The organism is Variovorax pasteuri (assembly GCF_051216435.1).
Taxonomy (GTDB): domain Bacteria; phylum Pseudomonadota; class Gammaproteobacteria; order Burkholderiales; family Burkholderiaceae_C; genus Variovorax.
Genome location: NZ_JBPJZS010000001.1, coordinates 170,447 through 226,067 on the forward strand (window position 1 = coordinate 170,447; position 55,621 = coordinate 226,067).

Genomic DNA, 55,621 nt, shown 5'->3' on the forward strand with positions numbered 1-55,621 from the left:
CCCAGGGCGAGCGGCATGTGGGCATCACGCCGGTGCGCGCCTTTCCGCTGAGCGCGCCCGGCCACGGCGTGTCGCTGGTCGGCGGCGAGGGGCGCGAGCTGGTCTGGATCGACGACGTCGCGCAGTTGCCGGCCAACGCCAGGGCACTGCTGCAAGAAGAACTCGCCGTGCGCGACTTCGCGCCCACGCTGCTGCGGCTGCACCGCGTGTCCAGCTTCGGCGTGCCCAGCACCTGGACCGTGAGCACCGACCGCGGCGACACCGCCTTCGTGCTCAAGGCCGAGGAAGACATCCGCAGGCTCGAAGGCGGCGCGCTGCTCATCGCCAGCGCGCACGGCGTGCAGTTCAGGATTCCCGACGTGAAGGAACTGGACCGCGCGTCGCGCAAGCTGCTGGAGCGCTTCCTCTAGAACTTCAGTCCAGCAAGTCCGAGTACTCGCCGCGCTCGTAGACCTCGGCGGTCTGCCAGGGCAGTGTCTTCGGTGCCGCGATGGCCGCGGCGGTCATCGTGTTGACCGAGGTGCCGTTCGCGTTGCGCTGCTCGATCCTGCGGGCGTAGCGGCCCGCCACGTCCCAGTCGATGCGCAGCGTGCTTTCGCCCTGCGGCAACTCGTAGCGCTGCACCCCCTTGCCGCCGGCGCCCAGCGCCTTCATGCGCGGCAGGCTCGCCGGGTCGACCAGCCAGTAGGCGTTGGCCCACGAGCCGCCGTAGCCCACGTTGCCGTAGTTGGCCTGGTCGACCTCGATCACCTTGCGCTGCTCGCGCAGCACCATGCCCACCTGTACCTTGCCGGCCGCATCGCGGCGCAGCCACAGCGGCGCTGCCGTGGTGTCGGCGTGCGAGTGGCCGATGTGCACCCTGCCTTCGCGCGCCTCGTGGTCGTGGTCGGCGCGCAGCACCGGCGGCAGTTCGCGCTCGATCCACACCGTGCCGGCGCGGCGGAACATCAGGTCGGCGTAGCGGCTCTCGCGCTGCACGCCGTCCTTGCCGATCGACATCACGTGGTGGCTGATGCGCAGGTTCTGGTCGGGCGCCGCAGCGTCGCCCGCCGCGCCCGCCGTCATCGAGAAGGCCGCGAAGGCCGTGGCGCCCAGCAGCGCCTTGAGGGTCGGGGAGGCGTTCACAGGCCGGCCGCTTCCTTCACCTTGTTGAACACCTTGATGTTCTCCATGGTGCCCTTGAAGATCTTCGAGCCCGCGCCGCCGGCGAACAGCATCACGTCGCCGCCGCCGTGCGTTTCCGCGCCGGGCGAGCCGAGGTTGATGCCGACTTCCTGCAGGAAGTTGTCGTCCGTGGTGTCCATCGCGCTCTGGTCGTCGCGGCTCGCCGCGCGTGCCGGGGCGATCCACTTCTTGCCGCCGTCTTCCGCGTTGACGTCGCTGCCTGCGGTCGCGTTGGGCCGGCCGCCGTTGCCGAACACCAGCGTGGTGTACGGCTTGCCGTCCGACGCCTTCGAGGGCTTGCCGTCGGCGTAGCCGTTGACCAGGCCCAGGATCGGGTTGCCGATCTTCGGATAGCCGTTGAAGGCGATCGCGTGGTCGTGGTCGGCCGTGACCACCACCAGCGTGTTCTTCAGGCCCGGGTCTTTATTGTTCATGTAGTCCAGCGCGGTCTGGATGGCCGCGTCGAAGGCCAGCGTGTCTTCCAGCGCGCGCTTGGCGTTGGTGCCGTGCAGCGCGTGGTCGATGCGCCCGCCCTCCACCATCAGGAAGAAGCCCTTGTCGTTCCTGCTCAGCACGCCGAGCGCCTTCTCGGTCATGTCCGACAGGCTGGGCTGGTCGAGGTTCTGCTTCACGCGGTCCAGCTCGTAGGCCATCTCGCTCGGCGAGAACAGGCCCAGCAGCTTGCCCGTGGCGGCCGCATCGACGGCCTTGAGCTTGGTGCCGTTGTCCACGTAGGTGTAGCCCTTGGCGGTCATCGCGGCCACCAGGTCGACGCCGTCGGTGCGCTTGGTGCCCGCCGTCGTCAGGTAGTTGCGCTGGCCGCCGCCCAGCAGCACGTCGATGCCGTCGAGCAGCTTGGGGTTGTAGTTGGCATGGCCCGGCACGCTCTGCTCGGCAATGGTGTTGTAGCCGTTGCGGTTGCAGATGTGCGCGTAGGTGGTGGCCGGCGTGGCGTGGCCCACGCGCGTGGTCGACACCGCGCCCACCGCGCGGCCCTTGGCCTTGGCGAGCTCCAGCAGCGTGTCGGCGGCCTTGCCGTTGGTCGGCGGGCAGGTGGTGTTCTCGCCGTTGATGTACTGCTTGCCGGTGCTGTCGACGGCCACGGTGTCGCTCGACATCGAGATCACCTCGTTGCGCATCTTCACGCCGGTCATGTAGGCCGCCATGGAAGGTGCGCTGTCGGTGGTCTGGCCGTCCAGCGAGAAGGTCTTCACGCGCGCCGCGTAGGGCAGCGACTGCATCACGAGGTTGGCGCGCTCCGGGCTCACCAGCGAGCCGGGCCTGGCGGCCAGCTGCTTTTCCCCCTTGTAGATGCGCGCTGCGGTGACGGTGACGGGGCCCATGCCGTCGCCGAGGAAGAAGATGACGTTCCTGGCTTCACCGGCGGCGTGTGCGTTGCCGGCCAGCATGCCTGCGGCGGCGCAAAGCAGGGCGGCGGCCAGGCGAGTGGTGCGAATGGTGCGGTTCATGGTCGTGTGCATGTTGGTGTTCGTCCGTGGGTGGTCGCGGCCCCTCACAGGCCGACCGCCTTCTTGATCAGCCCGAACACGTCGGTGTTGGTGATGACCCCCGAGAAGTTGTCCGCGCCCAGGCCCTGCGCGCCCAGGAACACGTCGGCACCGCCGTGGGTCTCGGAGTCGCTCGCGCCGTCCATCGGCACCACGGCTTCCTGCCTGTAGTCCTTGCTTTCCAGCGCGGTGCTGTCGATGGCGCCGCGCGTGGCCAGGCGCACCGGGCCGTTGCCGAAGCCGATGATGGTGTACGGGTTGCCGTCGACGTCCTTGCTGGTCTTGCTGGTGTCGACGTAGTCCTTCACCAGGCCGAGCACGCCCGGCTTGCCGGCTTCGGTCTTGCCGGTGCGCGCGGCGTAGCCGTTGAGCTGCAACGTGTGGTCGTGGTCGGCCGTGACCACCACCAGCGTGTTCTTCAGGCCCGGGTCGATGGCCTGCATCTTGTCGAGGGCGACCTTGATGGCGTCGTCGAAGGCGCCGGTGTCCTGAAGGGCGCGGCGTGCGTTGGTGGCGTGCAGCGCATGGTCGATGCGCCCGCCTTCCACCATCAGGAAGAAGCCCTTCTTGCGCGCGGCCAGCGCGTCGATGGCCTTGCCGGTCATCTCGGCCAGGCTCGGCTCCTTGGCGGCGTCGCGGTCCAGGTCGTAGGCCATGTGGCTCTTGGTGAACAGGCCGGCGATCTTGGTGCTGCCGTCGACGGGCAGCTTGTCGAAATCGCTCTTGCTGGCGGCGTAGCTGTACTTCGCGGCCTTCAGTTCGGCGATCAGGTCGCGCTTGTCGTTGCGCTTGCCGCCGGCTTCCTTGCTGGTGAAGTAGTCGGTGCCGCCGCCGAAGAACACGTCCACGCCGTCGCCCAGCTTGCCGTTGTAGCCCGCGCCGCCCGGCACCAGCGCCGCGGCGATGGTGTTCTCGGCGTCGCGGTGGCACACATGCGAGTAGGTGGCGGCGGGCGTGGCATGCGTGATGCGCGTGGTGGTCACCACGCCGGTGGCATAGCCCCTGGCCTTGCTCTGTTCCAGCAGCGTTTCCACGGCCTGGCCGTTGCCCGAGGGGCAGGTGCTGTCGAAGTTGAGGTGGTAGGCCTTGCCCGCCGCGTCGGTGGCCTTGGTGTCCGCGCTCATGGAGATGACTTCGTTGTTCATCTTCACGCCGGTCATGTAGGCCGACATCGAGGGCGCGCTGTCGGTCACCTGGGCGTCGTTCGAATAGGTGTGGACGAAGGCGGTCTCGGGCAGCGTGTCCATCGTGAGGTCGCCGTCTTCGCCGACCTTGTAGATGCGCGCCGCGGTCATGGTGGTGATGCCCATGCCGTCGCCCAGGAAGAACAGCACGTTCTTCTGCGCCTGTGCCGGCGCGGGCGGCGTGCTCGCGGGCGGCGTGAGCGGCAGCACGGAGTTGGTGTTGTTGCTGCCGCCGCAGGCGGACAGCAGCAAGGAAACGCCCAGCAGCGCTGGGGCATAGAAGCGTCGAGTCATGCAACTCCCTCGGATGGTGGTTCGAGCGGCGCGCCTGCTGCGCACCGTTTCTGGAGCTGCAATCTAAAGACCTCGGATGACTCGGCCGTGACGAGTCACATGCGCTGAAAAAGTTCAGCGCATTTTCTTAGGTGAGCGTGAGCTTGAGCGAGGGCCGGTCAACGCGTCGCGAACCACCGCAGCGTGGCCGCGCCCGCTGCGGCCGCCACACCGCTCACCAGCGTGCCCCACGCAATGTCGATGAAAGACAGCGCCAGCGGCCAGTTGCGAATGACGGCCAGGTTGGTCAGGTCGTAGGTGGCGTAGCAGAACAGGCCGAACAGGCCGCCCATCAGCGCGGCCCGCATCACGCCCTGCGCCGCCAGGCCCGGCACGATCGCGAAGATCAGCAAGCCGATGGGATAGATCAGGTAGAACACCGCCGCGAAGGCCAGCCGCGGTTTGGGCGACATCAGGTCGCCCATGGCCTCCTGGTACATGCCCTTGGCGACGACGCCGAGCCAGATCATGTCGATGACCAGCAGCACCACGAAGGTGACCGCCCATGCAACCAGGTGTTTGGTGTTCATTCGCGGGATCGTATCCGTGTGCGCGACCCGGCCTGCGAAAATTGCGGTTTTGGACTACGACGGCCCGCCGTCGACGGATATGCCCCTGCACACCACCGCCCTCGTCCTGTTCTCCGGCGGCCAGGACTCCACCACCTGCCTGGCCGACGCGCTCTCCAAGTACCAGCGCGTCGAAACCCTGGGCTTCGACTACGGGCAGCGCCACCGCGTCGAGCTCGACGTGCGCGGCACCATCCTCGCGCAGATGCGCAATCGCTTTCCCGACTGGGCGCCCCGCCTGGGCGAAGACCATGTGCTCACGCTCGCCGCGCTGGCGCAGCTGGGCGGCTCGTCCCTCACCGAGGAAGTGGCGTTCGCCATGCAGGCCGACGGCCTGCCCAACACCTTCGTGCCCGGGCGCAACCTGCTGTTCCTCACGCTGGCCGGCGCGCTGGCCTACCGGCGCGGGCTGCAGGTGATCGTCACCGGCGTCTGCGAAACCGACTTCTCGGGCTACCCCGACTGCCGCGACGACACGATGAAGGCGATGCAGCTCGCACTGTCGCTCGGGCTGGAGCGCCGCCTGGTCATCGAGACGCCGCTCATGTGGATCGACAAGGCCGAGACCTGGCAGATGGCGCATCGCCTGGGTGGCGAGCCGCTGGTGGACCTCATCGTCGAAGAAACCCACACCTGCTACCTCGGCGACCGCGAACACCGCCAGGCCTGGGGCTACGGCTGCGGGGAGTGCCCCGCCTGCGAACTGCGCAAGAAGGGCTGGGAGCGTTATTCCGGTCAGGCCGCAGCGGGCTGAACAGGCGCCGTGTTCAGCCGGTAGCGCGCGCCCGTCGATCCTTCGGCCTGCGGCTCCAGCGTCCATCGCTGGTTGTGAAAGTCGCCTACCGCCGCGCGGTGCGCGATCGACACCATGGCGCCCCCGGCGGCCTGCACGGTGTCCGAGAGCCGCTTGTAGAGCACGCCCTCGGCGTGCGCGTCCAGCGCGCTTGTGATCTCGTCGGCGAACAGCCATGCCGGCTTCTTCAGCAGCACGCGCGCGATGGCCAGGCGCTGCTGCTCGCCGCCCGAGAGCTTCTGGCTCCAGGCGTCGCTGTCGTCCAGGCGGGTGGCCAGGTCGGGCAGCAGGGCGTCGGTCAGGGCCTGGTGCAGCTGGTCGTCGGTGAAGTCCGCGGCCGGGTTGGGGTAGGTCAGCGCGTCGCGCAGCTTGCCGTCGGGCACGTAGGGGCGCTGCGGCATGAACACTGCATCGTCCGGCACCTGCAGATGACCGCTCGCAAACGGCCAGATGCCGGCGAAGGCCCGGAACAGCGTCGATTTGCCGCTGCCCGAAGGGCCCTGAAGCAGCACGCTGTCGCCTGCCTTTACCGCCAGCGAGGCGTCGGACAGCAAATGCGTGTTGTTGGGCAACGCGATGCTCAGATCGTCGGTGCCCAGCGCGGGCCCGGCATTGCGCTCGAGCGCGACGTCTCGCGCGGCATGGACGCGCATTGCATCGTCGAAGCTGGTGAGGCGGTCCGCGGTAGCACGCCAGGCTGCCACAGTGTCGTAGTTGTCGACGAACCAGCTGAGCGACTCCTGCACCTTGCCGAAAGCCGACGAGATCTGCATCAGTGCGCCGAGTTGGATCGCTCCGCTGAAGAAGCGCGGCGCGGAGACCAGGAAAGGAAAGATCACCGACGCCTGCCCGAAGAAGGATGTGAAGGTCGTCAGGTTCTTCAGCTGCTTGATCAATTGCAGGTAATTGGCCAATACCGCGCCGAAGCGCTGGTTGAGCTGTCCATGCTCGGTCTTTTCGCCGCGATCCAATGCGATCGCTTCACTGGATTCCCGCACGCGCACCAGGTGATGCCGAAAATCGGCTTCGAAGCGCTGTTGTCGGAAGTTCAAGCCGATCAGCGGCCGGCCGATGAAGTGCGTGATCGCGGTGCCGACAACGGAGTACACGAGCGCAACCCAGACCATCGAGCCGACGATCTGATAGGTGCTGTCGCCCAGCTTGAAGTCGATGGTGCCTGAAAGACCCCAGAGAATCCCGACGAAGCTCACCAGCGTGACGACCGCGTTCAGCAGGTCCATCGACAGCGACATCGTCCCGTTGGTGAACAGCTTCAGGTCTTCCTGGATGCGCTGGTCGGGGTTGTCTGGCGCGTGGCCGTCTTTCTGCGCGTAGCGCGCAAGCTCCAGGTGATAGAAGGTCCGGTTGGCCATCCACCTCTCTAGGTAGCTGCGTGTCATCCAGGTGCGCCAGCGCAACTGCAGCAGTTGGGTCACGTAGAACTTCACGACCTGGATCGCGATGTTGAAGAACGCGAGCCAGGCGAACACATGGATTTCGCGCCAGAAGGCGCTGACGTCCTTGTTCTGCAGCGAGTCGTAGAAGCGTCCGTACCACTGGTTGTAGAGCACCAGCGCATACACATAGGCCAGGTTGAGCGCGACGATGCCCACCAGCATGGTTCGGGCCCGCCATTTTTCCTCAGACCGGAAATAAGGTGCGGCAAGCGCAAGGATGCGGCGCAGATCGCGGGCCAACGTTCCGGCACGCGCTGTGATGGATGAAGACATTCGGATTTCCTCGCAGGCGCGGATGCGCCTGACATCGTGAGGAGACCATCGTAGACAAATGTTTCTTAAACCGGCCTGAAACCTGGCCGAGGGGCAGAAAGCCTTTCCTCAGCCCAGCATCACCCGCGCCGCAATCGCCAGAAAGTGCGCCAGCGGTGGCGTCTTCAACCCTTCGACCTTCGCCTCTTCATCCCATAACCGCAGCCGCACCGCGTCATCGGCCCACAGGTGCGAAGCAAAGCGTTGCGCCGCATCGCCGTCCATCACCCCGCCCTGCAACGCCAGGCTGCGCACGGAGTCGGGCGAGAGCTTCGAGAAGTAGCCGGCCCGCGTGGCGCACAGGTAGCGCTTGGCATCCACGTGCAGCCGGATCGGCTCGCGCACCTCGGCGTCGAAGGCGCCGCGCAGCAGGGGCAGGGCGATGTACTGGTGCCGGTCGTCGATGCCCAGCTCGGTGGGCGAGCGCGACAGCGTCTGGTGCTCGGCGATCAGCAGGTGGCCCAGGTCGTGCAGCAGCGCGGCCGTCACCAGCGCGTCGCTTGCGCCGGCCTGCTCGGCGAGCCAGGCGCATTGCAGCGCGTGCTCCAGCTGCGACACCGGTTCACCCGCGTAGGCAACCCCGCCGCGTTCGGCGAACAGGCGGGCGATCTCGGCGAGGTCGAGGGTCATGAAAGTGAACGGAGCGGGCGAAGCGAAAACACGGGCAATGGAACCCCGACTTTGCCGCCATGCAGTGACACGCCGATGACGGAGCCGCCGACCGCGGGCGCTTTTTTGGGCATTTGGGGTTTTTTGGGGCATCTGACAAATCCCTGTCACATGCCGCTGCCAGCATCGCCCGCATTCGCTGCACCGGACGACTTTCGTACTTTCGCCTGCCTGTCCGTGTGCCCCGCACCGCGTCCTTCTCCTCTTCACTTTCTCCCAAGGATCCCACCATGCTGCATCGTCAACTCCGCTGGTCCGTCGTGCCGGCCGCCCTGCTTTCGATGGCCTTCGCCGCGTCCGCCCAGGGCCGCACCGAGCTGCTGGTCTACACCGCGCTCGAAGCCGACCAAGTGCAGGCCTACAAGGCCGCCTTCGAAAAGGAGAACCCGGCCATCGAGCTGAAGTTCGTGCGCGACTCCACCGGCATCGTCACCGCCAAGCTGCTGGCCGAAAAGGCCAATCCGCAGGCCGACGTGGTGTGGGGCCTGGCCGCCACCTCGCTGATGCTGCTCGACAAGGAAGGCATGCTCCAGCCCTACGCGCCCAAGGGCCTGGACGCCATCAAGCCCACCATGCGCGATCCGGCGAACCCGCCCAAGTGGGTCGGCATGGACGTGTGGTCGTCGGCCATCTGCTTCAACACCGCCGAAGCGACGAAGAAGAACCTGCCCAAGCCCACCAGCTGGGCCGACCTGACCAACCCGGTCTACAAGGGCCAGATCACCATGCCCAACCCGGCCGCCTCGGGCACGGGCTACCTGATGGTGTCGGGCTGGATCCAGATGATGGGCGAGGACAAGGCCTGGAAGTACATGGACGCGCTGCACCAGAACATCGGCATCTACAGCCAGTCGGGCAGCAAGCCCTGCCGCCAGGCCGGCGCCGGCGAGTTCGCGCTCGGCATGTCGTTCGAGTACCGCGCCAACAAGACCAAGCGCGACGGCGCGCCCATCGACATCGTGCTGCCCAAGGAAGGCCTGGGCTGGGACATGGAAGCCACCGGCATCATCAAGACCAGCAAGAAGCAGGACGCCGCCAAGGCGCTGGCCGACTGGGCCGTGACGAAGCAGGCCAACGAGCTGTACGCGAAGAACTTCGCCGTGCTCGCGCTGCCGGGCATCCAGGAAAAGCTGGAGTTCGTGCCGGGCGATGTGGAGAAGCTGCTCGCCAAGAACGACTTCACCTGGGCCGCCGCCAACCGCGACCGCATCCTGACGGAATGGTCCAAGCGCTACGAGTCGAAGTCGGAAAAGAAGGCGCCGCTCTGACGAGGCTTTCGGGCAGCAGCACATGACCAGTTTTCTCTCCCTTCGCGGCATCGGCAAGTCCTTTGGCGCCACACGCGTGCTCGACGGCATCGACCTGGACATCGAGCCCGGCGAGTTCGTGTGCCTGCTCGGTCCCTCAGGCTGCGGCAAGACCACGCTGCTGCGCATCGTTTGCGGCATCGAGCGCGCCGACAGCGGCCAGATATTGCTGGGCGGCCAGGACATCGCGGGCCTGCCCCCGGCGGCGCGCGGCTTCGGCGTGGTGTTCCAGTCGTACGCGCTGTTTCCCAACCTCACGGCCGCGCAGAACATCGCCTACGGCCTGCATCCCACGGGCGCACTGGCCCGCGAGATGGCCAAGCGTTCGCGCGAGATGCTCGACCTGGTCGGCCTCACCGCGCATGCCGACAAGTACCCCGTGCAGCTCTCGGGCGGCCAGCAGCAGCGCGTCGCCCTGGCGCGTGCATTGGCCCCCAACCCGCGCCTGCTGCTGCTCGACGAGCCGCTCTCCGCGCTCGACGCGCAGGTGCGCGCCAGCCTGCGCAGCGAAATCCGCGCGCTGCAGAAGCGCCTGGGCATCGTCACCATCATGGTCACGCACGACCAGGAAGAAGCGCTGTCGATGGCCGACCGCGTGGTGCTGATGCACAACGGCCGCATCGAGCAGGCGGGCACCCCCGACGAGCTGTACCGCCAGCCGCGCACCCGTTTCGCGGCCGGCTTCGTCGGGCGCATGAACATGCTGCCCGCGACGGTGCTGGCCGACGGCAAGGTGCGGGTGCGCGACAGCGAGCTGTTCTGCGCGCCGGGCAACTTGAGCGTCGGTTCGCAGGCCACCGTGGGCATTCGCCCCGAACACGTGGTGGTCAAGCGCTTCGGCACCGAACTCGGCGCCAACAGCTTCGCGGCGCGCTTGCTCGACACCGAGTTCTTCGGCAACCGCACCTCGGCCCGCCTGGCATGCGAGCCGCTGGGCATAGAGATAGAAGCCGAGCTGCCCGCCGATGCGCGCGGTGGCGGCGGCGAGCCCTTGGTGCCCAGCAGCATGGTGCATATCCAGTTGCCGTTGAACGCGCTGTCGGTGCTGGCGCATTGAGCATGAGCAGTTCTCCCGACGCCGTCGCCGTCCTGCCGGTGGCGACGGCGCGCATGGCGCGCCACGGCGCGTTCGACCGCGAGCGATGGCTGACCGGTGCCGCCGTGCTGCTGATGGTGCTTGTGCTGGTCGTGATCGTCGCGTTGCCCGTAGGTGCACTGGTCGGCCAGAGCTTCTTCGACCGCGCGGGCGCATTCGTGGGCCTCGCCAACTTTGCGCGCTACCTCGACAACCCGGCGCTCGTGCAGTCGGCGTTCAACAGCCTGGGGCTCGCAGCCATCAGCGCCGTCATCTGCACCGGCATCGCCTACGTGTACGCCTACGGCCTCACGCTGTCGTGCATGCCGGCCAAGGGCCTGCTGCGCGCGGTGGCGCTGGTGCCGCTGCTCGCGCCTTCGCTCCTGCCGGCCATCAGCCTCGTGTATCTCTTCGGCAACCAGGGCCTGTTCAAGGGGCTGCTGGGCGAGGTGTCGATCTACGGGCCGCTGGGCATCGTGCTGGGCTCGGTGTTCTGGACGCTGCCGCATGCGCTGCTGATCCTCACCACGGCCATGGCCACCTCCGACGGCCGGCTGTACGAAGCCGCGCAGACGCTCGGCGCGTCGCGCTGGCGCATCTTCCGTACCGTGACGCTGCCGTCGTCGCGCTACGGACTGATCGTGGCCGCGATGGTGGTCTTCGTGCTGGTCATCACCGACTTCGGCGTGCCCAAGGTGGTGGGCGGCCAGACCGGCGTGCTCGCGACCGACATCTACAGGCAGGTGGTCGGGCAACAGAACTTCCAGATGGGCGCCGTGGTCGGCCTGGTGCTGCTCATTCCCGCGGTGCTGTCTTTCCTGGTCGAGCGCCGCGTGCGCGGCAAGCAGGCCGCGGCGCTGTCGGCACGCGCCACGCCGTACCAGCCCGAACCGGTGAGGTCGCGCGACCGCGCGCTGCTCGCGTTCTGCGTGCTCACCGCATGCGCCATCCTCGTGATGATCGGCATGGCCGTGTTCGCCTCGCTCGCCACCTACTGGCCCTACAACCTGGCGCCGTCGGTGAAGAACTACGACTTCAGCAACATGGACGGCGGCGGCTGGGGCAGCTACTTCAACTCGCTGCGACTGGCCGTGTGCGCGGCGGTGGCGGGTGCGCTCGCCACCTTCGTCTCGGCCTACCTGGTCGAGAAGCCGCGCCACTTCGGGCTGCTGCGCGAACTGCTCAACCTGCTGGCCAACCTGCCGCTGGCCGTGCCCGGGCTGGTGCTGGGCGTGGGCTACATCTTCTTCTTCATCTCGCCGTCGAACCCGCTGCGCGGCATCTACGGCAGCATGACCATCCTCGTGGTGTGCACCGTGGCGCACTTCTTCTCGGTGGCGCACCTCACCTCGCTCACCGCGCTGCGCCAGCTCGACCGCGAGTACGAGCTGGTGTCCGAGTCGATGGGCGTGCCCTTCTGGCGCACCCTGTGGCGCGTGCACCTGCCGGTGGCGCTGCCCACCGTGCTCGGCGTGGGCGGCTACTTCTTCGTCAACGCGATGACGACCGTGTCGGCCGTCGTGTTCCTCTATTCGCCGCAGACCTCGCTGGCCGCCATTGCCGTGCTCAACATGGACGACGCGGGCGACGTCGCGCCCGCCGCCGCCATGGCCTCGCTGATCATGCTCACGGCCGCGCTCGGCCGGGGCTTGTTCGCGCTCGCGGGGCACGGGGTGCTCAAGCGCACCCAGGCATGGAGACATCGGTGATGCCCGCGACCCTGGCTCTTCATTCGGACCATTTCGACCTGATCGTGGTCGGCGCCGGCATCGTCGGCCTGGCCCACGCCTACACCGCCGCGCAGCGCGGCCTGAAGGTGTGCGTGGTCGAGCGCGACGCGGCCTGCGTGGGCGCGTCGATCCGCAACTTCGGCTTCATCACCGTCACCGGCCAGGCACCGGGCGACACCTGGCGCCGTGCGATGCATGCGCGCGAGGTGTGGCAGCAGATCGCGCCGTATGCGGGCATCGACATCGTGCACCGCAACCTCTGGCTCGCCGCCTACCGCCCCGAGGCGCACGAGGTGCTCGAGGCCTTCATGCGCACGCCGATGGGCGAGGGCTGCGAGCTGCTCGACGCCGCCGATGCGCAGGCCAAGGCGCCGGCGTTGAGCCTGGCCGATGCGCAGTCGGTGCTGTTCAGCCCGCACGAGCTGCGCGTGGAATCGCGCACCGCCATCGGCCGGCTCGCGAAATGGCTGGCCGAGGCGCACGGCGTGACCTTCCGCTTCGGCGAAGCGGTGCACGAAGTCGAAACACCGCGCGTGCGCACCTCGCGCGGCACGCTGCGCGCCGAGCGCGTGGTGGTGTGCACCAACACCGACCTGCACGGCCTGTTTGCAGAGCGCATCGCCGCGCACGACCTCACGCTGTGCCGCCTGCAGATGCTGCGCGTGCAGCCCGAGGCCGGCTTTCATTTGCCCGGCTCCGTGATGATGGACCTGAGCCTGGTGCGCTACGAGGGCTACAGCACGCTGCCCGAGGCCGCCGCGCTGCGCGCACGGCTGCGGCAGGAAGAGGCGGTCTCGCTGGCGCACGGCATCCACCTCATCGTGGTGCAGAGCGCCGACGGCTCGCTGGTGGTGGGCGACTCGCACCACTACGCCGATGCGCCCGAGCCCTTCGCGATGGAGGCGGTCGACCAGCTCATCCTGCGTCACCTGCGCAGCACGCTGAACCTGGAGGCCGCGCAGGTCACCGAGCGCTGGACCGGCGTGTACCCGTCGTCGAAGACGACGCCCTGCGTGATCGACGCGCCAAACGACGCCACGCGCGTGGTGCTGGTCACCAGCGGCAGCGGCGCGAGCACCGGCTTCGGCATTGCGCACGACGTGCTCGACGCCTGGTGAGGCGGCTCGGCGCGTTTGCCGCTGCCTGAGGTGCAGGCACGAGACACAAGACAGAGGCGGCGTCCGACTTGACGCACGCTGGCCTGGGCATAAGGTGCGCTCATGAAAAGCACCATCCTTGTCTTTCTGTTCTGCGTTGGCGTGCTGACGGCTGCGTGCGACGACAGGCCCAAGCCGGGCGGGCCGATGCCCAAGGCTTCGGTGAGCCTCGCAACGCCGGCACCGTCGGTTCGCTGATCCGACGCTGCACCTCGCACCTGACTGCACGTGAGGATGGCTGCGCGCCATCGGGTTCTTCGCTCGCCCCGCGTTCCGGCGCACCGGGGTATCCTCGCCGCGGAGAAAAACAATGAAGACCCCAGAGACAACCGCCCATCAGGCGGATTCACGCTACGCCATGCTGCGTCTAGGCCTCACGCTACTGATCATGACGGTCGGCAGCAGCGGCATGTACGTGGTGTCGGTGATGCTGCCCGCGGTGCAGGCCGAGTTCGGCGTGGCGCGTGCCGATGCCTCGCTGCCCTACACGCTGCTGATGCTGGGCTTCGGCTTCGGCGGCGTGCTCATGGGCAAGCTGGCCGACCGTGTCGGCGTGATGTGGCCGCTGCTCGGCGGCTCGGTCTTCCTCGGCCTGGGCTACGTCGCCACGGGCCTGTCGGGCGGCATCGTGTCCTTCACCATCGCGCAGGCATTGCTGGTCGGGCTGCTCGGTTGCTCGGTGACCTTCGCACCGCTGGTAGCCGACACCTCGCTGTGGTTCGTCAAGCGGCGCGGCATTGCGGTGGCGGTCTGCGCCAGCGGCAACTACCTGGCCGGCGCGGTGTGGCCGCCGATCGCGCAGCATTTCGTGGAGACGGTGGGCTGGCGGCAGACCTACATCGGCATGGGCATCTTCTGCGGCGTGACGATGGCGCTGCTCGCGCTGCTGTTCCGCGCGCGGCCGCCCGCGCTGGCCGAGGCACTGCCTGCCGGCGTGTCGAACCGGTCGGGTGGCCTGGCCGCACGCGACCCCACGCGGCCCTTCGGCCTGCGCATGGGCACGGCGCAGGGCCTGCTGTGCGTGGCCGGTGTCGCTTGCTGCGTGGCCATGGCGATGCCGCAGGTGCACATCGTGGCCTACTGCGGCGACCTGGGCTACGGGCCGGCGCAGGGCGCGATGATGCTGTCGCTGATGCTGGGCTTCGGCATCGTGAGCCGGCTGGTGTCGGGCGCCATCTGCGACCGCATCGGCGGGCTGCGCACGCTGATGCTCGGCGGCCTGCTGCAGTGCGTGGCGCTGCTGCTGTTCCTGCCCTTCGACGGGCTGGTGCCGCTGTATGTGATCTCGGCGCTGTTCGGGCTGTTCCAGGGCGGCATCGTGCCTTCGTACGCCATCATCGTTCGCGAGCACTTTCCGCCGGAGGAGGCGGGTGCGCGCGTGGGCACGGTGCTGATGTTCACGCTGTTCGGCATGGCGCTGGGCGGCTGGATGTCGGGCAAGGTGTTCGACCTCACGGGCAGCTACCACGCGGCCTTCCTGAACGGCATTGCGTGGAACCTGCTCAACGTGGGCATCGCGGCGTTCCTGCTGTTCAGGACGCTTCGGCGACCAGGCGGCCTAGGGTCTGCATTGCCTGCTCGCTGAGCGCGTCCCAGGGGTGGCCGTAGTTCAGGCGCAGGCAGTTGGTGAAAGCGCGCGTGGCCGAGAAGATCGGCCCGGGCGCCACGCTGATGCCGAGCGCCAGCGCCTTGCCGTGAATCTCCAGCGCGTTCACCCGCGCCGGCAGCTCGACCCACAAAAAGTACCCGCCCAGCGGCCGCGTCGCACGCGTGCCCGCCGGAAAGTAATGCCCCACGGCCTGCGCGAAGGTGGCCTGTTGCAGGGCCAGCGTCTGGCGCAGCCGGCGCAGGTGCTTGTCGAGCCCGCCCTTTTCCAGGTAGCCGGCCAGCGCGAGCTGCGACGGCGCCGAGGTGCTGAGCGTGGTCGTGAGCTTTTGCCGCGCCACCTGCCGTGCGAAGCGCCCGGCCGATGCCCAGCCGATGCGGTAGCCGGGCGCCAGGCATTTGGAGAACGAGGCGCAGTGCAGCACCAGGCCTTGCGTGTCGAAGGCCTTGGCCGGCGGCGGGCGGCGCTCGCCGAAGTAGAGCTCGGCGTACACGTCGTCCTCGATCAGCGGCAGCTGGTGCCGCGCCAGCAGCGCGACCAGCGCCTTCTTCTTCGCATCGGGCATCAGGCTGCCGAGCGGGTTCTGGAAGGTGGTCATGAGCCAGCAGGCGGTGGGCCTGTGCGCCGCGATGGCCAGCTCCAGCGCGCCCAGGTCGATGCCTTCGCCCGGATGCGTGGGCACCTCGATGGCGCGCAGCCCCATGCGCTGCAAGGCCTGCAGCGCCGCATAGAAGGTGGGCGACTCGACGATCACCGCGTCGCCCGGCCGCGTCACGGCCGAGAGGCAGAGGTTGAGCGCTTCCAGCGCGCCGTTGGTCACGACGATCTCGTCGGCCGGCACCGGCATGCCGTCGCCCAGGTAGCGCAGCGCGATCTGCCGGCGCAGCGCGGCGCTGCCGGGCGTGAGGTCGTCCACCGTGCTCCACGGGTCCAGCGACTTGGCGCTGGCCGCCATGAACTGCCCCAGCCGCGCCAGCGGAAACAGCAGCGGGCTCGGGAAGGCCGAGCCGAAAGGCACCACCTTGCGCGACATGCTGGCTTCGAGGATGTCGAACACCTGGTCGCTCACGTCGAGCGAGCGCGGGCCGTCGGCGGGGCGCGAGGTGAGGGTGGACTCGGGTGGCGCGTCGCGTAGGCCGCCGCCGGTCACGTAGTAGCCCGAGCGGTCGCGCGCGCGCACCAGGCCGCGCGCCTCGAGCAGGTAGTACGCCTGGAACACGGTGGACGCGCTGACCCCGCGGCTCTCGCCGGTGTGGCGCACCGAGGGCAGGCGGTCGCCGGTCTTCAGGGTGCCGTTGCGGATGGACGCCTCGATGTCGGCGGCCAGGGCTTCGTAGCGCTTCATGGCAGGGCGGTGTTCATTCGGCAGGACTTTATCTGCGCCGGTCAATTGAGGGGAATCTGCATCTGTTTTTTTGAGTGGGCAGGGTTCACACTCGGTCCCATGTCGAATCTCATGCGCGCGGTGCGCGCCGTTCTCTGGAGTTTCATCGGCCTGGGCGGGCGCCGCGCCGACGCGGACAAGCGAACCGCGCAGGTCGGCATCCTGCCGCTGATCGGCGTGGCGCTGGTGATGGTGCTGCTGCTGATCGCGGGTCTGCTGGCGTTGGCGCATTACGCGGCTGGCACATGAAGCGCGGACTGCGCCTCTTCGCGCTCGGGCTGCTGCTTGCCGTGCAAGGGACGGCAGGGGCTGCCAACACCACCGTGCCCGACGCCATCGAGCAGCGCGTGGCCGCCTGCATCGCCTGCCACGGCCGCGAGGGCGCGACCACCAACGCCGGCTACTTTCCGCGCCTGGCGGGCAAGCCGTCCGGCTACCTGTTCAACCAGCTGGTGAGCTTTCGCGACGGGCGCCGCTTCAACACCGACATGGCGTACATGGTGCAGCACATGTCCGACGATTACCTGCGCGAGATCGCCGACTACTTCGCCGGGCTCGACCTGCCGTATCCGCCGGTCTCGCCCGTGAGCGACGCCACGCCCGAGGTGCTCGCGCGCGGCCGCATGCTCGCGCTGCAGGGCGACCCCGAGCGCCGGCTGCCCGCGTGCGTGCAGTGCCACGGCGCGGCGCTCACCGGCGTGCAGCCCGCCACCCCGGGGCTGCTGGGCCTGCCGCGCCTGTACCTGGCGTCGCAGCTGGGCGCCTGGCTCACCAACGAGCGGCATGCGCAGCCACCCGACTGCATGGCCGAAGTCGGCCGCCGCATGTGGACCTCCGACGTGAACGCGGTGGCGAGCTGGCTGGCCACGCAGCCGGTGCCGGCCAACGCGAAGCCCGCCGCTTCGCTGCCCGCGCCGATGCCGATCGCCTGCGGCGGCACGACCGGGCCGAAGAAGTGACGAAGCCGCACCCATGAAACTCCGACACCTCGGCTGGACGCTGCTGACCCTTCTGGTGCTGATGGCCGTGGCCGCCGGCATCGTCGTGGCCCTGAACCTGCGCGGCGAAGACCCGCTGCCTGAAACGGCCGAAGCCTTCCAGTCCACGCCGCAACAGGTCGAGCGCGGCCGCTACCTCGCGCTGGCCGGCAACTGCGCGGGCTGCCACACCACGCGCGGCGGCCGGCCCTACGCGGGCGGCCTGCCCATCGACACGCCCTTCGGCACCATCTATTCGAGCAACCTCACGCCCGACGACGGCACCGGCATCGGCCGCTGGAGCAGCGCGCACTTCTGGCGCGCGATGCACAACGGGCGCAGCAAGGACGGCCGCCTGCTGTACCCCGCGTTCCCGTATCCCAACTTCACCCAGGTGACGCGCGACGACTCGGACGCCATCTACGCGTACCTGCGCAGCGTGCCAGCCGCCACGGAGCCCAACAGGGCGCACCGGCTGCGCTTTCCCTACGACACCCAGCCCGCGCTGGCCGTGTGGCGCGCGCTGTCGTTCAAGCCCGAGCCTTTCGTGGCCGACGCGGGCAAGCCGGCCGAGTGGAACCGGGGCGCCTACCTGGTCAACGGGCTGGGGCATTGCATCGCCTGCCACGGCCCGCGCAACTCGCTGGGCGCGACGGACACCAGGCTCGGCCTTTCGGGCGGGCTGATTGCCGTGGAGAACTGGTACGCCCCGTCGCTCACCGACCCGCACCAGGCCGGCGTGGCCGACTGGCCCGCCGCCGACGTGGTGGCGCTGCTGAAGACGGGCGTGGCGCCGCGCGGCTCGGTGATGGGTCCGATGGCCGACGTGGTGTTCCGCAGCACGCAGTACCTGAGCGAGGCCGACCTGGGCGCGATGGCGAGCTACCTGAAGGACCTGCCCGACGTGCCGAAGGCTGAAGCGCCCGTGGCCGCCAAGGCCCCGATCCGCCGCGACGCCGGCACCATGGCGCGCGGCGCGAAGATCTACGACCAGCGCTGCGCCTACTGCCACGGCGACCAGGGGCAGGGCGCCGCCGGCGCCTATCCGTCGCTGGCGGGCAACCGCGCCGTGAACATGGCGCAGCCCACGAACCTGATCCAGGTCATTTCGCACGGCGGCTTCCTGCCCACCACGGCCGGCAACCCGCGCCCCTACGGCATGCCGCCGTTCGGCCAGGTGCTGGATGCGGCGGACGTGGCGGCGGTGCTCACCTATGTGCGCGGCTCGTGGGGCAACGACAGCGCACCGGTCACGCAGCTGGACACGATGCGGCGCTGAGTGCGGGGCCGCCGGGGGTCAGGCCGTGTGCGGATGCTGCGCGCGCTCGTACAGCGTGCGCGCCAGCGCGCGGTGCCGTGCCAGCAGCGGCGTGAGCTCCAGGCCGGTGAACTGCCCGTCGCGGATGCGCACCGCGCCGTCGATCACGCTCAGCGACACCTGCCCCGGCGTGCAGAACACCAGCGCCGCCACCGGGTCGTGCCATGCGCCCGCATGCGCCACGCCGCGCAGGTCGAAGGCCACGAGGTCGGCCGACATGCCCGGCGCCAGCGCGCCGATGTCGTCGCGCCCCAGCACTTGCGCTCCGCCCAGCGTGGCGATTTCCAGCGCCTCGCGCGCCGTCATCGCGGCGGGGCCATGGCCCACGCGCTGCAGCAGCATGGCCTGCCGCGCCTCGCCCAGCATGTGCGCGCCGTCGTTCGAGGCGCTGCCGTCCACGCCCAGCCCGACCGGCACGCCCGCGCGGCGCATCGCACCGATGGGCGCGATGCCCGAGGCCAGCCGCATGTTGGAGCAGGGGCAGTGCGCCACGCCGGTGCCGGTGCGCCCGAAGAGGGCGATGCCGGCCTCGTCGAGCTTCACGCAGTGCGCGTGCCACACGTCGCGCCCGACCCAGCCCAGGTCCTCGGCGTATTCGGCCGGCGTCATGCCGAACTTCTCGCGCGAATAGGCCACGTCGTTGTCGTTCTCCGCCAGGTGCGTGTGCAGCGACACGCCGCGCTCGCGCGCCAGTTCGGCCGACAGGCGCATCAGGTCGCGCGACACCGAGAACGGCGAGCAGGGCGCCAGCACGATGCGGCGCATGGAGTGGCGCGACGCGTCGTGCCAGCGGTCGATGAGCCGCTCGCTGTCGCGCAGGATGGCCTCTTCGCTCTCCACCACTTCGTCGGGCGGCAGGCCGCCGGCGCTGCGGCCCACGCTCATGCTGCCGCGCGCGGCATGAAAGCGCATGCCCATGGCGTGCGCCGCCTCGATGGAGTCGTCGAGCCTGGCGCCGTTGGGAAACAGGTAGAGATGGTCGCTGCTGGTGGTGCAGCCCGAGAGCATCAGCTCGGCCATGGCGGTCTGCGTCGACACGCGGATCATCTCGGGCGTGAGGCGCGCCCACAGCAGGTACAGGTGGGTGAGCCAGCCGAAGAGTTCGGCGTCCTGCGCCTCGGGCACGGCGCGCGTGAGGCTCTGGTACATGTGGTGGTGGGTGTTGACCAGCCCGGGCATCACCACGTGGCCGTGCATGTCGAGGGCCTCGGCCTGCCCGCTGCGCAGGGCGTCGAGGTACGAGGCCGGCAACTCGGCCGTCGGCCCCACCCAGGCCACGGCGGGCCCGTCGCACACCACGGCGCCGTCGGCGATTTCGCGCCGCGCGGCGTCCATGGTGACCAGAACGTCGGCGTGTCGAAGGATCAGCATGCCGGCATTCTTGCCGGTGCCCGCGGGCCGGGCAAGCCCGTGGCCTGCCGCGGCGGCGCCTTCGCGGCGCCCTCGTGGCACTCAGGGCTCGTTGCTGATGCCGCTGCTCACATGCCCCGCGGGCACGTGGCGCGAGGCTGCGTCGACGTGGCCGGTCTGGTCGTCGAAGAAGAAGTCGGGTTCGAACTCGCGCAGGAACTCGCCCTTGGGCAGGCCGCCGAGGAACATGGCCTCGTCGACGCGGATGTTCCACTTCATCAGCGTGCGAATGGCGCGCTCGTGCGCCGGTGCGCTGCGCGCGGTGACCAGCGCGGTGCGGATGCGCATGTGCGCATTGCCTGCCATCTGCAGGCGGTGCAGCGCCATCAGCAGCGGCTTGAACGGCCCTTCGGGCAGGGGCAGGTCGGCCTTGCTGAGTTCGTGCGCCTGGAAGGCGTCCAGCCCCTCGGCCTGGAACACGCGCTCGGCCTCGTCGCTGAAGAGCACCGCATCGCCGTCGAAGGCAATGCGCACTTCGCTGGGCCAGGCGTCGCTGGCCTTCACCGATTCGACCAGCACGCGCGCGGCCGGAAAGCCCGCGCCCAGCGCCTCGCGCACGTCCTGCGCATTGGCCGACAGGAACAGGTGCGCGCGCAAGGGGCGCAGGTAACCGAAGGGCGGGCGGCCCTGCGTGAACACGCCGCGCTGCAGCTTGATGTCGGCCGCCACGCTCGAGCGGAAGATGCGCATGCCCGACACCGGGTCGTTGCGCGACAGGATCACCACCTCCACGCGCTGCACGCCGTCGTCGTTGAAGCGCAGCAGCTTGCGGATCAGCGAGTACGCAATGCCCGGTGCGGCCGGCACGTCGATGCGGTCGAGCTGCAGCTTCATGTAGCCCTCGTTGTCGCCGGCGTCGAAGATCCTGTTTTCTTCTTCGAGGTTGAACAGGGCGCGCGAGGAAATCGCGACCACGAGCTTGTCTTCGAGCGTTACGGGCATGTCGCGTGCGCCTGGGTGTGTGAGGCGGTGCGGCGCGTCACTTGATGAACTGGTTGAGCTGGATGATCGGCAGCATCACCGCCAGCACGATCAGCATCACCACGCCGCCCATCGCCACGATCAGCAGCGGTTCGAGGATGGTGGCCAGGTGCATCGCGCGGCGCTGCACTTCGGCGCCGAGCTGGTTGGCCGCGCGCTGCAGCATCAGCGGCAGCGTGCCGGTCTGCTCGCCCAGGCGCGCGAACATCGACACCAGCCCCGGAAAGCGTTTTTTCTGCGCCAGCGCCGAGGCCAGCGGCGCGCCTTCGCGCACCAGCACCAGCGCGTCGAGCGCGTCGGCGCGCATGGCGCGGTTGCTCAGCGTTTCGGCCGCCGCCTGCAGCGCGCGCAGGATGGGCACGCCGGCGGTGGCCAGCATGGCCAGCGTGCTGGCGAAGCGCGCCGCGTTGTAGCCGCGCGCGAGCTTGCCCACCAGCGGCAGCTTGAGCCAGGCGGCGTCGAACTTCAGGCGAAAGGCTTCCTGCGCCAGCGCGAGCCGCACGCCGGCTGCTGCGAGCACCACCGCGCCCAGCATCCACCAGCCGTAGTTGCGCACGCCCGCGCTCAGCGACAGCATCACCGTGGTGAGGAAGGGCAGCGAGCGCTTGGTGCCCGCGAACACCTGCGCCACCTGCGGCACCACGTAGCTCACGAGGAAGATCACGATCACGATCGCCACCAGCGTGACGATGGCCGGGTACAGCGCCGCGCCGATCAGCTTCTGCTGCAGCGCCTGGCGCTCTTCCAGGTCGTCGGCCAGGCGGTCGAGCACCAGGCCCAGGTTGCCGCTTTGCTCGCCGGCACCGATCACGGCGGTGTAGATGGGCGAGAACTCGCGCGAATGCGCCGACAGCGCACGCGCGAACGGCGAACCGGCGTTGACCTCGGCGCGCAGCGAGGCGACGAGGTTGCGCTGCGGCTCGGATTCGGCCTCGTCGGTGAGCGCGGTGAGCGCGCGTTCCAGCGGCAGGCCCGAAGACACCAGGCCCGCGAGCTGGCGCGTCCACACGGCCAGGCCGGTGGAATTGAAGACCCGCTTGCCGCCGCCCAGCCAGCGGCTCAGGCTGCTGCGCTGGCCGGTGCCGTTGATGTGGTCGCTGCCGACCGGCTTGACCGACAGCGGAATGAGCGCCTGCGCCCGCAGCAGGCTGCGCGCGCTGCGTGCGGTATCGGCCTCGAGCACGCCTTCGCGCGACTGGCCGGTGGCATCGATGGCTTCGAAGGAATAGGCGGGCATGGCGAAACCGGCGCGCTAGTCGCGCGTGACGCGCAGCAGTTCGGCGCGCGAGGTGATGCCGGCCTGCACCAGCCGCTCGCCGTCTTCGCGCATCAGCCGCAGTCCGCCGCGCGCGCCGGCTTGCAGCAGCTCGCTCTCGGCCGCCTTGCTGTGAATGAGGCCCTGCACGGTCTCGTCGGCCACCAGCAGCTCGAAGATGCCGGTGCGGCCCTGGTAGCCGGTCTGGCCGCAGACCTCGCAGCCGGCACCCGCGCAGGCCGTGCAGACCTTGCGCACGAGGCGCTGCGCGAGCACGCCCAGCAGCGAAGAGCTCAGCAGGAAGGGCTCCACGCCCATGTCGGTCAGGCGCGTGACGGCGCTGACGGAGTCGTTGGTGTGCAGCGTGGCCAGCACCAGGTGGCCGGTGAGCGAGGCCTGGATGGCGATCTGCGCGGTCTCGAAGTCGCGGATCTCGCCGATCATGATCACGTCCGGGTCCTGCCGCAGGATGGCGCGCAGAGCCTTGGCGAAGGTGAGTTCGATCTTGGCGTTGATCTGCGTCTGGCCCACGCCGGGCAGCTCGTACTCGATGGGGTCTTCCACCGTCATGATGTTGCTGCGGCTGGCGTCCAGGCGGGCCAGCGCGGCGTACAGCGTGGTGGTCTTGCCCGAGCCCGTGGGGCCCGTCACCAGGATGATGCCGTGCGGCTGCGAGATGAGTTTTTCGAAGCGATGCAGCGTGTCGCCCTGCATGCCCACCGATTCGAGCGTGAGCTTCGACTCGCTCTTGTCCAGCAGGCGCAGCACCGCGCGTTCGCCGTGCGCGCTGGGCAGCGTGGACACCCGCACGTCGACCGCGCGCGTGCCGATGCGAAGGCTGATGCGCCCGTCCTGCGGCAGCCGCTTCTCGGAGATGTCGAGGTCGGCCATGATCTTCAGCCGCGAGATCAGCGCGGCGTGCAGCGCGCGGTTGGGTTGCACCACCTCGCGCAGCGTGCCGTCGATGCGAAAGCGCACGGACGAGGTGCGCTCGTAGGGCTCGATGTGGATGTCGCTGGCGCCGTCGCGCGCGGCCTGCGTGAGCAGCGCGTTGAGCATGCGGATGATGGGCGCGTCGCCCGCGCTGGCCAGCAGGTCTTCGACAGCCGGCAGCTCCTGCATCATGCGCGAGAGGTCGGCGTCGTTCTGCACCTCGCTCACCACCGCGGCGGCGCTCGATTCGCCCTGCGAATACGCCGCGCTGATGCGCTGCGCCAGCACGCCGTCGGCCAGCACCTCGAAGGCCTGCACGCCGTATTTGCGCGCCACTTCGCCCACGGCGCTGCGCGCGGGGTGCGAGGACATCCACAGCGTGTGGCGGCCGTCGTCGGCTTCCTCGAGCAGCAGTTGCTGGCTGCGTGCGAACGCGTAGGGCAGGGGGTAGCGGCTGGACATCAGGGCAGTATCAAGGCATTTCGCGCGCGTCAGGGCAGTTCGCGTGCGCTCACGGGATCGGCCGTGGGCGGCAGCGCGCCGCGCAGGGGGCTCGGGGCCAGCCGGCGGTTGTCGGCGGGCAGCGCCGGCGGCGGAATCAGCTGGGTGCCTTCGTCGCGCAGGCCGCCGGTGCGGTTGCTCGCGGCGCCCAGCGGCGGTGCGGCCGGCAGGATGGGGGCGGCGCTCACGTTGCGCAGCATCACGTTGTCGGTGTTGGGCTGCGTTGCCTGCTGCAGGCCGCGGATCTGGTCGTAGCGGTCGTAGGCGAAGGCTTCGGTCGAATTCGCGTCGCGCATGACCACGGGGCGCAGGAACATCATCAGGTTGTTCTTCTCGCGCTTGCGGGTCTCGTTCTTGAACAGGTTGCCCACGATCGGGATGTCGCCGGCCAGCGGCACCTTCTCGATGGCGTTGCCGTAGGTGTCCGACAGCAGGCCGCCCAGCATGACCAGGCCGCCGTCTTCCACCAGCACGCTGGATTCGAGCGAGCGCTTGTTGGTGGTGGGGCCGTTCGGGTCGGTGGTGGTGCCGGCCGCGACGTTGGAGATCTCCTGGAAGATCTGCATCTTCACGGTGCCGTTCTCGTTGATGGTCGGGCGCACGCGCAGCGTGAGGCCCACGTCCTTGCGCTCGACGGTGGTGAAGGGGTTGATGCCCACCGAGCCCGAGGTGCTGGCGTACGAGCCGGTGGGGAAGGGCACGTTCTGGCCGATGACGATCTTGGCCTCTTCGTTGTCCAGCGTCAGCAGGTTGGGCGTGGACAGCACGTTGGCGTCGTTGTCGCTGCTGAAGAAGTTGGCGATGGCGCCCAGGATGTACTGGCCGCCGACCTTGCCCGCGATGCCCAGGTTCAGGCCGGTGGGAAGGTTGATGCCCGCCGCGTTGCGGGTGGCGATGGCCTGGGTCAGCGCCAGGATGTTGGCGCCCGTCAGGCTGGAGTTGGTGCCGATGACCGCGTTGTTGCCCAGCGCGCTTTGCCACTGCACGCCGAAGTTGGCGGCCTTGGTGGCGTTCACCTCGACGATGAGCGCCTCGATCATGACCTGCGCGCGGCGCCCGTCGAGCCGGTCGATCACCGCGCGCATCTGGCGGTACTGCGGCTCGGGCGCCGTGATGATCAGCGAGTTGGTGCTCGGGTCGGCCTGGATCTGGCCGCCGGTGGACGGCTGGTTGGCGTTGTTGAGCGGCGCCGAGGCCTGCGGCGAGCTGCTTCCCTGACCGCCGAAGGCCGACTGCTGCGCCTGCTGCGAGAACGCGTTCTGCCCCTGCGGCTGGGCCGCGCCACCGGCCGCGCCCGCGGCGCCGCCCTGGGTGGTGTTGATCTGGTTGGCCGCCATGGCGGCGCGCAGCGTGGCCGCCAGGCGCACCGCGTCGGCGTTCTTCAGGTAGACGACGTAGATGTTGCCGGCCGCGCCGTTGGTGCTTTCGGCGGCCGGGCGGTCGAGCTTGTCGACCAGCGAGCGCACCAGGCTCACGCGCGCCGGGTTGGCCGCGCGAAGAATCAGCGAGTTGCTGCGCGGGTCGGCCATCAGCGTGGTGCGGAACGACGCATCGGCGGCGCCCGGGGCAGCGGCCGCGCCCGGCGCGCCCGCACCGCCGCCGTCGATCAGGCGCTGCACCAGCGGCACCATGTCGGTGGCGATGGAGTGCTTGAGCTGGATCACCTCGATGTCGGACGCGTTCGGCACGTCGAGCGACGCGATGATGCGCGCCAGCCGGCGCATGTTGTCGGCGTAGTCGGTGATCACGAGCGAGTTGTTGCCCGGGTTCACGTTGATGGTGTTGTTCGGCGGAATCAGCGGGCGCAGCACCGGCAGCAGGCTGTTGGGCGACTCGTAGTTGAGCCGGAAGATCTGCGTGACGATCTGGTTGCTGCCGCTGGACGACGCGGCGCCGATGGAGGTGTTGACGGTGCTGCTCTGCAGCTTGGCGTCGGCCTCGGGCACCACCTTGTACAGGCCGTCGGCCTCCACCACCGCGAAGCCCTGCAGCCGCAGCGCCGAGGCGAACTGGTTGAAGGCCGCGGCCGGCTGGATGGCGCGGTCGGTGACCAGGTTCATCGTGCCCTTCACGCGCGGGTCGACCACCACGTCGCGCCCGGTGACCACCGCCATGGTGCGCGCCACGGCCTCGATGTCGGCGTTGGCGAAGTTGAGCGTGATCGGCTCCCCGCGGCGCGGCGCGTCCCCGGCCTGCGCGAACACGGCGGGCGCGGCCTGCAGGAAGGTGGCGGCGATCAGCACGCGCACCGCAAGGGCGACGGTGCCGGTCGAAAACAGTGGCTTCATCATGAGGATCAACCCAGGGTGATGATCGAGCGTGCGTTGTCGCGGCGCCCGATGATGTTCAACAAATTGGAAAGTGCGTCTTCGCGGCCTGGCGCGGCGCTGGCTTCGCCGTTGAAGCGGAACGAGGTGCCGTTCCAGCTGCCGCTGCCGTTGAGTTCGAGGCTGCCTTCGCGCGTGCTCAGCAGCAGCGTGGGGCTGGGGCCGCCGTCGAGCGTGAGTCGGTAGCTGCCCATCGGCCTCAGCGTCGACAGGCTGGAGGAAACGTCGGTGGCGTCGAGCGTGGCCTGGCCCGCGATGCGCAGCGCGGGACCGTCCCACTGCACTGCGAAGGCCTTGGTGGACAGGTCGAGCGCGCCTTCGAGCTTGAGCGTGTTCCAGGGCGCGCCCAGGCCGGCGAGCATGGTGGCGGGCCAGCGCGAGCGGCTGTCCTGCCAGGTGAGCAACATGCCGCCGGCGCGCGGGCTGGCCTTGAGTTCGAGCGGCTGGGCGGCACAGCAGGCCAGGTCGAGGCTGGCGGACATGCCGCCCCAGCCCGGACGCATGCGCCAGTGCAGCACGCCGGGCAGCGACACGGCCTGCGCGCCACCCGCGCCGCTGGCGAACACCACGGCAGCGGTGCCGTTCCACACGGTGCCGCGCGGGTTGGCCAGCACGAGGCGGCCTTCGCTCCAGCTCGACAGCGCCGCCGACAGCCAGCGGGCCGGCGCGAACAGCAGCACCGCTGCCAGCACGCCGAGGGTCAGCCCGAGCAAGGCCCAGCGCCAGCCGCGGGGCGGCCTGGGTTGGAAGGCGGAGGGGGCGGACCGGGTCACCATGCGGTGCTGCTCATCGCGCCGCGGGCAGCGCCATGACGACGGTGCCGTCCCAGCGGACCACCGGCGGCTTGGCGGCGTCCTTGCCGCCTGGCGACGGCGCGGCCGCGGAGGCGGGCGTGGAGGCGGGCGTGGATGTGGGCGCGCGGGTCAGGTGCACTTCGCGCGGCACCGCATGGGCATTGCCGCGGGCCTGGGCAAGCCATTGGGCGAGCGTGGGCGCAGGCGCGGCGCGCAGCGACACCGTGGCGGCACCGTCGCCGCCGGCCGTCATGAGCTGGGCATTGCTGACGCCGAGGCCGTCGCGCACCGAGGTCTCCAGGGCGCGCAGCGCGTCGTCGCGGTTCAGCCGCGGCTGCGATTGCAGCGCCTTCGCGCGGTTCTGCAGGGTGGCCATCTGCTGCAGTTGGGCGTCGAGCCGTGCGTGTTCGGCCGGGGCCGCGGCCAGCGTGCGCAACGCGGGGGCGAGCGCAATCCACCACATCAAGGCCAGTGCCACCAGCGTGGCGGCCCCTGCGACCAGGCGGCGCTCGCGCGCATCGAGCGCGGCCCAGCGCGCCTTGAGTTGTTCGCTGAAGTTCATCGGGTGGCCTCGGCCTGTGCCTGCACGAGCAGCAGGTCGCCTTCGGTGCGCACGCCGTAGCCGCGCGGCGCCATGGCGCCGGTGACCTGCGACACCTCCGACGGCTGCAGCCCCAGGCCGCGCAGGCGCAGCTGGCCTGCGCTGTAGTCGACGGCGCTGGGCACCTTGCCCGGCGGCAGGTTGGCGGCGAGCGCGCCGACCATGGGTTCGAAGTCGCTGTCGGCCACGTCGCCCACGGCCTGTTGCAGCGCCGAAACCTCGCGCTGCATCTGCAGCGGCGCGTCGATCACGATCTTCACCGAGGGGAATGTCTGGGTCAGCATGGTCTTGGCGGCCTGGCGCTTGGCGTCGAGCGCGTTGCGCTCCTTCCAGGCCCAGGCGTTCAGGCCGATGAGCTGGGTCAGCAGCAGCGCCACCACGCCCCAGCGCGCGGCACGCCATTCGGGTGCGTAGCGCAGGGTCTGGAAGACGGAGGCGAACTTCTTGCCGGCGCGCGCGCGGCCGGTCACGGCCAGGTCGAACTGCGCCAGCTCCCACGGCGTGCGCGCGGCCTGCAGCCAGCGCTGCGGCGTCTGCACGATGGGCACGCGGCGCTCCAGCAGGTGCTCGGCGGCTTCGGCCACGGCGGGTTCGGTGGTGATGACGGCAGTGTCCAGCGGCAGGCCGCTCGACAGCGCCAGCCCCGCACCGGCCAGCGGCAGAGAGACCACGCCGTCGGCGTCGCAGACGGTGAGCCGCGGCGCCTCGGGCTCGCCCGTGACCAGCAGCAGCGGCGGGGCGTCGAGCGGCTGGGGCGCGAACTCGGGAACGATGCGCACCACGCGCCGGCCGGCCGCTTCAAGCGCCTGCACCACGCTGCGCAGCCAGATGCGGTTGCAGGCCGCGACCCACACCGGCGCGCCGGCCTTGGCGTCGGGCTCGAGCGCGAAGTGCAGGCTCTCGGGCTCGTCGAGCAGGTGCTCTTCGAGCAGGCCGTCGAGCACCGCGCGCAGCCTGGAGGCGCTGCCCATGCTGCCCTTGGGCAGCGTGACGCGGTGCCACGAGAGGGCGGCGGAAGGAATGCCGAGCATGACTTCGCTGCCCGAGGGCAGGAGCGCCAGCAGCGCGCGGCCCTGGTTGCGCAACGCAATGCCGTCGTCGCCTGCTTGGGCCCAGTCGAACTCGCCCGCGGCGTCGGCCGGGGGGAGGGGGGCAAGGAGCAGCAAGGGGGTCATGTCGATGTTGGAAAAGCCGGTGGATTGTAGGTGTCTGTCCGACAGCGGAGCGCTCTTCTTTCGATAGCGTACTGTGCAGCTGTGACGCGCGTTAGAAGGCTTTTTATTTACAAATAGTGCCGCGAAATCAGGGTTTGACCGGAGTGTTCGTTGCGCCGGCGCCTCGGGTGCGCCAGATGGTCGTCACCGTGACACCGTTGCGTTGTAGGAGCGAGTGTTCCTCGACATAGGTGCGGTCCAGCCGCAGCCGGCCGTAGACCTCGAAATAGTTGGTGCCCACGCCGTGCTGCGCCGCGTTGAAGGGCGCGCTGCCGCTGGGCAACGCGGCGTTGGCGGCGGCGATGTCCTTGAAGAAGCTGCGCGTGCGGCGCTCCACCAGCTGGCGCGCGCTGGCGATGTTGAGCGACTCCATGCTGGCGCTGATGGCCTCGGCGCTGGCGGTGTTCAGGTTGAGCGTGGTGCGCACCGGCAGGATCGTCACGTAGGGTTCGAGCGCCGCCGCGGTCGAGGGCGACAGGCCGAGCCACACCAGCTGCGAGACTTCCTGCGGCATCAACGGGGCGCCGCCGGCATCGCCGTCGGCACCCGTGGCGAGCGCGCTGACGAGGCCCGTGGTCATGCGATTGAGCTCGGCCACCGGCAGTCCCAGCGTATTGAACAGCCGGGTGAAGGTGGCGACGCTGGCGGGTATGGGCTGGCCGGCGTCGACCAGCGACAGCACGTTGAGCTTGGACTGCGCGTCGACGATGCGGCCCGACAGGAACGCGTCGGGCAGGCCTTCGACGCTGTCGCTGGCCACGTTCTTCTCGGCCGCCAGGAAGGTGGTGAGCCGCGCCTCCTCGAGCGGCACGGCCCAGGGCTCGGTGAGGTTGTCGGAACCGCCGGCGCGGCCGTCCTCGCCGAGGATCAGCCGCGACCAGTCGAGCGCGCCGACCAGCACCCAGGCGGCCTGCACGCGGGCGCGCTCGGCGCCTTCGATCTCGGCGGCGCGCCATTGTTGCCAGAGCGCCGCGGCGGAAAAGGTGGCCACCAGCATCACCGTGAGCATCGCGGCGAGCAGGGCGGCGCCGGACTGGCGCTGGGCGGTCTTCGTCATGAGCTTCGGGGCGCGCCGACGGTGGGGCGGACCCAGTCGCGCGTGAGGGTGCCCGAGAGCCCGTCGCCCGGCGGCAGCGTGATCACCAGGCGCAGCCCGTCGGGCATGGCGACGACCGGGCCCGTGGGCGCATTGGGGGTGGCGGCGACGGTGGGCAACTGGCTGGCGGGCACCCAGGTGTTGTCGCGAAAGAAATAGAGCTGCCAGCTGCTGGCGGGCACCAGCGTGACGTCGCTGTAGCCGCCTGCGGCGCCGGTGCCGGCGTCCTGCGACCAGGCGGCGGCCATGTTCCAGGCCTGCTGCCACTCGCCGCGCGTGGCGAAGGGCAGCGACTGCCAGCGCCGCCAGCGCACGCCGTCGGGGCCTTGCTTGAGCGTCCAGGCGACCACCAGCACGGAGGGCGCGCTGGCGTCGCTGCCGCGCCGCGTGAGGCGCAGCACGCGGCCGTCCCAGTCGATCGGGCGGGTCTGCGCCAGCGTGGTCACGGCGTCGAGGTCGGCGCCCCACTGCGCAAGCGTGGTCTGCAGCGTCAGCACGGCGTCGGCGCGCTGCTGGTTCTGCGTGGTGGCGCGCGACATGCTCTCCAGTCCGCGCCAGCTCACGAGCGACAGAAGGGCCATCACCGAGATGGCGACGAGCAGCTCGATCAGCGTGAAGCCGCGCGGGGCGGTGGGTGTGGCGCGCCGCATCAGTAGCGCCCCACCACGGTCGAGATGCGCAGGATCGGCGCGTCGCCCTCGTCGCGCACCTGCACGTCGACACGGCGGAAGTTCGGGTTCAGCGTGGGAAAGGTCGAGGTCGTCACGTTGAACGACACGCCGGCCTGCGGGCAGATCGAGCCCGAGTCGCCCACCGCCGGCATCTGCCGCGAGAGCCGCGCTTTGGCGAGTTCGTTCTCCGCGCACAGCTCGGCCAGCACCAGGTCGGACTGGCGCTGCGCATTGCGGGTGAGCGACATCGTGGCCTGCGAGCCCGCAGCCAGCGCCAGCGCCACGATGCCCAGCGCGATCAGCACTTCGATCAGCGTGAAGCCGCGGCTGTGCGAGGCGCGTGAAGAAGAAGTGCGCCGCGCGTTCATTGCACGGCCGTCACGGTGAAGGGGCGCAGCCCGTCGGTGGCGATGCGCAACGCGCGGGCGGGTGGGCCGGCCGAATAGAGCATGACCTGCTGCGGCGCAATGATCGGGTCGGGCCCCAGCTGCAGGCCCGGAACCGGCACACCACTGGCGAGCGAAGCCTGGGCCGTGATGCCTTCGGCGGCCCAGCCGCTGGGCAGCGCACCGGCTGGCAGGCCGTCGAACACGAAACCGCCTTCCACCAGGCGCCACCGCACCACCACGCCGCTGGCGCGCGACTGGGCGCGCGCCGATTCGAGCAGGGCGGCCAGGCGGTCGCCCTCGCGGTCGAGCTTGGCGGCGTCGGTGTCGCGCATGGCGAAGCTCACGGCGGCGGTGGCGATCGCGATGATCGCAATCACCACGATCAGCTCCAGCAGGGTGAAGCCGGCGGCCGGATGGCTGTTGGGGGGAGGGTGTGGATGCAGGTTGCGGCGCGACGCGCCCGGGCTGCTACTGCCAGCTGCCGATGTCGGCATTCTTGCCCTCGCCGCCGCTCTGGCCGTCGGCGCCGAACGAGAGCACGTCGATCTCGCCCTTGATGCCCGGGTTCATGTACTGGTACGGATGGCCCCAGGGGTCGTTGGGCAGCTTCTCAACGTAGGGCTTCCAGTTGGGCGCGGCCGGGCCCGAGGTCGGGCGGGTGAGCAGCGCCTGCAGGCCCTGCTCGCCGGTGGGGTAGCGCTGGTTGTCCAGGCGGTAGAGCTTGAGCGCCTGCATCAGGTTGTTGATGTCGGTGCGTGCGGCCGTCACGCGGGCGTCGTCGGCGCGTTCGATCACGTTCGGCACGATCAGCGCCGCGAGCACGCCGATGATGACCAGCACGACCATCAGTTCGATCAGCGTGAAGCCGCGTTGGGCGGTGCGGGTGGCGGTACGAAGGAATTTTTTCATGGGTTCGGCGGACATGATTCGGAAGGCGCGCTGCATGATAATCCGCGCCCATGACAAGTCCTTACTCCGCCGCCCGCTGGCATGCCCCACTTGCAACGACAGGGCTTTGGGCGCTGGCAGCCGGTGCGGCCGTGTTCTGGGCGCTGCGCCTGGCTTCGCCGACCGACATGGTCGCGGCGGCCGCGACCATGCCCCGGCCGTCGGTTGCGGCCGACTCGGATGCGGTGGCGCGGCTGCTGGGCGTGCTCCCCGCATCGAGCACCGCGCCGGTGACGCCGGAGGCGGCCAGCCGCTTCGCACTGTCGGGCGTCGTGGCCGACCCGTCGAAGCAGGGCGCCGCGCTGATCGCCATCGACGGCAAGCCGCCGCGGCCGTTCCGCGTGGGGTCGAGGGTTGGCGACAACTACGTGCTGCAGTCGGTGGGGTTGCGCTCGGCCACGCTGGGCGCGCAGGCCGACGGGCCTGCGGCGTTCACGCTGCAACTGCCGGTGCGCGCACCGATCAGCGTGTCGAGCGTGCCGGGTGCATTGCCGACGGTGGCGGCTGCACCGCCCGTGTCCATGAGCGCCCCGCCTCCCGCCGGATTGCCGCCGGCGATGATGCCGGCGGTGGTGACGCCACCTCCGCAGCAGGCGCCTCAAGGGCAGGCGCAGTAGCCCGCAGCAGCGCGCAGCGAACGATTCAGCGACAGAAGCCGGCCTTGCGCCGGCTTCCGCTTTTTCAGGCCTGCAGGAACATGCGGTACGCCGGGTTGGCCGTTTCCTCGACGTAGGGATAGCCCAGCGTTTCGAGGAAGGCGTCGAACGCGGCGGACTCACCGGTCGGCACCTGCAGCCCGACCAAGATGCGGCCGTAGTCGGCGCCCTGGTTGCGGTAGTGGAACAGGCTGATGTTCCAGTTCGGCTTCATCAGGCTCAGGAACTTGAGCAGCGCGCCCGGGCGTTCGGGAAACACGAATCGCAGCAGCCGTTCGTCGTGCGCCAGACCGGTGCGCCCGCCCACGAGGTGGCGCAGATGCTCCTTGGCCAGTTCGTCGTGCGTGAGGTCCAGCGCCTCGAAGCCGTGCTCGTTGAAGCAGCGCGCGATGGTGGCTGACTCACCGCGTTCCGAGGTGGTGAGGCCGACGAACACATGGGCCTTGGCCGCGTCGCTGATGCGGTAGTTGAACTCGGTCACGTTGCGCGGCGCGCCGCCGGCCTCGGCGTCGCGCGCGGGCAATTCGCTCACCAGCTCGCAGAAGCGGCGGAAGCTGCCGCGCTCTTCGGGGATCGTGACCGCGAACAGTGCTTCGCGTTCTTCGCCGACCTCGGCCCGTTCGGCCACGAAGCGAAGCCGGTCGAAGTTCATGTTGGCGCCGCACAGGATCGCCGCGTAGGTCTCGCCCTGGCGGCCATGCTGGGCCGCGTACTGCTTGATGGCCGCCACCGCCAGCGCGCCCGCCGGTTCGACGATGCCGCGCGTGTCCACGAAGATGTCCTTGATGGCGGCGCACACGGCGTCCGTGTCGACGGCGATGTACTCGTCCACCAGCTCGCTGGCGATGCGGAAGGTTTCTTCGCCGACCAGCTTGACCGCGGTGCCGTCCGAGAACAGCCCGACGTCGGGCAGGTTCACCCGCTGGTGCGCGGCGACCGATTGCATCATCGCGTCGGAGTCGTTCATCTGCACGCCGATGACCTTGATCTCGGGACGCACGGCCTTGATGTAGTTGGCCACGCCGGAGATCAGGCCGCCGCCGCCGATCGCGACGAACACGGCGTCGAGCCGGCCCTGGTGCTGGCGCAGGATCTCCATCGCGATGGTGCCCTGGCCTGCAATGACGTCAGGGTCGTCGAAGGGGTGGACGAAGGTCAGGTCTTGCTGCGCCTGCAATTCGAGTGCGTGCAGATAGGCGTCCGAATAGCTGTCGCCGTGCAGCACGATTTCGCCGCCGAAGCCGCGTACCGCATCGATCTTCAAGCGGGGCGTGGTCACCGGCATCACGATGACGGCGCGGGTGCCGAGCTTGCGCGCGCCCAATGCAACGCCCTGTGCGTGATTGCCGGCGGATGCGCAAATCACGCCGCTCGCCAATTGCGCCGCACTCAGGTGCGCCATCTTGTTATAGGCGCCACGCAGCTTGAAGCTGAATACCGGTTGCTGGTCTTCGCGCTTGAGCAAGACCGTGTTGCCGAGCCGTGCGCTGAGCGCGCGCGCCTTCTCCAGAGCGGACTCCACGGCCACGTCGTACACACGGGCGTTGAGAATTTTTCTGAGATAGTCGGCGGGCGTCAGCGCCGGAGTAACAGGTGCATTGCGCACGATTTTTTCCAAGGGAGTTTTCATTTGCTAACCGTCGATGATAAGAGGCATCGGGATTGCATGCGGGTATGACATGGACACAAATGTCATAAACCTATTTCAAAGTACCCCCGCGGCCAATGATTCGGGATTTTTTGGACGCAGCTATTCCGCAGTTCACACGCCTGCCAATCAAATTACGATTGAGCAAAATTTGTTATCAATTTCTGTCAGCGACCTTTCCAAAGGGCTGATGCAGGCAGAGGCTGCGCGTGTTCAGCGAAAAGAAATTGGCCGGCCCACGTGGCAGGTCATGGGCAACAGATTGCGTGCGCACATCATTCCGTTGCTGGGTGATGTGCAGGCGCAGTCGTTCGTTACGGCCGATGCGCAACGCCTCATCGACCACCTCGGCGCGCAGGGCTTCACCAGCACGACGATCGCGCAGTACCTGGTGCTGTTGCGCAAGGTGTTGATGCATGGCGTGCACACTGGCGTGCTGCGCGATGCGCCGGCATTTCCGAAAGTGAAGGTGCGCAGCCAACCGCGCGGGAGCTTCAGCGTGGCGGAGTACAGAACGATCATTGGGGCCGCGCGAAGCTTGCGCGGGCACCCGCACCCGGTGCTCGATCAGCTGTCGGCCGGCGAGCGCTTCTGGATCGCGAGGGAACTGCTCGTGATGCCGGACGAATTGCCGTGGCTGATTCGTTGGATGGTGAACACCTTCGTGCGGCCGAGCGACATCAAGCTCATGAAGCACAAGCACATCGATGTGGTGCGCGGCAAGCATGTCTACCTGCGCATGAACCTGCCGGAGACCAAGCGGCACAGTCAACCCATCGTGAGCCTTCGACCCGCCGTGCGTGTCTATGAATGCTTGCTCGCTCATCGCGGCGAGCATGGATTTGGCGGCGCGGAAGACTACATCTTCATGCCGCATCTGAAGAACCGTGAACACGCATTGGCAGTGCTCAACTTCTTTTTCCACTGGGTGCTCGAGAAGACGGGGCTCGCCAAGGGGCCGCTGGGTCAGGCCAGGACGCTCTATTGCCTGCGCCACACAGCGATCACGTTGCGGCTCCTGTATGGGCAGGGCATCGACATGCTGACCTTGGCGCGCAACGCACGCACGAGCGTCAACATGGTTGAACGCTTCTACGCATCGGTGTTGAGCGGAGAAATGAATGTGGGGCTGCTGCAGAGCAGGCGTGGCCGGGTGACTTGAAGGGAAAGGGAAAGGACAAAAAGCCGCCCGGCTTGCACCGGGCGACTTGAGGCTTTGCTGAATCGAACTGGCGGGAGCCAGCATCGGGATCAAACGAAGGTCAGAACGCGTGACGGAGACCGAAGTCGTAGCCCGTCGAGTTCTTCGGCGTGAAGGCTCCAGCCGCGTTGTTGTAGAAGGCCGGGCCGCCCACAGTCAGTGCCGCGCCGTTCTTGTTGCTCACACGAGCCACCGTGGCGTACAGGGCCGTGCGCTTCGACAGGTTGTGCACGTAGCCGAGTGCCAGCTTGTTAGCCTTCGGGTCGCGAATCGGCAGAGCGAACGCGGTTTGAACCCTGTTCAAGTCGTACTTGACCGACGAGTACGAAGCGCGGATCAGGCCAGCACCGACCGGTACGGTCACGCCGAGCAGATAGCCCTTCAGGTTCACGTCGGGGCGACCTCCGCCGAAGGGGGTGACTTCGTAGTCACGCGAGTTCTTGGCGCGCGAAACTTCACCGAAGAGCTTTGCGGGACCGAAGTCGTACGAAGCACCGAGGTTGAAGGTCTTTACAGCGTCGGTGGTACCGGCGTAGTACTGGTCGCCCACAGTGCTGTTGCCGTAGGCAAGTGCGACGTCCAGAGGACCGTTGGCGTAGCCGAAGCGACCGCCAAGGTAGCGGCCGGTGCGGCTCTTGGCCGCGCTGGTCTGCTCGATGGCGCCGGTCTTCGAATTCAGGGCAAAGCCAGTGCCCGCAGTTGGCGTGAATTCACCGTTCTTGTACTTGTCGTTTTCGTGGAACGCGTACATCAGTTGACCGTAGAAGCCACCCAGGTTCGGCGGCAGGAAGTAGCCGATCGAGTTGCTGGCGCGAACGTAGTTGGCATTGCCGCCGAAGCCGCCCGTGCCGCCGGCGGTGTTGAAACCGTTGGCCGTCGAGATCAGGTTGGTGCCCACGCCGTTGGTGCCGAACGGATCGAACACGGTGTCGTTCCAGAAGGTCGGGGTGTAGTCACGACCGAGGCGGACTTCACCGAAACCACCAGACAGGCTCACGGTCGAGCGACGAGCGAACGTCGAGACACCGGTTGCGCCGTCGTCATTGGTGATCGGGGCTTCGAGCCAGAAGCTGGCTGCCAGACCGCCACCCAGGTCTTCCGTACCACGGAAGCCCAGACGGCTGGAGTTGTAGCCCGAATTCGCCAGAGCGGTACGGCGGACCTTGACGCTACCTTGGTTCGTATACGTGGGAATCTGGAAGTCGTTGCGCAGAACGGTGGGCTTCAGGTCCCGCGAACTGGACGAATAGCTGCTGATCGATGCGTCGACCACACCGAACAGAGTGACGGACGACTGGGCCGAGGCAACACCGGCAACAGCCAGGGCAGCCAGAGCAGCTGCCCTTTCAGGCGCGCGCACTAGAGTGGCTCAGGCCTGCTGCGCGGCCAGCGGCAAAGAAAAAAGCCCCGAGCTTTGCAGCTCGGGGCTAAATCCACCAATTGGAAGGGTGGAGGAGACAACTGGCTGCACGCAACGGGGCGTGCAATGAAATAAAGTATATCGACTGTTTGCTGCGATGCAACAAGCGAGTGACGCTTTTCCCACACATAAACCGATGTTTGGTGTGCATTTTTGCCTGACATCCCTCACTGGAACCCCGAACGACCATGGAATGCACAGTAAGTTGGACCGGTGACGCCGGCACCCGATCGGCCATGGGCTTCGTTGCCGAGACCGGCAGCGGCCATGTCCTGACGATGGACGGCGCACCCGACGCCACCAAGCCCGAGAACGGCGGCCAGAACCTGGCGCCCCGGCCCATGGAGACGCTGCTCGCGGGCACCGGCGGCTGCACGGCCTATGACGTCGTGCTCATCCTGAAGCGCGGGCGCCATCGCGTCGAGCGCTGCAGCGTCAAGCTGACGAGCGAACGCGCCGAAAAGGATCCCAAGGTGTTCACCAAGATCCACATGCATTTCACGGTGGCGGGCAAAGGCATCCCGGCCTCGGCCGTGGAGCGCGCAGTTGCGCTGAGCCACGAAACCTACTGTTCCGCCAGCATCATGCTGGCGAAGACGGCCGAAATCACCACCAGTTTCGATCTGATCGAAACCTGAGGGCCGGACCGTACCGGCTCAGATGCGGTGCGCCAGCGTTGTCATGATGCGGGACGCCACGCGCATCAGGGCCTTGGCGGGGGGCGGCAGTTCCGCAGCCCCGGCGTCGACGGCTTGCGCTGCGTGGCGTGCCTCGTCGAGCTTCATTTGCTCGACGACGGCCCTGGAGGCACTGTCGGCGGTTGGGAGGCGGTTCAGGTGGCTGTCGAGGTGGGCCTCCACCTGCCGCTCCGTTTCAGCGACGAACCCCAGGCTCAGCGGATCTCCCAGCCGCCCCGCAACCAGCCCGAGGCCGAAAGCGCCGGCGTACCAGAGCGGATTCAGTATCGAGGGCCTTGCGCCAAGTTCATCCAGGCGCTGGCGTGTCCAGGCCAGATGATCGGTTTCCTCGTGTGCAGCCTCGATGAACTGGGCGCGCAAGGATGGGTCATGCGTCACGGCGGCCTGCGCGGTATAGAGCGCTTGTGCACAGACCTCGCCGACGTGGTTCACGCGCATCAGGGCGCCGGCCTCCCTCCGCTCATGAGCGCTCAGCTCGCCCGGGGCATCGAAGGGGGCGGGCATGGCCCGGGTGGCGTGGGGGCGGGCAAAAAGAGTGCGCAGTGCCGCGTCCGCCGCGGTCAGAACAGGATCTAGCAGGGGCGTCATGGGTCTATTTGAACCCACGTGAGAAATGACCTGCTTGAGCGTTGTCATATTTCACATGGTGGCAAGAAGAGTGGCCTAAGTCCTTTGTTGCAGGCGTGCAACGAAACGCGCTGACCAGCCAACTTTTCGGGCGAATTGTTTTGCCCTGCTGCGGCGGCTCTGGTGCAATAGCAACAACTTCCCAAAAGGAGGTTGGCCCGGGGTCCGGTGGGAGCACTAAGTGCCAGTCACAGTGAGCCCTTCGCACCGGAGCCCTATGTTTAACCTTGGAGAAACTTGCAATGAAAAAATCTCTAGTTGCTCTGGCTGCCCTGGCTGTTGCCGGTGTTGCCTCGGCCCAGTCGTCCGTCACTCTGTTCGGTGTGGTCGACGCGTCGATCAGCGGCTACTCGAGCACCTCGCGTGACCTGAATGGCGCCACGTTCCTGAACCCGTTCTACCAAAACCAAGGCAGCGTCAAGGCCAAGAGCACGCAGCTGGCTAACTCGGGCTACAACTCGAGCCGCCTGGGCTTCCGTGGTACGGAAGACCTCGGTGGTGGCCTGGCAGCCAGCTTCTGGCTCGAAGCCCCGATCTCCAACGACGACGGCCAGCAAGGTATCGCGACGTTCGCACGTCGCTCGACCGTGAGCCTGTCGGGTGGTTTCGGTGAAATCCGCCTGGGTCGTGACTACACGCCGACGTTCTGGAACGACACCGTGTTCGATCCGTTCGGCACCAACGGCGTTGGCACGAACCTGATCTCGACGGCTAACACGCCTTTCGGCAACTTCGGTACCCCCGCAGCTTCGACTGGCGCTTTCACCAACGTTGGCAACAGCAACTACGTTCGCGCCAGCAACACCGTCGGCTACTTCCTGCCGCCGAACCTGGGTGGTTTCTACGGTCAAGTGATGTACGGCTTCAACGAGAAGACCAAGTACAGCCCGGGTCTTGCTACGCCTAACGTGGCCAACAGCCAGCGCCAAGGTCGTTACGTCGGCGGCCGCTTCGGCTACGCGAATGGTCCTCTGGACGTTGCGCTGGCTTACGGCAGCAGCACCGTGGGTGACGACTACTACGCCGGCACGACCACCAAGGTCAACACGCTGAACCTGGGCGCTTCGTATGACTTCGGTCCCGTGAAGCTGTTCGGTGAAGTGTCGCGGGCCAAGAACAAGATCGACTACGAAGTGACCCCGCTGGCTGGTGGCCGTGCTGACATCGACCTGACCGGTTACCTGCTCGGCGTGACCGTGCCGGTCGGTGCTGGCCTGATCCGCGCTTCGTACTCGGCTGTCAAGTACGACCTGAACGCAGTTCAGAACCCGTTCGCTCTGCCGATCCGCGACCCGAAGGCCAACAAGCTGGCTCTGGGCTACGTGCACAACCTGTCGAAGCGCACGGCTCTGTACGCAACGATCGCTCGCGTCAGCAACAAGAACGGCGCGGCACTGACTGTGGGCGGCCCGGCGTTCATCAGCAACGCAACGTTCACCCCGAAGACCTCGACGGGCTACGACTTCGGTATCCGTCACGCTTTCTAATTTGACGCTGGCGTAAGCCAGCTTCGAATCAAAAGCTCAAGAAGCCACTCGACGAAAGTCGAGTGGCTTTTTTCGTTCTGGCGCACCCGTCGTGATGAGTGTTGGCAAAGAGCACCAAGTGCGTGCACCCCCGGGGAACCCCCGTGCGGGCACGCACCTTGCACTGCTAGCATGCCCGTAAACTTTAGTAGCTGAATGATCGCCTTTGTACTGCGCCGCCTGATCCAGGCCGTGATCGTGATGATCGCGGTCGCGTTCATCGCCTTTCTCTTGTTCCAGTATGTCGGCGACCCCGTCGTGTTCCTGCTGGGACAAGACGCCAAGCCCGACCAGATCCGCGAACTGCGCGCTTCATTGGGGCTCGACCAGCCCTTCTTCGTGCAGTTCTGGCACTTCCTGGTGAATGCCGCGCAGGGTGAGTTCGGATTGAGCCTGCGCCAGGGCGCCAAGGTGTCGCGCCTCATCGGCGAACGCTTTCCCGCCACGCTCGAACTTGCGCTCGTGGCTGCGGTGCTCGCGTTGTTCATCGGCATCCCGATGGGCGTGTACACCGCGCTGCGCCGCGGCACCTTCATGAGCCAGGTGTTCATGACCGTGTCGCTGCTGGGCGTGTCGCTGCCCACGTTCCTGATCGGCATCCTGCTGATCCTCGTGTTCGCGGTCACGCTCGGCTGGTTTCCCAGCTTCGGGCGCGGCGAGACGGTGAGCTTCGGCTGGTGGACCAGCGGCCTGTTCCGCGCCGACGGCTGGCACCACATCGTGCTGCCGGCCGTGACGCTGGCGATCTTTCAGCTCACGCTCATCATGCGGCTGGTGCGCGCCGAGATGCTCGAGGTGCTGCGCACCGACTACATCAAGTTCGCGCGCGCGCGCGGCCTGTCGAACCGCGCCATCCATTTCGGTCACGCGCTCAAGAACACGCTGGTGCCGGTGATGACCATCACCGGCCTGCAGCTCGGCGGCCTGATCGCCTTTGCCATCATCACTGAGTCGGTGTTCCAGTGGCCGGGCATGGGCCTGCTGTTCATCCAGGCCGTCACCTTCGCCGACATCCCGGTGATGGCGGCCTACCTCTGCCTCATTGCCTTGATCTTCGTGGTGATCAATCTGGTGGTCGACCTGCTGTATTTCGTGGTCGATCCGCGTCTGCGCGTTGGCAAGGCGGGAGGGCACTGACATGACGACGGCAGCGACAGCCGAGGAACCGCGCCTGCGGGCGTCCGGACGTGCGTTCGCGCACATCGCCAGCTTCTATCCCGAGATCACGGCCTTTCGCCGCGACCTGCATGCACACCCCGAACTCGGTTTCGAGGAGGTCTACACCTCGGGGCGCGTGCGCGAGGCCCTTCGTGCCTGCGGTGTGGACGAGATCCACGAAGGCATCGGCAAGACCGGTGTGGTGGGCGTCATCCGCGGCCGCTCCACGGCCAGTGGCCGCCTGATCGGCCTGCGCGCCGACATGGATGCGCTGCCCATGCGCGAGGACAACGACTTCGGCTGGCGCTCCGCCAAGGACGGCCTCATGCACGGCTGCGGCCACGACGGCCACACCGCCATGCTGGTCGGCGCGGCGCGCTACCTGGCCGAAACACGCGACTTCGACGGCACGGCCGTGCTGATCTTCCAGCCCGGCGAAGAAGGCTTCGCCGGCGCGCGCGTGATGATCGAGGACGGCCTGTTCGACCGCTTCCCGGTGAACGCCGTCTACGCCATGCACAACTGGCCCGCCATGCCGGCCGGCACCGTGGGCATCAACCGCGGCGCCATGATGGCCGCGGCCGACCGCGTCACCATCCACATCAAGGGCAAGGGTGGCCATGGCGCGCACGCTTACCAGACCGTCGACCCGGTGATCGTCGCGGCGCACATCATCACCGCGGCCCAGAGCATCGTCTCGCGCAACGTGCGCCCCATCGACGCCGCGGTCCTCAGCATCTGCGCCATGCAGGCCGGCGACCTCGGCGCCATGAGCGTGATACCGGGCGAGGCGACGCTGGTCGGCACGGTGCGAACTTTCAGCGCCCGCGTGCAGGCGCAGGTCGAGCAGCGGCTGAGCGAGCTGTGCACGGCCATTGCTTCCGGCTTCGGCGCGAGCGCCAGCATCCAGTACGAGCGCATCTACCCCGCCACCATCAACACCGCGCCCGAGGCGATGTTCGCGGCCGACGTGGCCGAATCGCTGGTGGGCGCGAAGAACGTCGACCGCAACATGGAGCCCAGCATGGGCGCCGAGGACTTCTCCTTCATGTTGCAGAAGAAGGCAGGCGCCTACCTGCGCATCGGCCAGAACGTGCGCGAAGGCGCCTACCTGCACAACAGCCGCTACGACTTCAATGACGAGATCCTGCCGCTCGGCGCCGCGCTGCACGCCGGCCTGATCGAGCAGGGCATGCCGCTTGCCGCTACCCGCGGCGCGCAGCCAGTGAAAGCAGCCGCCACCGCGGCGACGTGATGTGTTCGATTTCAACCCGAGGAGTGATTCCATGAGTTTCAAGAAGAATGTGGCTGCGGCCGCCGTCATGTGCGCCCTGGGCGCACTCAGCATGGCTGCCGGCGCGCAGACCATCCGCGTTGCGAACCAGGGGGACGCCCTGTCGCTCGACCCGCACTCGCTCAACGAGTCGCTGCAACTGAGCACCACCGCCAACGTGTATGAAACCCTGGTCGGGCGCAACAAGGACCTGAGCGTCGCGCCGTTGCTGGCCACCAGCTGGAAGCAGACCTCGCCCACCGTGTGGCGCTTCGAACTGCGCAAGAACGTGCAGTTTCATGACGGCACGCCGTTCAACGCCGACGACGTGATCTTCAGCTTCGCGCGCGCCTCGGGCGACGGCTCGGACATGAAGTCGAACACCACCGACATCAAGGAAGTCCGCAAGGTCGACCCGTACACCATCGAGATCGAGACCAAGGGCCCGTTCCCGATCCTGCCCGACGTCATCACGCAGCTCATGATCATGAGCAAGAAGTGGTGCGAAGAGAACAAGGCCGTCACGCCCGTGGACCGCCGCAAGGGCATCGAGAACACCGCCTCGTTCAAGGCCAACGGCACCGGCCCGTACCGTGTGCGCGAACGCCAGCCGAACGTGCGCACGGTGTTCACGCGCAACCCGACCTACTGGGGCAAGATCGAAGGCAACGCGCAGGAAGTCATCTTCACCCCGATCGCCAACCCGGCCACCCGCGTGGCCGCGCTCATCTCCGGCGAAGTCGACGTGATGGAGCCGGTGCCGGTTCAGGACATCGCGCGCGTCAACGCCAGCCCGACGGCCCGCGTCATCTCCGGCCCCGAACTGCGCACCATCTTCCTGGGCATGGACCAGAAGCGCGACGAGCTGCTCTACTCGAGCGTGAAGGGCAAGAACCCGTTCAAGGACAAGCGCGTGCGCCAGGCCTTCTACCAGGCCATCGACATCGTCGGCATCCAGCGCACCGTGATGCGCGGCGCCTCGCGCCCGACCGGCCTGATGGTCGGCCCCGGCATCAACGGCTGGACCGAAGCGCAGGACAAGCGCCTTCCGCTGGATGTCGAAGGCGCCAAGAAGCTGCTGGCAGACGCCGGCTACCCCAACGGCTTCGAGGTGTCGCTGAACTGCCCGAACGACCGCTACGTGAACGACGGCCAGATCTGCCAGAGCGTGGCCTCCAACCTCGCGAAGATCGGCGTGAAGATCAACCTCGTGGCCGAGACCAAGGGCACGTACTTCCCCAAGGTGCTGCGCCGCGACACCAGCTTCTACATGCTGGGCTGGACCCCGACCACCTACGACTCGCACAACGCGCTGACCGCGCTGATGGCCTGCCCCGACGACAAGACCGGCGCCGGCCAGTTCAACCTGGGCGCGTACTGCAACCCGAAGGTCGACGAGCTGACCAAGAAGATCCAGTCCGAAACCGACAAGCCCAAGCGCGACGCGATGATCAAGGAAGCCTTCGACCTGCACACCGCCGACATCGGCCACCTGCCGCTGCACCAGCAGACGCTGGCGTGGGGTGTCAGCAAGAAGGTGTCGCTCACGCAGATGGCCGACAACTACATGCCGTTCAAGTGGATGAGCATCAAGCCGTGATCCCCAGGGCCGCTCTCTGAGCGGCCCGACCATGGGCCCGCTTCTTGCGGGCCCATTCCTTTTGGCCCCACGATGAAAAAAACACTAGCCCGTTGGCTCGACAGCGATGTCGGCTACAGCTTCCGCACTTCGCCGGTGGCGATTGCAGCGGCGCTCATTGCGCTGGTCTGCGTCATCTGCGCGTTGTTCGCCGGATGGGTTTCCCCGCACAACCCCTTCGACCTTGCCGTGCTCGAACTCGGCGACGCACGGCTGCCGCCGGCGTGGACCGCCGAAGGCTCCTCCAAGTACCTGCTCGGCACCGACGACCAGGGCCGCGACATTCTCTCGGCCGTCATCTACGGCGCACGCATCTCGCTGATCGTCGGCCTGGTGTCGGTGGCGCTGTCGCTCGTGGTGGGCGTGGTGCTCGGCCTGCTGGCCGGCTTCTTCGGCGGGTGGCTCGACTCTTTCCTCATGCGCGTGTGCGACGTGATGCTGTCGTTCCCGCCCATCCTGGTGGCGCTGCTCATCTCGGGCGTCGGCCGCGCGCTCTTTCCCGGCGCGCACGAGTCGCTGGCGTTCGGCGTGCTGATCATTTCCATTTCGCTGACCGGCTGGGTCCAGTACGCGCGCACGGTGCGCGGCTCCACGCTGGTGGAGCGCAACAAGGAATACGTGCAGGCCGCGCGCGTCACCGGCGTGGCGCCCGTGCGCATCATGCTGCGCCACGTGCTGCCCAATGTGATGGGGCCGGTGATGGTGCTGGCCACGATCCAGGTGGCCACGGCCATCATCACCGAGGCCACGCTGTCGTTCCTGGGCGTGGGCGTGCCGCCGACCTCGCCCTCGCTGGGCACGCTCATCAGCATCGGCAACCAGTACCTGTTCTCGGGTGAATGGTGGATCACGGTGTTTCCGGGCCTGATGCTGGTGCTGATCGCACTCAGCGTGAACCTGCTGGGCGACTGGCTGCGCGACGCGCTCAACCCGCGCTTGCGCTGAACACAAGGACAACGCCACCATGACGCTGCTCCAGGTCAAAGACCTCGTCGTCGAATTTCCGCACCGCCGCGGCACGCTGCGTGCCATCGACCGCATTTCCTTCGACATCGCACCCGGGGAAATCCTGGGTGTGGTGGGTGAGTCGGGCGCGGGCAAGTCGCTCACGGGCGCGGCCATCATCGGCCTGCTCGAGCCGCCCGGGCGCGTGGCCGGCGGGGAGATCCTGCTCGAAGGCCAGCGCATCGACAACCTCGGTTTCGATGCCATGCGGCCCATTCGCGGGCGCAAGATCGGCGCGATCTTCCAGGACCCGCTCACTTCGCTGAACCCGCTCTACAGCGTGGGCCGGCAACTGGTCGAGACGATCCGCGCCCACTTGCCCGTGACCGAGTCCGAAGCGCGCAAGCGCGCCATCGGCCTGCTGCAGGACACCGGCATTCCCGCCGCCGAACAGCGCATTGACCACTTTCCGCACCAGTTCTCCGGCGGCATGCGCCAGCGCGTGGTGATTGCGCTGGCACTCGCCGCGGAGCCCAAGCTCATCGTGGCCGACGAGCCGACCACCGCGCTCGACGTGTCGATCCAGGCGCAGATCATTCAGCTGCTCAAGCGCATCTGCAAGGAGCGCGGCGCGGCGGTGATGCTCATCACGCACGACATGGGCGTGATCGCCGAGACCTGCGACCGCGTGGCCGTGATGTATGCCGGCCGCATCGCCGAGATCGGCCCGGTGCACGAGGTGATCCACCAGCCCTCGCACCCCTACACCTCGGGCCTGATGGCCTCGATTCCGGACATGACGAGCGACCGCGAACGGCTCAACCAGATCGACGGCGCCATGCCGCGGCTCAACGCCATTCCCACCGGCTGTGCCTACAACCCGCGCTGCCCGCGCACCTTTGCACGCTGCCTGACCGAGCGGCCCGAGCTCATGCATGCCGGCGCCACGCGCGCGGCCTGCTGGCTGCACGACGGCGCCGACCCGCATGCGGGGCAGGCCGAGATCGCCGCGAAGCACCATGACGCCCTGGCAGGCGGCGAACGCGCCGCGCCCGAGGCGTCCGAACCCCTCGTGGAGGTGACGCGATGAGCGCCGTGACCGAACCCGTCATCGCCACGACCGCGGCCGTCACCGGTGAACCGCTCGTGGTCGCGCACGATCTCGCGCGCACCTTCGACGTGTCCCCGCCCTGGCTCAACCGCGTGCTCGAACGCAAGCCGCGCGTGCTGCTGCATGCGGTGGACGGCGTGAGCTTTTCCATCGAGCGCGGCAAGACGCTGGCGCTGGTGGGCGAATCGGGCTGCGGCAAGAGCACTGTGGCGCGCCTGCTGGTGGGCCTGTACGCGCCCACGCGCGGCGGCCTGCAGTTCGACGGCCAGGACGCGCATGCCGCGTTCAAGACGCCCGAGGGCCGCAAGCTGCGCCGCCGCATCCAGATGATCTTCCAGGACCCGTACGCGAGCCTGAACCCGCGCTGGATCGTGGAGGACATCATCGGCGAGCCGCTGCGCGAGCACGACATCCTGAGCGACAAGGCTGCGCTGCGCGAGCGCGTGGGCGAACTGCTGAAGTCGGTCGGCCTCTCGCCGCTGGACATGAGCAAGTACCCGCACCAGTTCTCCGGCGGCCAGCGCCAGCGCATTTCCATTGCGCGCGCGCTCGCCACGCAGCCCGAGTTCCTGGTGTGCGACGAGCCCACCTCGGCGCTCGACGTGAGCGTGCAGGCGCAGGTGCTCAACATCATGAAGGACCTGCAGCGCGAGCAGGGCCTGACGTATCTTTTCATCTCGCACAACCTTGCGGTGGTGCGGCACGTGGCCGACCAGGTCGGCGTGATGTACCTCGGCCGGCTGGTCGAAGTGGCTGACAAGCAGGCGCTGTTTGCGGCGCCCCAGCATCCGTACACGCGCATGCTGCTCGACGCCATTCCGCAGATGAAGCACACCGGCCGCCAGCGCACGCCGGTGCAGGGCGAGGTGCCCAACCCGCTGAACCCGCCCACGGGCTGCGCCTTTCATCCGCGCTGCCCGCACGCCAATGCGCGCTGCTCGGCCGAGCGGCCGAAGTTGCTGAGCATCAAGGGCGTGCAGGTGGCCTGCCATGCGGCCGAGGAAGGGCGCATCTAGGTTGAAGCTTCCATAGGTTGTTGCGTGCGCTGGCCGGACGCTGGCCTCTTTCGAAAAGTGTGCGCAAAGGCACCGCCTTGCGCACAGAACTGCTGCAGAGTGCCGCCATGCCAATGACGACGACGCTTGCACACTCCGAACTGGGCCGCCGCGGCTTCCTGATGGGCTCCGCCCTGGGCGCGACCGCGGTGCTCGCTTCCCTGGCCTGCAGCGTGCAGGCCGCTGGCGCGCCTTCGCGGCGCATGCCGGTCGTGTTCATCGGCCACGGCACGCCCATGAACGCCATCGCCGACAACGCCTTCACGCGCCGGCTGTCGGCATGGGGCAGGGAGCTGCCGCGGCCCTCGGCCATCCTCAGCGTGTCGGCGCACTGGCTCAGCCGCGGCGCCACCGGTGTCGGCGTGCAGGCGAACCCGAAGACGATCCACGATTTCGGCGGCTTCCCGCAGGCGCTGTTCGATGTTCAGTACCCCGCGCCGGGCCATCCCGCGCTGGCCCGCGAAACCGTCGGCGTGGTGAAGCAGTCGGCCGTGATCGCCACCGACCAGTGGGGCCTCGACCATGGCACGTGGTCGGTGCTGAAGCACCTTTATCCCAAGGCCGACGTGCCCGTGTTCCAGCTCAGCATCGACTACGACAAGCCGGCCGCCTTCCACTACGCCGTGGGGCGCGACCTGGCTGCCTTGCGCGACAGGGGTGTGCTCGTGATGGGCAGCGGCAACGTGGTGCACAACCTGCGCGCCACGGACCGCGGCACGCCCGACGGGCCGAGCGCGAGCCGGCCGTGGGCGCAGGCTTTCGACGATGCGGTGAAGTCGGCGCTGGCGGGGCGCGACGACCGCGCGCTGGTCGACTACGAGAAGCTGGCGGGGGCGTCCACCGCCGTGGCAATGCCCGACCACTACTACCCCTTTCTCTACACCCTCGGCGCCGCCGGCATCGGCGAGCGTGCGAAGACGGTCTACGAGGGATTCCAGTCGGGCACGCTCAGCATGCGGTGCCTGCAGTTCGGCTGAGGCTGACCGCGCGGCCGCAAGGGCGGGTTACTGCTCCTCGCCCCAGGCGAACCCGTCGCGCGCAATCATCGCGCTCGATGCGCTCGGGCCCCAGGTGCCGGCCGCATAGGGGCGCGGACCGCCATCCGATGCCCAGCTGTCGATCAGAGGCTCGACCCAGCGCCACGCCTCTTCCTGCTCGTCGCTGCGCACGAACAGGTTGAGGCGCCCGTCGATCACGTCGAGCAGCAGGCGCTCGTAGGCGCCCACGCGTTCGGAGCCGAAGCGCTTGTCGAAGTCCAGGTCGAGCTGCACCGGCGCCAGTTGCGTGGCGGCGCTGTTCGCTCCGCTGCTGCGCTGGCGGTTGTCCTGCGCCTGCGCGAGCATGTGCAGTTCCAGCCCGTCCTTGGGCTGCAGGTTGATCACCAGCTTGTTGACGTTGCCGGCCGGCGCGCGGTAGATGGCGTGCGGCGTGGGCCTGAAGTTGACCTCGATGCGTGCGTCGCGCGAGCCCAGGCGCTTGCCGGTGCGGATGTAGAAGGGCACGCCGGCCCAGCGCCAGTTGGCGATTTCGGTGCGCAGCGCCACGAAGGTCTCGGTGCGGCTGTCGGGCGGCACGCCGGGTTCGTCGCGGTAGCCCTGCACCCGCTCGCCGTAGGCCGTGCCGGCGGTGTACTGGCCGCGCACCGCATGCAGGTTCAGGCTCTCGGGGGTCCAGGGCTTCAGCGCGCGCAGCACCTTGAGCTTCTCGTCGCGGATGGCGTCTGCATGCGCGTTGATCGGCGGCTCCATGGCCACGGCGCACAGCAGCTGCAGCGCGTGGTTCTGCACCATGTCGCGCAGCGCGCCGGTCTGGTCGTAGAAGGCGCCGCGCTTTTCCACGCCCAGGTCTTCCGCGATGGTGATCTGGATGTTGGCGATGTGCTCGCGCCGCCAGATGGGCTCGAACAGCGCATTGCCGAAGCGCATGGCGAACAGGTTCTGCACCGAGGGCTTGCCGAGGTAGTGGTCGATGCGAAAGACCTGCTTTTCCTCGAGCACCTTGCTCACCGCCGCATTGATGGCGCGGTTCGACGCAAGGTCGTGGCCCAGCGGCTTTTCGAGCACGATGCGCGTGCTCGGCCCGTTCAGGCCCGCCGCGGCAATCTGCTCGACCACCTGCGTGAAAAGCGCGGGCGCGGTCGCCACGTACATCACCACCGTGTCGGCATTGCGCTGCTTGAGCAGCTCGGCCAGCCGCGCATAGTCGTCGGGCTTGGACAGGTCCATGCGCAGGTAGTGCAGCATCGACGCGAACTTCTTGAACTCTTCGGGTGACGGGCGCTTGGAACCCTCGACCGCGCTGAAGCGCGACTGGATGAGTTCGCGGTACTGGTCGTCGGAGTGATCGTCCCGCGCCACGCCGATGATGCGGCCGTCCTGCGGAAGGCTGCCGTGCCGGAATGCCTGGAACAGCGCGGGCATCAGCTTGCGCCATGCGAGGTCACCGGTACCGCCGAACAGAACGAGATCGAAGCTCATGAAAAAACTTTCCTTTGTCTGGATGCCGAGCAGGCCGCAGGCCTGGGGGTGCAGTCGCGATGGTACTTGTACCGATTTTCGAAACCTGTACTAAAGCTATGCTGCCACGTGGCCGCAAGGCCTTTTTTTGTTGAAGAGGCGGAGATTCCCAATGAAGAGCAAGATTTTTACCGCAGCCGCGCTGCTGGGCCTGTCGGCCGCGGCCTCGGCCCAGACCGTGAACGTGATCTGTTCGGTGCAGGCCGAATGGTGCAACGTGATCTCCACCGTCTATGCACGCACCACGGGCGTCCGCATCAACATGGCGCTCAAGGGCTCCGGCGAGGCGCTGGCCCAGTTGATCGCCGAGAAGGACAACCCCAAGACCGACGTCTGGTTCGGCGGCACCGGCGACCCGCACCTGCAGGCGGCCGAGCAGGGCCTCACGCTCGAATACAAGTCGCCCACCCTGTCGCAGCTGCACCCCTGGGCGCAGCAGCAGGCCAAGCAGTCGGGCTACAAGACGGTCGGCATCTACTCGGGCCCGCTGGGCTTCGGCTACAACCCCGAGCTGCTCGCCAAGAAGAAGCTGCCCGTGCCCAAGGCCTGGGCCGACCTGCTCAAGCCCGAATACAAGGGCGACATCCAGGTGGCCAACCCCGCATCGAGCGGCACGGCCTACACCATGATTGCCACGCTCGTGCAGATGATGGGCGAGGACAAGGCCTTCGACTATTTGAAGGCGCTGCACAAGAACGTGGGCCAGTACACCCGCTCGGGCACCGGCCCCATCAAGGCGGTGGCGCGCGGCGAAACCGCGATCTCCATCAGCTTCGTGCACGACGGCCCGGGCGAGAAGATGCAGGGCTTCCCCGTCGAGACCATCACGCCGAGCGACGGCACGGGCGCCGAGATCGGCTCCATGAGCATCATCAAGGGCGCGCGCAACCTCGACGCCGCCAAGAAGTTCTACGAATGGGCGCTCACGCCCGGCGCGCAGGAACTGGGCGCCGCCAACAAGCAGTTCCAGCTGCCGAGCAACGTGAACGCCAAGCTCGATCCGCGCATTCCGGACTTCAAGACGATCAAGTTCATCAACTACGACTACGCCAAGTACGGCGCCAGCGCCGAGCGCCGCCGCCTGATCGCGCGCTGGGAAAAAGACGTCAACTCGCTGCCCCGCTAAGTGGACGCGCGTTCCATCGACGGTGCGCCGGCCAACCCGGCGTCCCTGGCGGCGGCCCGGCGCTCGCAGCGCTGGATCTGGGCATGGGTGGCGCTGGGCTTCGCGGCCTACCTGCTGCTGCCCTGGTACGCGATCCAGGACGCCACCTGGTACGAGGCCGTTCCGCAGGTCTTCGGCCAGGCGGAGGGCGCCAACGGCCTGATGCAGGCGGCCACGCAGGGGCGCGTCTGGCTGTTCATCGGGCTGGTGGGGCTGGCGTTGTGCGCCGTGGGTGCATGGCGGCCGGCCGGCAAGGCGCAAGGGCGCTGGCTGCTGGCCGGTGGCGCGATCGGCTTCATCGGGCTGGCCGTTGCGGGCTTCACCATCGGGGCCAAGGGCTGGAGCTTCGCGGCACTCACTACGCAGTTCGGCGAGCTGGCCATCAACCAGTTCGGCATCGGCGCGGGCGGCTTCGTGGCGCTCACCGCCCTGGTGCTGCTGGCGGCCTTCGGCATGGCGCGGCTGGGCCTGTTCAAGGGCGACCTGTTCGTGTCCGCCGCCGTCATCGGCTGCGGCGTGCTGATGGCGCTGTTCATCGCCTACCCGGTGAGCAAGGCGCTGGCCGGCGCGTTCTTCAATGAAGACGGGCAATGGTCGATCACCGCCTTCGTCGCGCGTGTGTTCACCGAGCGCATCTGGGGCGTGGGTTGCCTTGCCGGCGGCGTGCGCTGCGGCGTGGCATGGAACACGCTGGTGCTGGCGCTGCTCACGGCCGCCGGCACCACCTTCCTCGGCACCCTGATGGCGCTGATGGCCGAGCGCGGCAGCAAGCGCGGGCAGGGTGCGTTGCGGGTGCTGGCGCTGCTGCCGATCATCACGCCACCCTTCGTGGTGGGCCTGGGGCTGATCCTGCTGTTCGGCCGTGCCGGCATCGTCAACCAGGTGCTCGAGAGCGTGTTCGGCATCGAGCCCACGCGCTGGTTCTACGGCATGCCGGGCGTGCTGGTGGCGCAGCTGTTCGCCTTCACGCCCATCGCGTTCATGATCATGCGCGGCGTGGTGCAGGGCATTGCGCCCAGCCTGGAGGAGGCCGCGCAGATGCTGCGCGCCGACCGGCGCCGCACCTTCTTCACCATCACGTTGCCGCTGCTCAAGCCCGGGCTGGCCAACGCCTTCCTGGTCGGCTTCATCGAGAGCATTGCCGACTTCGGCAACCCGGTGGTGGTGGGCGGGCAGTTCTCGGTGCTGTCGACCGACATCTTCTTCGCCATCGTCGGCGCGCAGTACGACCAGGGCCGCGCGGCCTCGCTGGCCTGGGTGCTCACGCTGTTCGCGCTCGGCGTGTTCGCGCTGCAGCGCGGCCTGCTGGGCAAGCAGAACTACACCACCGTGAGCGGCAAGGGGGACGCCGGCATCGCGATGGCGCTGCCCGACGGCGTGCGCCGCACCATCTACTGCGTGGCGCTGCCGTGGATCGCCTTCACCGCCGTGGTCTACCTGTTCGCCTTCGCGGGCGGCTTCGTGCAGACCTGGGGGCGCGACTACACCTTCACGCTGAACCACTTCAAGAGCGCCTTCGCGCTCGAGTGGGGCCAGTTCGGGCTGGTGTGGGCCGGCACCGCATGGAACTCGCTGATCACCACGCTCAAGCTCGCGGGCATCTCGGCGCCCATCACCGCGGCGCTGGGCCTGCTGATCGCGTGGCTGCTGGCGCGCAACGAGTTCAAGGGGCAAGGCTTCTTCGAGTTCGGCGCGCTGCTGGCGTTTGCGATTCCGGGCACGGTGCTGGGTGTGAGCTACATCCTGGCCTTCAACGTGCCGCCCTTCGAGCTCACGGGCACCGGGCTGATCATCGTGCTGTGCTTCATGTTCCGCAACCTGCCGGTGGGCGTGCGGGCCGGCACAGCGGCCTTCAAGCAGCTGGACCGCTCGCTCGACGAGGCCTCGCTGATGCTGCGTGCATCGACCTCGCAGACGCTCTTCAAGGTGGTGCTGCCGCTCTTGAAGCCCGCGCTGGTGGCTGCGCTGGTCTACAGCTTCGTGCGCGCCATGACGACGGTGAGCGCGGTGATCTTCCTGGTCACGGCCGAGAACGAGCTGGCCACCACCTACATCATCGGGCGCGTGGGCAACGGCGACTACGGCATTGCGCTGGCGTACTGCACGGTGCTCATGATCCTGATGTCGCTGGCGATTGCGCTGGTGCAGTTCGTGGTGGGGGAGCGCAAGCTGGGGCGGCGAGGGGCCACGCCGCAGCATCAAGGACATCACAAAATGGAAGGCCTGGCATGAACGGCATCGAATTTCGCAACGTCACCAAGCGCTACGGCACCGACAAGAACGCGCCGCTGGCCGTCAAGGGCATCAGCTTCGAGGTGCCCGTGGGCACGCTCACCACCATCCTCGGCCCCTCGGGCTGCGGCAAGACGACCACGCTGCGCATGATCGCGGGGCTCGAATCCCCCACCTCGGGCTCGATCTTCATGGGCGGGCGCGACGTCACCACGCTCGGCCCCGCCGAGCGCAACGTCAGCATGATGTTCCAGAGCTACGCGCTGTTCCCGCACATGAACGTGATCGAGAACGTGAGCTACGGCCTGCGCATGAGCAGCGTGAAGAAGGACGAGGCCACCGCGCGCGCCCGCGAGGCGTTGCGCGGCGTGGGCTTGGTCGGCTTCGACGAGCGGCTGCCCAGCGAGCTGTCGGGCGGGCAGCAGCAGCGCGTGGCCCTGGCGCGCGCGCTGGTGCTGGAGCCGGCGGTGCTGCTGTTCGACGAGCCGCTGTCCAATCTTGACGCGCGGCTGCGGCGCGAAATGCGGGAAGAAATCCGCATGCTGCAGCAGCGGCTGAAGCTCACGGTGGCCTATGTCACGCACGACCAGAGCGAGGCGCTGGCCGTGAGCGACCAGATCATCGTGATGGACCACGGCGTGATCGCCCAGCGCGGCACGCCGGAGCAGCTCTATGGGAGGCCCGAGAGCGAGTTCGTCGCCGGCTTCATGGGCGAGGCGATGGTGTTTCCCGCCACGGCCCAGGCCGACGGCAGCGTGGTGCTGGGCCCGCTGCGGCTGCAGCCGCGCTATGCGGTGTCCCCCGGCACGGTGAAGGTCGCGGTGCGTCCGGAGGCCTGGCAGATCGGTGCGATCGACGGCTTGCCGGCCACGCTGCGCAAGGCGGCGTACCTCGGCAGCTTCTACGAATACGGCTTCGACACCACCCTTGGGCCGGTCTTCGTGGTGTCGGCCGACCTGGCCCGTCCGCTGGCGGCCGGCGCGCAGACGACGCTGTCCCTCGGAGCCCATGGCGTGAGCGTGGTGCCGGGCGCATGAAACAATGGCGCCATGAACGTGGTTTTCGATCTGGGTGCCGTGCTGTTCGCATGGGAGCCCACCCGCCTGGTACAGACCCATCTCCCGCAATACGCGCCCACTGAGGCCGCCGCGGCCGCGTTGGGGCGTGCGCTGTTCCATCACGACGACTGGACCAGCTTCGACTGCGGCACCCGCACGCTGGACGACGCCATCGCCCGCATGGCTGCCCGCCTGTCGTTGCCGACCGCACCGCTGCACGCGATGCTCCAAGGGCTGGGCGAACGGCTGGAGCCCATCGGCGTCACGGTCGAGATGCTCGAGCAGCTGATCGGCCACAGGGAGGCGGGCCAGCCGCTGCGGCTGTACTACCTGTCGAACATGCCCGCGCCGTATGCCCGAGCCATCGAGCGCCGGCACGCGTTCATGCGCCGATTCGACGGTGGGGTGTTCTCGGGAGACGTCAAGTTTCTCAAGCCCGAGCGCGAGATCTACGAGGTGCTGGCCATGCGCCATGGCCTCGACCCTGAAGAAACGGTGTTCATCGACGATTCGGCCGCCAACGTCGAGATGGCGCGCGCCTTCGGCTGGCACGCCATCCATTGCACCGCGCCGGCCATGCTGCCGTCGCAGCTGCAGCGTTACCTGCCGGTCAACACGACCTTGTCGGTGTCGAACCCCAGGCTGCGGGCGTAGTCCAGCTCGGCTTCGAGCACGGCGGCGTCCAGGCGCGGCGCGCGCGACAGCACCCACAGGTACTCGCGGTTGGGCGTGCCGACCAGCGAGACCTGGTAGTCGCGGTCCAGCTTCAGGATCCAGTAGTCGCCCCACACCAGCGGCAGCCAGCTGAGCCATGAAGGGGCGAAGCGCACCTCCAGACGGCCCGCCCCGGGCTGGCCCGCCACCGGCACCACGCGGGCGGAGCCGATGGCTTCGTCGAAATTGCCGTCCTGCCGCACGCAGCGGTTCAGCACCTGCACGGTGCCATCGGGTTGCGGCGTGTACTCGGCCGTGACCGGGCCGGCACATTGCTTCTGGAACCGGTTGGGCAGGCGGGCCTGCTCGTGCCAGATGCCGGCATAGCGCTGCAGGTCGACCGGCGCAACCACCTGCAGCGGCGCCCTCATCAGCGGCGCGCCGTCGGCTGGGCCCGCGGGCTGGGCGCGCGCGGTGCGAGCCGCGCCCAGCGCCAGCCAGGTGGCCACGCCGCCCACGACGAAGGCCGTGGCCATGACACCGATCGCATGGCTGGTGCGGCGGTCGTCGAAAGGCCGGGCGACGGGCGCGGCGGGGCGAGGGCGTTGGGTCATGGGGGGCACTCCTGAAGGGGATGAAAACGTTCGGCTTGCTCCGAAGGGTAGCCCCAGGGTGGGGCACCTGGCCGTCAGTCACGGACCACAGCCGATGTAGGGCCGGGAGGCTGGAAACGACGCACGGTGCAAGCCGCAGGCCCGCGTACAACCCCACAGGCATCAGGCTGATGGAGCCGCGCGAAAACCCGTGCTACGGTGCGCATGAAAACATCGGCCGACGCGCAACTGCGTGCAGGACTTGTCACCACCCGCACAGGATAATGATTTCATGAACCAACTCGATGCCCTCCGCCAGTGGACCACCGTCGTCGCAGACACCGGTGACTTCAAGCAGCTCAGCGTTTCCAAGCCGCAGGATGCGACCACCAACCCGTCGCTCATCCTCAAGGCCGTGCAGAAGCCCGAATACCGGCCCTTGCTGGACCAGACCGTGAAGAAGCACGCCGGCAAGCCGCTGGACGAGGTCATCGACCGCCTGCTGGTCAACTTCGGCACCGAAATCCTTCAGATCATTCCGGGCCGCGTGTCCACCGAAGTCGACGCCCGCCTGTCCTTCGACACGCCCGCCACCATCGCCCGCGGCGAGCGCATCGTGGCGCTCTACAAGGCCGAAGGCATCGACACCGAGAAGCGCCTGCTCATCAAGGTGGCCTCCACCTGGGAAGGCATCGAGGCCGCGCGCGAACTGCAAAAGCGCGGCATCCGCACCAACCTCACGCTGCTGTTCTCCTTCGCGCAGGCCGTGGCCTGCGGCGCCGC

52 protein-coding genes (2 of these 52 cut by a window edge) are annotated in these 55,621 nt (G+C 68.2%); 27 read left to right on the forward strand and 25 right to left on the reverse strand.

All coding sequences use genetic code 11. From position 1 onward, the window contains the following. Positions 1–410: the 3' portion of a cyanophycin metabolism-associated DUF1854 family protein gene (locus ACSFBM_RS00755; protein WP_435482690.1), read on the forward strand. Its footprint begins 70 nt before the window's first position; only the last 410 of its 480 coding nucleotides appear in the window; its start codon lies beyond the left edge, outside the window; the stop codon is at positions 408–410. Between the two features lie 4 nt (positions 411–414). Here the strand turns inward: ACSFBM_RS00755 and ACSFBM_RS00760 are convergent, their stop codons facing one another. From ACSFBM_RS00760 to ACSFBM_RS00775, 4 genes are all read right to left on the reverse strand, one after another. After that, on the reverse strand, positions 415–1,125 hold the full coding sequence (locus tag ACSFBM_RS00760; protein ID WP_435482691.1) for a hypothetical protein: 711 nt from the start codon (positions 1,123–1,125) through the stop codon (positions 415–417). Continuing rightward, positions 1,122–2,645, reverse strand: a complete 1,524-nt coding sequence (locus ACSFBM_RS00765; protein ID WP_435482692.1) for an alkaline phosphatase — start codon at positions 2,643–2,645, stop codon at positions 1,122–1,124. Before ACSFBM_RS00765 ends, ACSFBM_RS00760 begins: the two co-directional genes overlap by 4 nt. A gap of 32 nt (positions 2,646–2,677) precedes the next feature. Beyond that, entirely contained in the window at positions 2,678–4,150 is a 1,473-nt protein-coding gene (locus ACSFBM_RS00770) for an alkaline phosphatase (RefSeq protein WP_435482693.1), read from the reverse strand. A gap of 158 nt (positions 4,151–4,308) precedes the next feature. Beyond that, positions 4,309–4,719 carry a DUF2177 family protein gene (locus ACSFBM_RS00775; protein ID WP_435482694.1) on the reverse strand — a complete coding sequence of 137 codons (411 nt, stop codon included), beginning with the start codon at positions 4,717–4,719 and terminating at the stop codon, positions 4,309–4,311. Positions 4,720–4,798: 79 nt separating this feature from the next. On the opposite strand from ACSFBM_RS00775, the gene queC reads away from it, so the two are divergent. Then, positions 4,799–5,512 (forward strand): 7-cyano-7-deazaguanine synthase QueC, encoded by a 714-nt coding sequence (gene queC / locus ACSFBM_RS00780; RefSeq protein WP_435482695.1) that lies wholly within the window; start codon positions 4,799–4,801, stop codon positions 5,510–5,512. On the opposite strand, the gene ACSFBM_RS00785 is transcribed toward queC, so the two are convergent. Both ACSFBM_RS00785 and ACSFBM_RS00790 read right to left on the reverse strand, forming a co-directional pair. Then, positions 5,494–7,281: an ABC transporter ATP-binding protein/permease gene (locus ACSFBM_RS00785; protein WP_435482696.1), complete on the reverse strand. Its 1,788-nt coding sequence runs from the start codon at positions 7,279–7,281 to the stop codon at positions 5,494–5,496. The two genes, queC and ACSFBM_RS00785, sit on opposite strands and share 19 nt — an antisense overlap. Positions 7,282–7,389: 108 nt before the next feature. Beyond that, the gene (locus ACSFBM_RS00790) at positions 7,390–7,950 is read right to left on the reverse strand and encodes a phosphonate degradation HD-domain oxygenase (protein ID WP_435482697.1); all 561 of its coding nucleotides are present in this window, start codon (positions 7,948–7,950) and stop codon (positions 7,390–7,392) included. A 269-nt stretch (positions 7,951–8,219) separates the two neighbouring features. Here ACSFBM_RS00790 and ACSFBM_RS00795 point away from each other — a divergent pair, with 269 nt between their 5' ends. From ACSFBM_RS00795 to ACSFBM_RS00820, 6 genes are all read left to right on the forward strand, one after another. Next, positions 8,220–9,257 (forward strand): putative 2-aminoethylphosphonate ABC transporter substrate-binding protein, encoded by a 1,038-nt coding sequence (locus tag ACSFBM_RS00795; RefSeq protein ID WP_435482698.1) that lies wholly within the window; start codon positions 8,220–8,222, stop codon positions 9,255–9,257. Between the two features lie 22 nt (positions 9,258–9,279). Next, on the forward strand, positions 9,280–10,353 hold the full coding sequence (locus ACSFBM_RS00800) for an ABC transporter ATP-binding protein (RefSeq protein WP_435441637.1): 1,074 nt from the start codon (positions 9,280–9,282) through the stop codon (positions 10,351–10,353). A gap of 2 nt (positions 10,354–10,355) precedes the next feature. After that, a complete protein-coding gene (locus ACSFBM_RS00805; protein WP_435482699.1) occupies positions 10,356–12,080 on the forward strand; it encodes a putative 2-aminoethylphosphonate ABC transporter permease subunit in 1,725 nt (574 codons plus the stop codon). Further along, positions 12,080–13,219: a TIGR03364 family FAD-dependent oxidoreductase gene (locus tag ACSFBM_RS00810; RefSeq protein ID WP_435482700.1), complete on the forward strand. Its 1,140-nt coding sequence runs from the start codon at positions 12,080–12,082 to the stop codon at positions 13,217–13,219. The genes ACSFBM_RS00805 and ACSFBM_RS00810 overlap by 1 nt, the downstream gene beginning before the upstream one ends. A gap of 102 nt (positions 13,220–13,321) precedes the next feature. After that, positions 13,322–13,456, forward strand: coding sequence for a hypothetical protein (locus tag ACSFBM_RS00815; RefSeq protein ID WP_435482701.1), 135 nt, complete (start codon positions 13,322–13,324; stop codon positions 13,454–13,456). 112 nt (positions 13,457–13,568) lie between these two features. Then, positions 13,569–14,843, forward strand: coding sequence for an MFS transporter (locus tag ACSFBM_RS00820; RefSeq protein ID WP_435482702.1), 1,275 nt, complete (start codon positions 13,569–13,571; stop codon positions 14,841–14,843). Here ACSFBM_RS00820 and ACSFBM_RS00825 read toward each other — a convergent pair. Beyond that, positions 14,791–16,209 (reverse strand): aminotransferase-like domain-containing protein, encoded by a 1,419-nt coding sequence (locus ACSFBM_RS00825; RefSeq protein ID WP_435482703.1) that lies wholly within the window; start codon positions 16,207–16,209, stop codon positions 14,791–14,793. The genes ACSFBM_RS00820 and ACSFBM_RS00825 overlap by 53 nt on opposite strands. Before the next feature lie 99 nt (positions 16,210–16,308). Here ACSFBM_RS00825 and ACSFBM_RS00830 point away from each other — a divergent pair, with 99 nt between their 5' ends. Genes ACSFBM_RS00830 through ACSFBM_RS00840 form a run of 3 tightly spaced genes read left to right on the forward strand, consistent with a single transcriptional unit; the run spans position 16,309 to position 18,504 of the window. Beyond that, the gene (locus ACSFBM_RS00830) at positions 16,309–16,497 is read left to right on the forward strand and encodes a DUF2970 domain-containing protein (protein WP_435441643.1); all 189 of its coding nucleotides are present in this window, start codon (positions 16,309–16,311) and stop codon (positions 16,495–16,497) included. After that, positions 16,494–17,207, forward strand: a complete 714-nt coding sequence (locus ACSFBM_RS00835; protein ID WP_435482704.1) for a c-type cytochrome — start codon at positions 16,494–16,496, stop codon at positions 17,205–17,207. The genes ACSFBM_RS00830 and ACSFBM_RS00835 overlap by 4 nt, the downstream gene beginning before the upstream one ends. Positions 17,208–17,220: 13 nt before the next feature. Next, positions 17,221–18,504, forward strand: a complete 1,284-nt coding sequence (locus tag ACSFBM_RS00840) for a c-type cytochrome (protein WP_435482705.1) — start codon at positions 17,221–17,223, stop codon at positions 18,502–18,504. A gap of 18 nt (positions 18,505–18,522) precedes the next feature. Here the strand turns inward: ACSFBM_RS00840 and ACSFBM_RS00845 are convergent, their stop codons facing one another. From ACSFBM_RS00845 to gspG, 13 genes are all read right to left on the reverse strand, one after another. Further along, complete coding sequence (locus ACSFBM_RS00845) at positions 18,523–19,914, reverse strand: 8-oxoguanine deaminase (RefSeq protein ID WP_435482706.1); 1,392 nt, start codon at positions 19,912–19,914, stop codon at positions 18,523–18,525. Positions 19,915–19,995: 81 nt separating this feature from the next. Continuing rightward, positions 19,996–20,895: a 5'-nucleotidase gene (locus ACSFBM_RS00850; protein WP_435482707.1), complete on the reverse strand. Its 900-nt coding sequence runs from the start codon at positions 20,893–20,895 to the stop codon at positions 19,996–19,998. Between the two features lie 37 nt (positions 20,896–20,932). Then, positions 20,933–22,171 (reverse strand): type II secretion system inner membrane protein GspF, encoded by a 1,239-nt coding sequence (gene gspF / locus ACSFBM_RS00855; RefSeq protein WP_435482708.1) that lies wholly within the window; start codon positions 22,169–22,171, stop codon positions 20,933–20,935. Positions 22,172–22,186: 15 nt separating this feature from the next. After that, the gene (locus tag ACSFBM_RS00860; RefSeq protein ID WP_435441649.1) at positions 22,187–23,584 is read right to left on the reverse strand and encodes a GspE/PulE family protein; all 1,398 of its coding nucleotides are present in this window, start codon (positions 23,582–23,584) and stop codon (positions 22,187–22,189) included. A gap of 29 nt (positions 23,585–23,613) precedes the next feature. After that, positions 23,614–25,914 carry a type II secretion system secretin GspD gene (gene gspD, locus ACSFBM_RS00865; RefSeq protein ID WP_435482709.1) on the reverse strand — a complete coding sequence of 767 codons (2,301 nt, stop codon included), beginning with the start codon at positions 25,912–25,914 and terminating at the stop codon, positions 23,614–23,616. Between the two features lie 5 nt (positions 25,915–25,919). Further along, positions 25,920–26,726, reverse strand: a complete 807-nt coding sequence (gene gspN / locus ACSFBM_RS00870) for a type II secretion system protein N (protein WP_435482710.1) — start codon at positions 26,724–26,726, stop codon at positions 25,920–25,922. Positions 26,727–26,736: 10 nt separating this feature from the next. Next, the gene (gspM, locus tag ACSFBM_RS00875; RefSeq protein ID WP_435482711.1) at positions 26,737–27,306 is read right to left on the reverse strand and encodes a type II secretion system protein GspM; all 570 of its coding nucleotides are present in this window, start codon (positions 27,304–27,306) and stop codon (positions 26,737–26,739) included. Beyond that, the gene (gene gspL / locus ACSFBM_RS00880; RefSeq protein ID WP_435482712.1) at positions 27,303–28,520 is read right to left on the reverse strand and encodes a type II secretion system protein GspL; all 1,218 of its coding nucleotides are present in this window, start codon (positions 28,518–28,520) and stop codon (positions 27,303–27,305) included. Before gspL ends, gspM begins: the two co-directional genes overlap by 4 nt. Before the next feature lie 127 nt (positions 28,521–28,647). Then, positions 28,648–29,616, reverse strand: coding sequence for a type II secretion system minor pseudopilin GspK (gene gspK / locus ACSFBM_RS00885; RefSeq protein ID WP_435482713.1), 969 nt, complete (start codon positions 29,614–29,616; stop codon positions 28,648–28,650). Beyond that, positions 29,613–30,305, reverse strand: a complete 693-nt coding sequence (locus tag ACSFBM_RS00890) for a PulJ/GspJ family protein (RefSeq protein ID WP_435482714.1) — start codon at positions 30,303–30,305, stop codon at positions 29,613–29,615. Before ACSFBM_RS00890 ends, gspK begins: the two co-directional genes overlap by 4 nt. Next, positions 30,305–30,694 (reverse strand): type II secretion system minor pseudopilin GspI, encoded by a 390-nt coding sequence (gene gspI, locus ACSFBM_RS00895; protein WP_435482715.1) that lies wholly within the window; start codon positions 30,692–30,694, stop codon positions 30,305–30,307. Before gspI ends, ACSFBM_RS00890 begins: the two co-directional genes overlap by 1 nt. Continuing rightward, positions 30,691–31,209, reverse strand: coding sequence for a prepilin-type N-terminal cleavage/methylation domain-containing protein (locus ACSFBM_RS00900; RefSeq protein WP_435482716.1), 519 nt, complete (start codon positions 31,207–31,209; stop codon positions 30,691–30,693). The genes gspI and ACSFBM_RS00900 overlap by 4 nt, the downstream gene beginning before the upstream one ends. Next, complete coding sequence (gspG, locus tag ACSFBM_RS00905; RefSeq protein WP_435482717.1) at positions 31,184–31,624, reverse strand: type II secretion system major pseudopilin GspG; 441 nt, start codon at positions 31,622–31,624, stop codon at positions 31,184–31,186. Before gspG ends, ACSFBM_RS00900 begins: the two co-directional genes overlap by 26 nt. 50 nt (positions 31,625–31,674) lie before the next feature. Between gspG and ACSFBM_RS00910 the strand changes: the two genes are divergently transcribed. After that, positions 31,675–32,280 carry a type II secretion system protein N gene (locus ACSFBM_RS00910; protein ID WP_435482718.1) on the forward strand — a complete coding sequence of 202 codons (606 nt, stop codon included), beginning with the start codon at positions 31,675–31,677 and terminating at the stop codon, positions 32,278–32,280. A gap of 64 nt (positions 32,281–32,344) precedes the next feature. Here ACSFBM_RS00910 and ilvA read toward each other — a convergent pair whose 3' ends face one another. Then, entirely contained in the window at positions 32,345–33,949 is a 1,605-nt protein-coding gene (gene ilvA, locus ACSFBM_RS00915; RefSeq protein ID WP_435482719.1) for a threonine ammonia-lyase, biosynthetic, read from the reverse strand. Positions 33,950–33,998: 49 nt separating this feature from the next. Between ilvA and ACSFBM_RS00920 the strand changes: the two genes are divergently transcribed. After that, positions 33,999–35,129, forward strand: coding sequence for a hypothetical protein (locus tag ACSFBM_RS00920; protein ID WP_435482720.1), 1,131 nt, complete (start codon positions 33,999–34,001; stop codon positions 35,127–35,129). Between the two features lie 100 nt (positions 35,130–35,229). Here the strand turns inward: ACSFBM_RS00920 and ACSFBM_RS00925 are convergent, their stop codons facing one another. Continuing rightward, positions 35,230–36,528, reverse strand: a complete 1,299-nt coding sequence (locus ACSFBM_RS00925; protein ID WP_435482721.1) for a porin — start codon at positions 36,526–36,528, stop codon at positions 35,230–35,232. A gap of 248 nt (positions 36,529–36,776) precedes the next feature. Here ACSFBM_RS00925 and ACSFBM_RS00930 point away from each other — a divergent pair, with 248 nt between their 5' ends. Then, the gene (locus ACSFBM_RS00930; RefSeq protein ID WP_435441931.1) at positions 36,777–37,226 is read left to right on the forward strand and encodes an OsmC family protein; all 450 of its coding nucleotides are present in this window, start codon (positions 36,777–36,779) and stop codon (positions 37,224–37,226) included. An 18-nt stretch (positions 37,227–37,244) separates the two neighbouring features. On the opposite strand, the gene coq7 is transcribed toward ACSFBM_RS00930, so the two are convergent. Then, on the reverse strand, positions 37,245–37,874 hold the full coding sequence (coq7, locus tag ACSFBM_RS00935; RefSeq protein ID WP_435482722.1) for a 2-polyprenyl-3-methyl-6-methoxy-1,4-benzoquinone monooxygenase: 630 nt from the start codon (positions 37,872–37,874) through the stop codon (positions 37,245–37,247). Between the two features lie 281 nt (positions 37,875–38,155). On the opposite strand from coq7, the gene ACSFBM_RS00940 reads away from it, so the two are divergent. The 8 genes from ACSFBM_RS00940 to ygiD all read left to right on the forward strand — a co-directional run bounded on the left by ACSFBM_RS00940 (position 38,156) and on the right by ygiD (position 47,597). Then, the gene (locus ACSFBM_RS00940) at positions 38,156–39,400 is read left to right on the forward strand and encodes a porin (RefSeq protein WP_435482723.1); all 1,245 of its coding nucleotides are present in this window, start codon (positions 38,156–38,158) and stop codon (positions 39,398–39,400) included. A gap of 195 nt (positions 39,401–39,595) precedes the next feature. After that, positions 39,596–40,576 carry an ABC transporter permease gene (locus ACSFBM_RS00945; protein WP_435441666.1) on the forward strand — a complete coding sequence of 327 codons (981 nt, stop codon included), beginning with the start codon at positions 39,596–39,598 and terminating at the stop codon, positions 40,574–40,576. Between the two features lies 1 nt (position 40,577). After that, positions 40,578–41,852, forward strand: coding sequence for a M20 aminoacylase family protein (locus ACSFBM_RS00950; RefSeq protein ID WP_435482724.1), 1,275 nt, complete (start codon positions 40,578–40,580; stop codon positions 41,850–41,852). Positions 41,853–41,883: 31 nt separating this feature from the next. Next, entirely contained in the window at positions 41,884–43,470 is a 1,587-nt protein-coding gene (locus ACSFBM_RS00955; protein ID WP_435441668.1) for an ABC transporter substrate-binding protein, read from the forward strand. A 72-nt stretch (positions 43,471–43,542) separates the two neighbouring features. Continuing rightward, a complete protein-coding gene (locus tag ACSFBM_RS00960; protein WP_435441669.1) occupies positions 43,543–44,454 on the forward strand; it encodes an ABC transporter permease in 912 nt (303 codons plus the stop codon). A gap of 19 nt (positions 44,455–44,473) precedes the next feature. Continuing rightward, positions 44,474–45,544 carry an ABC transporter ATP-binding protein gene (locus ACSFBM_RS00965; RefSeq protein ID WP_435482725.1) on the forward strand — a complete coding sequence of 357 codons (1,071 nt, stop codon included), beginning with the start codon at positions 44,474–44,476 and terminating at the stop codon, positions 45,542–45,544. After that, positions 45,541–46,581, forward strand: coding sequence for an ABC transporter ATP-binding protein (locus ACSFBM_RS00970; protein ID WP_435482726.1), 1,041 nt, complete (start codon positions 45,541–45,543; stop codon positions 46,579–46,581). The genes ACSFBM_RS00965 and ACSFBM_RS00970 overlap by 4 nt, the downstream gene beginning before the upstream one ends. 107 nt (positions 46,582–46,688) lie before the next feature. After that, complete coding sequence (gene ygiD, locus ACSFBM_RS00975) at positions 46,689–47,597, forward strand: 4,5-DOPA-extradiol-dioxygenase (RefSeq protein WP_435482727.1); 909 nt, start codon at positions 46,689–46,691, stop codon at positions 47,595–47,597. Positions 47,598–47,624: 27 nt separating this feature from the next. On the opposite strand, the gene zwf is transcribed toward ygiD, so the two are convergent. Beyond that, positions 47,625–49,097, reverse strand: a complete 1,473-nt coding sequence (gene zwf / locus ACSFBM_RS00980) for a glucose-6-phosphate dehydrogenase (RefSeq protein WP_435482728.1) — start codon at positions 49,095–49,097, stop codon at positions 47,625–47,627. A 151-nt stretch (positions 49,098–49,248) separates the two neighbouring features. On the opposite strand from zwf, the gene ACSFBM_RS00985 reads away from it, so the two are divergent. From ACSFBM_RS00985 to ACSFBM_RS01000, 4 genes are read left to right on the forward strand one after another with little or no spacing between them, the layout of a single operon-like run. Next, positions 49,249–50,262 carry an ABC transporter substrate-binding protein gene (locus ACSFBM_RS00985; RefSeq protein ID WP_435482729.1) on the forward strand — a complete coding sequence of 338 codons (1,014 nt, stop codon included), beginning with the start codon at positions 49,249–49,251 and terminating at the stop codon, positions 50,260–50,262. Next, a complete protein-coding gene (locus ACSFBM_RS00990; protein ID WP_435482730.1) occupies positions 50,263–52,533 on the forward strand; it encodes an ABC transporter permease in 2,271 nt (756 codons plus the stop codon). After that, positions 52,530–53,570, forward strand: coding sequence for an ABC transporter ATP-binding protein (locus tag ACSFBM_RS00995; RefSeq protein WP_435482731.1), 1,041 nt, complete (start codon positions 52,530–52,532; stop codon positions 53,568–53,570). Before ACSFBM_RS00990 ends, ACSFBM_RS00995 begins: the two co-directional genes overlap by 4 nt. A gap of 12 nt (positions 53,571–53,582) precedes the next feature. After that, positions 53,583–54,245, forward strand: a complete 663-nt coding sequence (locus ACSFBM_RS01000; protein WP_435482732.1) for an HAD family hydrolase — start codon at positions 53,583–53,585, stop codon at positions 54,243–54,245. Here ACSFBM_RS01000 and ACSFBM_RS01005 read toward each other — a convergent pair. Continuing rightward, positions 54,191–54,859, reverse strand: coding sequence for a lipocalin family protein (locus ACSFBM_RS01005; protein WP_435482733.1), 669 nt, complete (start codon positions 54,857–54,859; stop codon positions 54,191–54,193). The genes ACSFBM_RS01000 and ACSFBM_RS01005 overlap by 55 nt on opposite strands. 271 nt (positions 54,860–55,130) lie before the next feature. Between ACSFBM_RS01005 and tal the strand changes: the two genes are divergently transcribed. Next, positions 55,131–55,621, forward strand: the 5' portion of a protein-coding gene (tal, locus tag ACSFBM_RS01010; protein ID WP_435482734.1) for a transaldolase. Its footprint extends 466 nt past the window's final position; the window shows 491 of its 957 coding nt (coding positions 1–491); the start codon lies at positions 55,131–55,133; its stop codon lies beyond the right edge, outside the window.

Bases quoted from the DNA above. Each gene is read 5' to 3' on its own strand.
- ACSFBM_RS00765 (WP_435482692.1), bottom strand. From the start codon at position 2,645: ATGCACACGACCATGAACCGCACCATTCGCACCACTCGCCTGGCCGCC.
- ACSFBM_RS00770 (WP_435482693.1), bottom strand. From the start codon at position 4,150: ATGACTCGACGCTTCTATGCCCCAGCGCTGCTGGGCGTTTCCTTGCTG.
- ACSFBM_RS00775 (WP_435482694.1), bottom strand. From the start codon at position 4,719: ATGAACACCAAACACCTGGTTGCATGGGCGGTCACCTTCGTGGTGCTG.
- queC (WP_435482695.1), top strand. From the start codon at position 4,799: ATGCCCCTGCACACCACCGCCCTCGTCCTGTTCTCCGGCGGCCAGGAC.
- ACSFBM_RS00785 (WP_435482696.1), bottom strand. From the start codon at position 7,281: ATGTCTTCATCCATCACAGCGCGTGCCGGAACGTTGGCCCGCGATCTG.
- ACSFBM_RS00790 (WP_435482697.1), bottom strand. From the start codon at position 7,950: ATGACCCTCGACCTCGCCGAGATCGCCCGCCTGTTCGCCGAACGCGGC.
- ACSFBM_RS00795 (WP_435482698.1), top strand. From the start codon at position 8,220: ATGCTGCATCGTCAACTCCGCTGGTCCGTCGTGCCGGCCGCCCTGCTT.
- ACSFBM_RS00800 (WP_435441637.1), top strand. From the start codon at position 9,280: ATGACCAGTTTTCTCTCCCTTCGCGGCATCGGCAAGTCCTTTGGCGCC.
- ACSFBM_RS00805 (WP_435482699.1), top strand. From the start codon at position 10,356: ATGAGCAGTTCTCCCGACGCCGTCGCCGTCCTGCCGGTGGCGACGGCG.
- ACSFBM_RS00810 (WP_435482700.1), top strand. From the start codon at position 12,080: ATGCCCGCGACCCTGGCTCTTCATTCGGACCATTTCGACCTGATCGTG.
- ACSFBM_RS00815 (WP_435482701.1), top strand. From the start codon at position 13,322: ATGAAAAGCACCATCCTTGTCTTTCTGTTCTGCGTTGGCGTGCTGACG.
- ACSFBM_RS00820 (WP_435482702.1), top strand. From the start codon at position 13,569: ATGAAGACCCCAGAGACAACCGCCCATCAGGCGGATTCACGCTACGCC.
- ACSFBM_RS00825 (WP_435482703.1), bottom strand. From the start codon at position 16,209: ATGAAGCGCTACGAAGCCCTGGCCGCCGACATCGAGGCGTCCATCCGC.
- ACSFBM_RS00830 (WP_435441643.1), top strand. From the start codon at position 16,309: ATGTCGAATCTCATGCGCGCGGTGCGCGCCGTTCTCTGGAGTTTCATC.
- ACSFBM_RS00835 (WP_435482704.1), top strand. From the start codon at position 16,494: ATGAAGCGCGGACTGCGCCTCTTCGCGCTCGGGCTGCTGCTTGCCGTG.
- ACSFBM_RS00840 (WP_435482705.1), top strand. From the start codon at position 17,221: ATGAAACTCCGACACCTCGGCTGGACGCTGCTGACCCTTCTGGTGCTG.
- ACSFBM_RS00845 (WP_435482706.1), bottom strand. From the start codon at position 19,914: ATGCTGATCCTTCGACACGCCGACGTTCTGGTCACCATGGACGCCGCG.
- ACSFBM_RS00850 (WP_435482707.1), bottom strand. From the start codon at position 20,895: ATGCCCGTAACGCTCGAAGACAAGCTCGTGGTCGCGATTTCCTCGCGC.
- gspF (WP_435482708.1), bottom strand. From the start codon at position 22,171: ATGCCCGCCTATTCCTTCGAAGCCATCGATGCCACCGGCCAGTCGCGC.
- ACSFBM_RS00860 (WP_435441649.1), bottom strand. From the start codon at position 23,584: ATGTCCAGCCGCTACCCCCTGCCCTACGCGTTCGCACGCAGCCAGCAA.
- gspD (WP_435482709.1), bottom strand. From the start codon at position 25,914: ATGATGAAGCCACTGTTTTCGACCGGCACCGTCGCCCTTGCGGTGCGC.
- gspN (WP_435482710.1), bottom strand. From the start codon at position 26,726: ATGGTGACCCGGTCCGCCCCCTCCGCCTTCCAACCCAGGCCGCCCCGC.
- gspM (WP_435482711.1), bottom strand. From the start codon at position 27,306: ATGAACTTCAGCGAACAACTCAAGGCGCGCTGGGCCGCGCTCGATGCG.
- gspL (WP_435482712.1), bottom strand. From the start codon at position 28,520: ATGACCCCCTTGCTGCTCCTTGCCCCCCTCCCCCCGGCCGACGCCGCG.
- gspK (WP_435482713.1), bottom strand. From the start codon at position 29,616: ATGACGAAGACCGCCCAGCGCCAGTCCGGCGCCGCCCTGCTCGCCGCG.
- ACSFBM_RS00890 (WP_435482714.1), bottom strand. From the start codon at position 30,305: ATGCGGCGCGCCACACCCACCGCCCCGCGCGGCTTCACGCTGATCGAG.
- gspI (WP_435482715.1), bottom strand. From the start codon at position 30,694: ATGAACGCGCGGCGCACTTCTTCTTCACGCGCCTCGCACAGCCGCGGC.
- ACSFBM_RS00900 (WP_435482716.1), bottom strand. From the start codon at position 31,209: ATGCCGACATCGGCAGCTGGCAGTAGCAGCCCGGGCGCGTCGCGCCGC.
- gspG (WP_435482717.1), bottom strand. From the start codon at position 31,624: ATGAAAAAATTCCTTCGTACCGCCACCCGCACCGCCCAACGCGGCTTC.
- ACSFBM_RS00910 (WP_435482718.1), top strand. From the start codon at position 31,675: ATGACAAGTCCTTACTCCGCCGCCCGCTGGCATGCCCCACTTGCAACG.
- ilvA (WP_435482719.1), bottom strand. From the start codon at position 33,949: ATGAAAACTCCCTTGGAAAAAATCGTGCGCAATGCACCTGTTACTCCG.
- ACSFBM_RS00920 (WP_435482720.1), top strand. From the start codon at position 33,999: ATGGACACAAATGTCATAAACCTATTTCAAAGTACCCCCGCGGCCAAT.
- ACSFBM_RS00930 (WP_435441931.1), top strand. From the start codon at position 36,777: ATGGAATGCACAGTAAGTTGGACCGGTGACGCCGGCACCCGATCGGCC.
- coq7 (WP_435482722.1), bottom strand. From the start codon at position 37,874: ATGACGCCCCTGCTAGATCCTGTTCTGACCGCGGCGGACGCGGCACTG.
- ACSFBM_RS00940 (WP_435482723.1), top strand. From the start codon at position 38,156: ATGAAAAAATCTCTAGTTGCTCTGGCTGCCCTGGCTGTTGCCGGTGTT.
- ACSFBM_RS00945 (WP_435441666.1), top strand. From the start codon at position 39,596: ATGATCGCCTTTGTACTGCGCCGCCTGATCCAGGCCGTGATCGTGATG.
- ACSFBM_RS00950 (WP_435482724.1), top strand. From the start codon at position 40,578: ATGACGACGGCAGCGACAGCCGAGGAACCGCGCCTGCGGGCGTCCGGA.
- ACSFBM_RS00955 (WP_435441668.1), top strand. From the start codon at position 41,884: ATGAGTTTCAAGAAGAATGTGGCTGCGGCCGCCGTCATGTGCGCCCTG.
- ACSFBM_RS00960 (WP_435441669.1), top strand. From the start codon at position 43,543: ATGAAAAAAACACTAGCCCGTTGGCTCGACAGCGATGTCGGCTACAGC.
- ACSFBM_RS00965 (WP_435482725.1), top strand. From the start codon at position 44,474: ATGACGCTGCTCCAGGTCAAAGACCTCGTCGTCGAATTTCCGCACCGC.
- ACSFBM_RS00970 (WP_435482726.1), top strand. From the start codon at position 45,541: ATGAGCGCCGTGACCGAACCCGTCATCGCCACGACCGCGGCCGTCACC.
- ygiD (WP_435482727.1), top strand. From the start codon at position 46,689: ATGCCAATGACGACGACGCTTGCACACTCCGAACTGGGCCGCCGCGGC.
- zwf (WP_435482728.1), bottom strand. From the start codon at position 49,097: ATGAGCTTCGATCTCGTTCTGTTCGGCGGTACCGGTGACCTCGCATGG.
- ACSFBM_RS00985 (WP_435482729.1), top strand. From the start codon at position 49,249: ATGAAGAGCAAGATTTTTACCGCAGCCGCGCTGCTGGGCCTGTCGGCC.
- ACSFBM_RS00995 (WP_435482731.1), top strand. From the start codon at position 52,530: ATGAACGGCATCGAATTTCGCAACGTCACCAAGCGCTACGGCACCGAC.
- ACSFBM_RS01000 (WP_435482732.1), top strand. From the start codon at position 53,583: ATGAACGTGGTTTTCGATCTGGGTGCCGTGCTGTTCGCATGGGAGCCC.
- ACSFBM_RS01005 (WP_435482733.1), bottom strand. From the start codon at position 54,859: ATGACCCAACGCCCTCGCCCCGCCGCGCCCGTCGCCCGGCCTTTCGAC.